Annotated in this window: 54 protein-coding genes, 2 pseudogenes and 1 riboswitch (1 of these 57 running past the window's edge); of the genes and pseudogenes, 28 read left to right on the forward strand and 28 right to left on the reverse strand. The window is 64.2% G+C overall.

Annotated elements, in window-relative coordinates:
- Nucleotides 1-52: 52 nt before the first annotated feature.
- The 3 genes from QAZ22_RS09085 to QAZ22_RS09095 all read right to left on the reverse strand — a co-directional run bounded on the left by QAZ22_RS09085 (nucleotide 53) and on the right by QAZ22_RS09095 (nucleotide 2180).
- The gene (locus tag QAZ22_RS09085; RefSeq protein WP_278206387.1) at nucleotides 53-1003 is read right to left on the reverse strand and encodes an acetyl-CoA carboxylase carboxyltransferase subunit alpha; all 951 of its coding nucleotides are present in this window, start codon (nucleotides 1001-1003) and stop codon (nucleotides 53-55) included.
- Nucleotides 1004-1102: 99 nt separating this feature from the next.
- On the reverse strand, nucleotides 1103-2017 hold the full coding sequence (locus QAZ22_RS09090) for a site-specific tyrosine recombinase XerD (protein ID WP_278206388.1): 915 nt from the start codon (nucleotides 2015-2017) through the stop codon (nucleotides 1103-1105).
- A gap of 10 nt (nucleotides 2018-2027) precedes the next feature.
- On the reverse strand, nucleotides 2028-2180 hold the full coding sequence (locus QAZ22_RS09095) for a histidine kinase (protein ID WP_278207805.1): 153 nt from the start codon (nucleotides 2178-2180) through the stop codon (nucleotides 2028-2030).
- A 194-nt stretch (nucleotides 2181-2374) separates the two neighbouring features.
- Here QAZ22_RS09095 and QAZ22_RS09100 point away from each other — a divergent pair, with 194 nt between their 5' ends.
- Genes QAZ22_RS09100 through QAZ22_RS09110 form a run of 3 tightly spaced genes read left to right on the forward strand, consistent with a single transcriptional unit; the run spans nucleotide 2375 to nucleotide 5015 of the window.
- Nucleotides 2375-2986: a shikimate kinase gene (locus QAZ22_RS09100; protein ID WP_278206389.1), complete on the forward strand. Its 612-nt coding sequence runs from the start codon at nucleotides 2375-2377 to the stop codon at nucleotides 2984-2986.
- The gene (gene aroB / locus QAZ22_RS09105) at nucleotides 2983-4128 is read left to right on the forward strand and encodes a 3-dehydroquinate synthase (protein WP_278206391.1); all 1146 of its coding nucleotides are present in this window, start codon (nucleotides 2983-2985) and stop codon (nucleotides 4126-4128) included. Before QAZ22_RS09100 ends, aroB begins: the two co-directional genes overlap by 4 nt.
- Nucleotides 4125-5015, forward strand: coding sequence for a transporter associated domain-containing protein (locus QAZ22_RS09110; protein ID WP_278206392.1), 891 nt, complete (start codon nucleotides 4125-4127; stop codon nucleotides 5013-5015). The genes aroB and QAZ22_RS09110 overlap by 4 nt, the downstream gene beginning before the upstream one ends.
- Before the next feature lie 112 nt (nucleotides 5016-5127).
- Here the strand turns inward: QAZ22_RS09110 and QAZ22_RS09115 are convergent, their stop codons facing one another.
- From QAZ22_RS09115 to QAZ22_RS09130, 4 genes are all read right to left on the reverse strand, one after another.
- On the reverse strand, nucleotides 5128-6672 hold the full coding sequence (locus QAZ22_RS09115; RefSeq protein ID WP_278206393.1) for a SpoVR family protein: 1545 nt from the start codon (nucleotides 6670-6672) through the stop codon (nucleotides 5128-5130).
- Between the two features lie 15 nt (nucleotides 6673-6687).
- The gene (locus QAZ22_RS09120; RefSeq protein ID WP_278206394.1) at nucleotides 6688-7998 is read right to left on the reverse strand and encodes a YeaH/YhbH family protein; all 1311 of its coding nucleotides are present in this window, start codon (nucleotides 7996-7998) and stop codon (nucleotides 6688-6690) included.
- An 18-nt stretch (nucleotides 7999-8016) separates the two neighbouring features.
- Nucleotides 8017-9966, reverse strand: a complete 1950-nt coding sequence (locus tag QAZ22_RS09125) for a PrkA family serine protein kinase (protein ID WP_278206396.1) — start codon at nucleotides 9964-9966, stop codon at nucleotides 8017-8019.
- 327 nt (nucleotides 9967-10293) lie between these two features.
- A complete protein-coding gene (locus QAZ22_RS09130; protein ID WP_278206397.1) occupies nucleotides 10294-10659 on the reverse strand; it encodes a hypothetical protein in 366 nt (121 codons plus the stop codon).
- A gap of 295 nt (nucleotides 10660-10954) precedes the next feature.
- Here QAZ22_RS09130 and QAZ22_RS09135 point away from each other — a divergent pair, with 295 nt between their 5' ends.
- The 4 genes from QAZ22_RS09135 to QAZ22_RS09150 all read left to right on the forward strand — a co-directional run bounded on the left by QAZ22_RS09135 (nucleotide 10955) and on the right by QAZ22_RS09150 (nucleotide 14333).
- Nucleotides 10955-11767: an alpha/beta hydrolase gene (locus tag QAZ22_RS09135; RefSeq protein ID WP_278206398.1), complete on the forward strand. Its 813-nt coding sequence runs from the start codon at nucleotides 10955-10957 to the stop codon at nucleotides 11765-11767.
- 31 nt (nucleotides 11768-11798) lie between these two features.
- A complete protein-coding gene (locus QAZ22_RS09140; protein ID WP_278206399.1) occupies nucleotides 11799-12098 on the forward strand; it encodes a hypothetical protein in 300 nt (99 codons plus the stop codon).
- Between the two features lie 124 nt (nucleotides 12099-12222).
- Entirely contained in the window at nucleotides 12223-13272 is a 1050-nt protein-coding gene (locus tag QAZ22_RS09145; RefSeq protein ID WP_278206401.1) for an SGNH/GDSL hydrolase family protein, read from the forward strand.
- Nucleotides 13269-14333 (forward strand): acyltransferase, encoded by a 1065-nt coding sequence (locus QAZ22_RS09150; protein ID WP_278206402.1) that lies wholly within the window; start codon nucleotides 13269-13271, stop codon nucleotides 14331-14333. Before QAZ22_RS09145 ends, QAZ22_RS09150 begins: the two co-directional genes overlap by 4 nt.
- Before the next feature lie 12 nt (nucleotides 14334-14345).
- On the opposite strand, the gene QAZ22_RS09155 is transcribed toward QAZ22_RS09150, so the two are convergent.
- The gene (locus tag QAZ22_RS09155) at nucleotides 14346-14648 is read right to left on the reverse strand and encodes a BolA family protein (RefSeq protein ID WP_278073627.1); all 303 of its coding nucleotides are present in this window, start codon (nucleotides 14646-14648) and stop codon (nucleotides 14346-14348) included.
- A gap of 136 nt (nucleotides 14649-14784) precedes the next feature.
- Here QAZ22_RS09155 and QAZ22_RS09160 point away from each other — a divergent pair, with 136 nt between their 5' ends.
- The 4 genes from QAZ22_RS09160 (at nucleotide 14785) to QAZ22_RS09175 (ending at nucleotide 19488) form a co-directional block, all read left to right on the forward strand.
- Nucleotides 14785-15408, forward strand: a complete 624-nt coding sequence (locus QAZ22_RS09160; protein ID WP_278206403.1) for a J domain-containing protein — start codon at nucleotides 14785-14787, stop codon at nucleotides 15406-15408.
- Nucleotides 15409-15531: 123 nt separating this feature from the next.
- Nucleotides 15532-16518, forward strand: coding sequence for a cobaltochelatase subunit CobS (gene cobS / locus QAZ22_RS09165; RefSeq protein WP_278206404.1), 987 nt, complete (start codon nucleotides 15532-15534; stop codon nucleotides 16516-16518).
- Nucleotides 16519-16570: 52 nt separating this feature from the next.
- Complete coding sequence (gene cobT, locus QAZ22_RS09170) at nucleotides 16571-18469, forward strand: cobaltochelatase subunit CobT (protein WP_278206405.1); 1899 nt, start codon at nucleotides 16571-16573, stop codon at nucleotides 18467-18469.
- Nucleotides 18466-19488: an esterase-like activity of phytase family protein gene (locus QAZ22_RS09175; RefSeq protein ID WP_278206407.1), complete on the forward strand. Its 1023-nt coding sequence runs from the start codon at nucleotides 18466-18468 to the stop codon at nucleotides 19486-19488. The genes cobT and QAZ22_RS09175 overlap by 4 nt, the downstream gene beginning before the upstream one ends.
- 39 nt (nucleotides 19489-19527) lie before the next feature.
- On the opposite strand, the gene QAZ22_RS09180 is transcribed toward QAZ22_RS09175, so the two are convergent.
- The 4 genes from QAZ22_RS09180 to rpmB all read right to left on the reverse strand — a co-directional run bounded on the left by QAZ22_RS09180 (nucleotide 19528) and on the right by rpmB (nucleotide 23393).
- Nucleotides 19528-21351 carry a GtrA family protein gene (locus QAZ22_RS09180; protein WP_278206408.1) on the reverse strand — a complete coding sequence of 608 codons (1824 nt, stop codon included), beginning with the start codon at nucleotides 21349-21351 and terminating at the stop codon, nucleotides 19528-19530.
- Nucleotides 21352-21500: 149 nt separating this feature from the next.
- Nucleotides 21501-22175: a hypothetical protein gene (locus QAZ22_RS09185; protein WP_278206409.1), complete on the reverse strand. Its 675-nt coding sequence runs from the start codon at nucleotides 22173-22175 to the stop codon at nucleotides 21501-21503.
- A gap of 104 nt (nucleotides 22176-22279) precedes the next feature.
- A complete protein-coding gene (locus QAZ22_RS09190; protein WP_278206410.1) occupies nucleotides 22280-22960 on the reverse strand; it encodes a queuosine precursor transporter in 681 nt (226 codons plus the stop codon).
- A gap of 136 nt (nucleotides 22961-23096) precedes the next feature.
- Nucleotides 23097-23393: a 50S ribosomal protein L28 gene (gene rpmB, locus QAZ22_RS09195; RefSeq protein ID WP_192251560.1), complete on the reverse strand. Its 297-nt coding sequence runs from the start codon at nucleotides 23391-23393 to the stop codon at nucleotides 23097-23099.
- 255 nt (nucleotides 23394-23648) lie between these two features.
- Here rpmB and QAZ22_RS09200 point away from each other — a divergent pair, with 255 nt between their 5' ends.
- The 3 genes from QAZ22_RS09200 to QAZ22_RS09210 all read left to right on the forward strand — a co-directional run bounded on the left by QAZ22_RS09200 (nucleotide 23649) and on the right by QAZ22_RS09210 (nucleotide 26143).
- A complete protein-coding gene (locus QAZ22_RS09200; RefSeq protein WP_278206411.1) occupies nucleotides 23649-24440 on the forward strand; it encodes a DUF3108 domain-containing protein in 792 nt (263 codons plus the stop codon).
- 147 nt (nucleotides 24441-24587) lie between these two features.
- The gene (locus QAZ22_RS09205) at nucleotides 24588-25475 is read left to right on the forward strand and encodes an EamA family transporter (RefSeq protein ID WP_278206412.1); all 888 of its coding nucleotides are present in this window, start codon (nucleotides 24588-24590) and stop codon (nucleotides 25473-25475) included.
- Nucleotides 25472-26143: a lysoplasmalogenase gene (locus QAZ22_RS09210; RefSeq protein ID WP_278206413.1), complete on the forward strand. Its 672-nt coding sequence runs from the start codon at nucleotides 25472-25474 to the stop codon at nucleotides 26141-26143. Before QAZ22_RS09205 ends, QAZ22_RS09210 begins: the two co-directional genes overlap by 4 nt.
- On the opposite strand, the gene QAZ22_RS09215 is transcribed toward QAZ22_RS09210, so the two are convergent.
- Nucleotides 26118-26570 (reverse strand): cupin domain-containing protein, encoded by a 453-nt coding sequence (locus tag QAZ22_RS09215; RefSeq protein ID WP_278206414.1) that lies wholly within the window; start codon nucleotides 26568-26570, stop codon nucleotides 26118-26120. The genes QAZ22_RS09210 and QAZ22_RS09215 overlap by 26 nt on opposite strands.
- A gap of 125 nt (nucleotides 26571-26695) precedes the next feature.
- Nucleotides 26696-27463: a hydroxyacylglutathione hydrolase gene (gloB, locus tag QAZ22_RS09220; protein ID WP_278206416.1), complete on the reverse strand. Its 768-nt coding sequence runs from the start codon at nucleotides 27461-27463 to the stop codon at nucleotides 26696-26698.
- A 99-nt stretch (nucleotides 27464-27562) separates the two neighbouring features.
- On the opposite strand from gloB, the gene QAZ22_RS09225 reads away from it, so the two are divergent.
- From QAZ22_RS09225 to QAZ22_RS09235, 3 genes are all read left to right on the forward strand, one after another.
- Entirely contained in the window at nucleotides 27563-28345 is a 783-nt protein-coding gene (locus QAZ22_RS09225; RefSeq protein ID WP_278206417.1) for a methyltransferase domain-containing protein, read from the forward strand.
- A gap of 107 nt (nucleotides 28346-28452) precedes the next feature.
- On the forward strand, nucleotides 28453-30264 hold the full coding sequence (locus QAZ22_RS09230) for an ABC transporter ATP-binding protein/permease (RefSeq protein ID WP_278206418.1): 1812 nt from the start codon (nucleotides 28453-28455) through the stop codon (nucleotides 30262-30264).
- A gap of 156 nt (nucleotides 30265-30420) precedes the next feature.
- A complete protein-coding gene (locus tag QAZ22_RS09235) occupies nucleotides 30421-31221 on the forward strand; it encodes a DUF1194 domain-containing protein (RefSeq protein WP_278206420.1) in 801 nt (266 codons plus the stop codon).
- A 49-nt stretch (nucleotides 31222-31270) separates the two neighbouring features.
- Here the strand turns inward: QAZ22_RS09235 and QAZ22_RS09240 are convergent, their stop codons facing one another.
- The gene (locus tag QAZ22_RS09240; protein WP_278206421.1) at nucleotides 31271-32200 is read right to left on the reverse strand and encodes a glycosyltransferase family A protein; all 930 of its coding nucleotides are present in this window, start codon (nucleotides 32198-32200) and stop codon (nucleotides 31271-31273) included.
- Between the two features lie 358 nt (nucleotides 32201-32558).
- Here QAZ22_RS09240 and QAZ22_RS09245 point away from each other — a divergent pair.
- Nucleotides 32559-32878, forward strand: a pseudogene (locus QAZ22_RS09245) (DUF1330 domain-containing protein).
- Between the two features lie 67 nt (nucleotides 32879-32945).
- Here the strand turns inward: QAZ22_RS09245 and QAZ22_RS09250 are convergent.
- The 3 genes from QAZ22_RS09250 to QAZ22_RS09260 form a co-directional block, all read right to left on the reverse strand.
- Entirely contained in the window at nucleotides 32946-33938 is a 993-nt protein-coding gene (locus QAZ22_RS09250) for a glycosyltransferase (protein ID WP_278206422.1), read from the reverse strand.
- A 146-nt stretch (nucleotides 33939-34084) separates the two neighbouring features.
- Complete coding sequence (gene metW / locus QAZ22_RS09255) at nucleotides 34085-34699, reverse strand: methionine biosynthesis protein MetW (protein ID WP_278073645.1); 615 nt, start codon at nucleotides 34697-34699, stop codon at nucleotides 34085-34087.
- A 79-nt stretch (nucleotides 34700-34778) separates the two neighbouring features.
- Nucleotides 34779-35948 (reverse strand): homoserine O-acetyltransferase, encoded by a 1170-nt coding sequence (locus QAZ22_RS09260; protein WP_278206423.1) that lies wholly within the window; start codon nucleotides 35946-35948, stop codon nucleotides 34779-34781.
- Nucleotides 35949-36015: 67 nt separating this feature from the next.
- A riboswitch (SAM riboswitch) is annotated at nucleotides 36016-36093 on the reverse strand.
- Between the two features lie 188 nt (nucleotides 36094-36281).
- Here QAZ22_RS09260 and hisC point away from each other — a divergent pair.
- Together hisC and QAZ22_RS09270 are read left to right on the forward strand one after the other, a co-directional pair.
- Complete coding sequence (hisC, locus tag QAZ22_RS09265; RefSeq protein WP_278206424.1) at nucleotides 36282-37343, forward strand: histidinol-phosphate transaminase; 1062 nt, start codon at nucleotides 36282-36284, stop codon at nucleotides 37341-37343.
- Nucleotides 37344-37349: 6 nt separating this feature from the next.
- Nucleotides 37350-38285: a prephenate/arogenate dehydrogenase family protein gene (locus QAZ22_RS09270; protein WP_278206425.1), complete on the forward strand. Its 936-nt coding sequence runs from the start codon at nucleotides 37350-37352 to the stop codon at nucleotides 38283-38285.
- Between the two features lie 359 nt (nucleotides 38286-38644).
- Here the strand turns inward: QAZ22_RS09270 and QAZ22_RS09275 are convergent, their stop codons facing one another.
- On the reverse strand, nucleotides 38645-39580 hold the full coding sequence (locus QAZ22_RS09275; RefSeq protein ID WP_278206426.1) for a sugar kinase: 936 nt from the start codon (nucleotides 39578-39580) through the stop codon (nucleotides 38645-38647).
- A 9-nt stretch (nucleotides 39581-39589) separates the two neighbouring features.
- Complete coding sequence (locus QAZ22_RS09280; RefSeq protein ID WP_278206428.1) at nucleotides 39590-40588, reverse strand: DUF2125 domain-containing protein; 999 nt, start codon at nucleotides 40586-40588, stop codon at nucleotides 39590-39592.
- 123 nt (nucleotides 40589-40711) lie between these two features.
- On the opposite strand from QAZ22_RS09280, the gene QAZ22_RS09285 reads away from it, so the two are divergent.
- The 3 genes from QAZ22_RS09285 (at nucleotide 40712) to QAZ22_RS09295 (ending at nucleotide 43016) form a co-directional block, all read left to right on the forward strand.
- Complete coding sequence (locus QAZ22_RS09285; RefSeq protein WP_278206430.1) at nucleotides 40712-41248, forward strand: gamma-glutamylcyclotransferase; 537 nt, start codon at nucleotides 40712-40714, stop codon at nucleotides 41246-41248.
- Nucleotides 41249-41365: 117 nt separating this feature from the next.
- Nucleotides 41366-42313, forward strand: a complete 948-nt coding sequence (locus QAZ22_RS09290; protein WP_278206432.1) for an aldo/keto reductase — start codon at nucleotides 41366-41368, stop codon at nucleotides 42311-42313.
- Between the two features lie 88 nt (nucleotides 42314-42401).
- Nucleotides 42402-43016 carry a LysE family translocator gene (locus QAZ22_RS09295; RefSeq protein WP_278206433.1) on the forward strand — a complete coding sequence of 205 codons (615 nt, stop codon included), beginning with the start codon at nucleotides 42402-42404 and terminating at the stop codon, nucleotides 43014-43016.
- Between the two features lie 6 nt (nucleotides 43017-43022).
- Here QAZ22_RS09295 and QAZ22_RS09300 read toward each other — a convergent pair whose 3' ends face one another.
- Nucleotides 43023-43823: a 1-acyl-sn-glycerol-3-phosphate acyltransferase gene (locus tag QAZ22_RS09300; protein ID WP_278206434.1), complete on the reverse strand. Its 801-nt coding sequence runs from the start codon at nucleotides 43821-43823 to the stop codon at nucleotides 43023-43025.
- A 90-nt stretch (nucleotides 43824-43913) separates the two neighbouring features.
- Nucleotides 43914-44054 (reverse strand): annotated as a pseudogene (locus QAZ22_RS09305) (LysR family transcriptional regulator); the annotation flags it as partial.
- A gap of 160 nt (nucleotides 44055-44214) precedes the next feature.
- On the opposite strand from QAZ22_RS09305, the gene QAZ22_RS09310 reads away from it, so the two are divergent.
- Nucleotides 44215-44832 (forward strand): pyridoxamine 5'-phosphate oxidase family protein, encoded by a 618-nt coding sequence (locus tag QAZ22_RS09310; RefSeq protein WP_278206435.1) that lies wholly within the window; start codon nucleotides 44215-44217, stop codon nucleotides 44830-44832.
- Here QAZ22_RS09310 and QAZ22_RS09315 read toward each other — a convergent pair.
- From QAZ22_RS09315 to ftsE, 3 genes are all read right to left on the reverse strand, one after another.
- Nucleotides 44822-45535, reverse strand: coding sequence for a YdcF family protein (locus QAZ22_RS09315; protein WP_278206436.1), 714 nt, complete (start codon nucleotides 45533-45535; stop codon nucleotides 44822-44824). The two genes, QAZ22_RS09310 and QAZ22_RS09315, sit on opposite strands and share 11 nt — an antisense overlap.
- A gap of 207 nt (nucleotides 45536-45742) precedes the next feature.
- Nucleotides 45743-46735, reverse strand: a complete 993-nt coding sequence (locus QAZ22_RS09320) for an ABC transporter permease (RefSeq protein WP_278207806.1) — start codon at nucleotides 46733-46735, stop codon at nucleotides 45743-45745.
- Nucleotides 46728-47387, reverse strand: coding sequence for a cell division ATP-binding protein FtsE (gene ftsE / locus QAZ22_RS09325; RefSeq protein ID WP_040998894.1), 660 nt, complete (start codon nucleotides 47385-47387; stop codon nucleotides 46728-46730). Before ftsE ends, QAZ22_RS09320 begins: the two co-directional genes overlap by 8 nt.
- Before the next feature lie 181 nt (nucleotides 47388-47568).
- Between ftsE and QAZ22_RS09330 the strand changes: the two genes are divergently transcribed.
- The 3 genes from QAZ22_RS09330 to QAZ22_RS09340 all read left to right on the forward strand — a co-directional run bounded on the left by QAZ22_RS09330 (nucleotide 47569) and on the right by QAZ22_RS09340 (nucleotide 49373).
- On the forward strand, nucleotides 47569-48207 hold the full coding sequence (locus tag QAZ22_RS09330; protein WP_278206437.1) for a hypothetical protein: 639 nt from the start codon (nucleotides 47569-47571) through the stop codon (nucleotides 48205-48207).
- A 176-nt stretch (nucleotides 48208-48383) separates the two neighbouring features.
- Nucleotides 48384-48926 carry a hypoxanthine phosphoribosyltransferase gene (gene hpt, locus QAZ22_RS09335; protein ID WP_278206438.1) on the forward strand — a complete coding sequence of 181 codons (543 nt, stop codon included), beginning with the start codon at nucleotides 48384-48386 and terminating at the stop codon, nucleotides 48924-48926.
- Nucleotides 48927-49001: 75 nt separating this feature from the next.
- On the forward strand, nucleotides 49002-49373 hold the full coding sequence (locus QAZ22_RS09340) for a response regulator (protein ID WP_278206439.1): 372 nt from the start codon (nucleotides 49002-49004) through the stop codon (nucleotides 49371-49373).
- Between the two features lie 4 nt (nucleotides 49374-49377).
- On the opposite strand, the gene QAZ22_RS09345 is transcribed toward QAZ22_RS09340, so the two are convergent.
- Nucleotides 49378-50328, reverse strand: a complete 951-nt coding sequence (locus tag QAZ22_RS09345; RefSeq protein ID WP_278206440.1) for a DMT family transporter — start codon at nucleotides 50326-50328, stop codon at nucleotides 49378-49380.
- 188 nt (nucleotides 50329-50516) lie between these two features.
- On the opposite strand from QAZ22_RS09345, the gene QAZ22_RS09350 reads away from it, so the two are divergent.
- Complete coding sequence (locus QAZ22_RS09350; RefSeq protein ID WP_278206441.1) at nucleotides 50517-51401, forward strand: LysR substrate-binding domain-containing protein; 885 nt, start codon at nucleotides 50517-50519, stop codon at nucleotides 51399-51401.
- A gap of 91 nt (nucleotides 51402-51492) precedes the next feature.
- Here QAZ22_RS09350 and QAZ22_RS09355 read toward each other — a convergent pair whose 3' ends face one another.
- Together QAZ22_RS09355 and QAZ22_RS09360 are read right to left on the reverse strand one after the other, a co-directional pair.
- Nucleotides 51493-54102 (reverse strand): TIGR02302 family protein, encoded by a 2610-nt coding sequence (locus QAZ22_RS09355; RefSeq protein ID WP_278206442.1) that lies wholly within the window; start codon nucleotides 54100-54102, stop codon nucleotides 51493-51495.
- Between the two features lie 113 nt (nucleotides 54103-54215).
- Nucleotides 54216-54421: the 3' end of a threonine/serine dehydratase gene (locus QAZ22_RS09360; RefSeq protein WP_278206443.1), read on the reverse strand. 766 nt of this gene lie beyond the right edge of the window; 206 of the gene's 972 nt are visible here — the last part of the coding sequence; its start codon lies beyond the right edge, outside the window; its stop codon occupies nucleotides 54216-54218.

The following is a 54421-nucleotide window of genomic DNA, read 5'->3' on the forward strand; positions in this document are numbered from 1 at the left end:
CTTGATGCATGTCGTTCTCCCAAAACCGCTGCGCACTTTTGGGCGACATGCACTAAAGGCTGCGGCCCATCGCCAGATATTTCTCGCGGCGCTGTTCGCGGAAATCGATGTTGGCGCCGGCAAAGTCCTTCATCGTCTTGGCGATGAGGTCGCCGGTGGCGGTGATCACCTTTTCCGGTGCTCGCTGGGCGCCGCCCATCGGCTCGGGAACGATGGCGTCGATGATCTTCATCTCGAGAAGGTCCTGGGCGGTGATCTTCATGCTCGTCGCCGCGTCCTTGGAGCGGGTGGTGTCGCGCCACAGGATCGAGGCGGCGCCCTCCGGCGAAATCACCGAATAGATGGCATGCTCCAGCATATAGACGCGATTGGCGGTGGCGATGGCGATGGCGCCGCCCGAACCGCCCTCGCCGATGACGACCGAGATCGACGGCACCTTGAGCGCCAGGCAGGCGGAGGTGGAGCGCGCGATGGCCTCGGCCTGGCCTCGCTCCTCGGCGCCGACACCGGGATAGGCGCCGGCCGTGTCCACCAGTGTCAGAAGCGGGATCTTGAAACGGTCGGCAAGCTCCATCAGGCGCACCGCCTTGCGGTAGCCTTCCGGCCGCACCGAGCCGAAATTGTGCTTGATGCGGCTTGCCGTATCCGAGCCCTTCTCCTGGCCGATCACCGCCACCGGCTCGCCGCGGAAGCGGGCGAAGCCGCCGACGATCGCCTGGTCGTCGCCGAAATTGCGGTCGCCGGCCAAAGGCGTGAAATCGCTGAACAGGCCCTTGATGTAGTCGACGCAGTGCGGCCTGTCGGGATGGCGCGCCACCTGCACCTTCTGCCAGGGAGTGAGCGCCTTGTAGAGGTCGCGCAACGCATCGCGCGACCGCTTCTCCAGCCGGCTGATCTCGTCGGCGACATCGACCGCCTCGCCGTTCTCCGCGAGCTTCTTCAGCTCAAGGATCTTGAGTTCCAGATCCTGCACCGGCTTTTCGAAATCGAGGTAATTGTACATGCTTGGGCGGACCGATCCGTCGGAAGGCAATGGCTGGCGGAACCCTGGAAATGCTGGCTCCGGGCGGTGGAACGTCGCCCTCACATAGCGATATGAGGCCTAGTCGGCAAGCGGATGATGATCGTTGACCAGTCGCACCAGCCGCTCCTCCAGCACATGGGTATAGATCTGCGTGGTGGAGATATCGGCGTGGCCAAGCAGTTGCTGCACGGCTCTCAGATCGGCCCCGTTCTGCAGCAGATGACTGGCGAAGGCATGGCGAAGCACATGCGGCGAGATCTTGGCCGACGCGATGCCGGCCCGAGCCGCTAGACCCTTGAGGTCGCGGGCAAAGACCTGCCGGGAGAGATGGCCGCTTTCGGAAGAAGCCGGAAACAGATAGGAGCTCTCGGCAAAGGCCGGGCGCTCGGCCCTGACTTCAAGCCACGCCCGCATCGCGGCGCGTGCCTTGGCCGACAGCGGCACCATGCGCTCCTTGTCACCCTTGCCGCGTACCATGAAGAAACGGTCGTCGCGCTGCGCCACCGTCACCGGCAGGCCGACCAACTCGGAAACACGCAAGCCCGTGGCGTAGAGCACCTCGACGAGGGCATGCAGGCGCAGCGCCGCCAGCCGGTCCTCGTCCGGCGCGGTGCCGCCCGCCTCCTCCGCCGCGCGGTCGAGCAGGCGGCCGGTCTCGGCCTCGGTCATGGTCTTCGGCAGCGGCCGGCCCTTCCTCGGGCTGTCCAGCGTCCCGGTCGGGTCGTCGCCGCGCAAGCCTTCCGCATAGAGGAATTTGAAGAACTGGCGGATCGCAGACAGTTTGCGCGCCTGCGAGGTCGGAGCGAGGCCGCGCGCGGCGATGTCATCGAGATAAGCGCGGATGTCGGCCGCGCCCGCTCGCGCCAGCCCGCCGCCGATGGCTTCGGAGGCGTCCTCGAGGTCGCGGCGGTAGGAGGAAAGCGTGTTCTCGGCCGCCCCCCGCTCGGCACTCATCATCTCCAGAAAGGCTTCGATGCGGGCGGCGCTGTTCATCTGGCCGGGATCAGTTCTTCTTCGGATTGAGCTTCTCGGCGGGAATACGCACGCTCATTTCCGCCTGCTTCGGCTCCACGAACATCGCCAGGGCGAACATCACGCCATAGGCAATGCCTGCAAGAACCGCCAGCGTCACGACAAAGCGAAACAATGTCGGCATTAAGTCTTCGCCCGTCTTCTTGTTCTGCGATTCCAACCCCTGTGCCCTTATGGGACGCCAATCCGGCCAATTCAAGGACGAAGGATTTGGTCGAAGAAGGTTCCCGGTGAAAAGCCTACGATGCGGTCCGCTCGCGGCGCCGTGCTTGACGCAAACTGGCTTTTGATGTCGATACGGCGCAAAGAGGGTTCCGCATGAACGCGCTGCCAGCAAATCCGCCGGACGAAGGCCGTGTCGCTCTGCTCGAGCGGCTCGGCAGCCGTTCCATCGTCTTTGTCGGCCTGATGGGCGCCGGCAAGACGGCGATCGGCCGCAAGGTGGCAACGATGCTTTCGCTGCCCTTCATCGACAGCGACCAGGAGATCGAAAGCGTGTCGCGCATGACGGTGCCGGAGCTGTTCGAGCGCTATGGCGAGCCGGAGTTCCGGGCGCTGGAGCAGCGGGTGATCCTGCGTCTGCTCGAAAACGGACCGCAGGTGCTGTCGACCGGCGGCGGTGCCTTCATGAACACGCAGACGCGGGAGGCGATCGCCGCTCACGGCGTCTCGGTCTGGCTGAAGGCCGATCTCGATCTGTTGATGGAGCGGGTATCGAAGAAGCAGAACCGACCGCTGTTGAAGAATCCCGATCCGCGCGGCGTGCTGGAGAAGCTGATGGACGAGCGCTACCCGGTCTACGCCGCGGCCGACATCACGGTTCCGACCCGCGACGACCGCAAGGAAGTCATCGCCGGCGAGGTGGTATGCGCGGTTTGTGCCTATCTCGGTGTCGCCGCGATCGCGACCAGCGACGAGGTGGAACAGTGAGCCAGACCGAACCGGTAAAGGTCGAGGTCGGACTTGGCGACCGCGCCTATGACATTTTGATCGGGCCTGGCCTGCTCTCCGGCGCCGGAGCGGAAATTGCCGACCGCCTTCCCGGCACGCGCGCGGCCATCATCACCGACGAGAATGTCGCCGCCGCGCATCTCGAAACGCTGAAGTCCGGTCTGGAAAAAGGCGGCATCCAGGCGGCCGTCATCACGCTCCCGGCCGGCGAAAAGACCAAGAGTTTCGCCCATCTCGAAGAAGTGGTCGACGGCGTGCTTGCCGCCAAGCTCGAACGACGCGACGTGGTGATAGCACTCGGCGGCGGCGTCATCGGCGACCTTGCCGGCTTCGCCGCCGGCATCGTGCGCCGCGGGATGAACTTCGTGCAGGTGCCGACCTCGCTGCTGGCGCAGGTCGATTCTTCCGTCGGCGGCAAGACCGGCATCAACAGCGCCCGCGGCAAGAACCTGGTCGGCGTCTTCAACCAGCCCAAGCTGGTGCTGGCCGATACCGGCGTGCTCGACACGCTGCCGATCCGTGAGTTCCGCGCCGGCTATGCCGAGCTTGCCAAATACGGGCTGATCGACCGGCCCGGCTTCTTCGCCTGGCTGGAGGAGAACTGGCAAAAAGTGTTCGCTGGCGGCCAGGAGCGGACGCAAGCCATCGCCGAGGCCTGCCGCGCCAAGGCCGACGTCGTTGCGCGCGACGAATTCGAGACCGGCGACCGCGCCCTGCTCAACCTCGGACACACATTCGGCCATGCGCTCGAAGCGGCCACGAATTACGACGGCGCCCGCCTCGTCCATGGCGAGGGCGTCGCCATCGGCATGGCGCTGGCGCACCGTTTCTCGGCGCGCCTCAACCTGGCGAGCCCGGACGATGCCGAGCGCGTGGAAGCGCATCTTCGCGCCGTCGGCCTGCCCTGGCGGATGGCCGACATATCGGGCGATCTGCCGGACGCCGAAGCGCTGCTCGGCTTCATCACCCAGGACAAGAAAGTCTCGCGAGGCGCGCTCACCTTCATCCTGACGCGTGGCGTCGGCCAGGCCTTCATCGCCAAGGACGTGCCGCCCTCGGAAGTGCTGGCGTTCCTGAAGGCGAGCCATCCCGAACGGCTCAAGATGAGCCATTCCAGATGATCGACGCCGGCTGGATCGCCGCAGCCGTCCTTGCCGCCGTCATCCTGCTGGCGTTTCTTTTGCGCACGCGCCTCTTCGCCGCGCTCGGCTACAGTCTGCAACCGATCGAGCCGATGGCGCCCGAGGACGATCAATCGGACGAGAACGGCGACGACACCCGCCGCAACGGGCAGACGCGCGAGGACCGCAACCGGCTGGGCGAGCTTTTCGAACTCGAGGAGCTCGAAGTGTCGGACGTGATGGTCCATCGCACCAACATGCGCTCGGTCAACGCCGACGATCCGCCGGAAATGGTGGTGCGCGAGATCCTGCAGAGCCCGCACACACGCATGCCGCTGTGGAAAGGTTCGCTGGACAACATTGTCGGCGTGCTGCACGCCAAGGATCTGCTGAGGGCGCTCAACGAGGTCGGCAACGACTTTTCCAAGATCGACGTGACAAAAATCGCGTCGAAGCCATGGTTCGTGCCCGACACCACCACCTTGCAGGAGCAACTCAACGCCTTCCTGCGCCGCAAGGCGCATTTCGCCATCGTCGTCGACGAATATGGCGAGATGGAAGGACTGGTGACGCTTGAGGACATCATCGAGGAGATCGTCGGCGAGATCGCCGACGAGCACGATGTCGACATGCAGGGCGTCAAGCAGGAGGCCGACGGCTCGGTCGTCGTGGATGGCACGGTGCCGATCCGCGATCTCAACCGGGCGCTCGACTGGGACCTGCCGGACGAGGAGGCCACGACGATCGCCGGCCTCGTCATCCACGAGACACAGACCATCCCCGAGGAGAAGCAGGCCTTTACCTTCCACGGCAAGCGATTCGTCGTAATGAAGCGTGACAAGAACCGTATCGCAAGGTTGAGGATCCGGCCTGCCGGCGACGGCTAAAGCGCGTCGCGCTGAAACGGATTCATGCGACGCGCTTTAAGTCTTTGTTTTGAAGCATGTCGTTCTCCCAAAACCGCTGCGCTTTTCCTGGAATTGTCGTAGGGGTCGAGGATCAGAAATCCTTTGTCGAACGCTCGCTGAGCATCGCACCCGTTTCAGTGTCGATCGCCGCCAGGCTGACGTCGTAGCCCCATAGGGTTCGGATATGGCGCAGGGTCGCGTCGCGGCTTTCGTCTTCGAGCAGGATGCCGTTCTTGACATTGTGCTGCAGCCGCAGATGCCGGTCGCCCAAGAGGTCCACGTCAACCACCTGGATGTCGGGCCGGCTCGCGCCCACGTCGTAGCTTTGCGCCAGCGCGGACCGTATCTTGCTGTAGCCGCGTTCATTATGGATCGAGGCGACTTCGTAGTGCGGCTCGTCGGCGCCGTCGGCCAGCACGAAGAGCCGCCATTTGCGGATCAGGGCCGGGCTCAGATATTGGCGGATGAAGGATTCGTCACGGTGATTGGCCCAGGCATCGAGCAGTGTGTCGCGCCAGTCGCCACGGCCGGCGATGTCCGGAAACCAGTCGCGGTCCTCCGCCGTCGGTTCGGTCGACATGCGCTGGATGTCCTGCATCATGTCGAGCCCGAGGGCATAGGGATTGATGCCGGAGAAGCGCGGGTCGTCGAAGGCCGGCTGGAAGACCACGTTCGAATGGTTGCGCAGGATCTCGAGCATGGCGCCTTCGCTGATGCGGCCACGGTCGAAAAGCGTGTTCATGATCGTGTAGTGTACGAAGGTGGCGCAGCCTTCGTTCATCACCTGCGTTTGGCGCTGCGGATAAAAATACTGCGCAATGACGCGGACGATCCTGACGATCTCGCGCTGCCAGGGCTCGAGGACGAGACTGTTCTTCTCGAGGAAATAGAGCAGGTTTTCCTCCGGCAAGTTGAGCGATTTCTTCCGCTCCGCCACGCCGTCGTCGCGTGTTCCGGTCTTGTCGGCTTCATGCGAGGGCGGCAGCGTGCGCCACAAGTCGTTATAGGACCGCTCCTCGTATTCGAGGCGCTCGCGGAGCCCCTCGCGCTGCTGCTCCGACGACAGCTTCGGGGGTCGATGGTAGCGGAAGACGCCCTGCTCCATCAGCGCATGGGCGGAATCGAGGATCGCCTCTACCGCTGCCAGGCCGTGCCGTTCCTCGCATCGGGCTATGTAGCTCTTTGCAAAATCGAGATAGCTCAGGATTCCCCCGGCGTCGGTCCATTGCCGGAAGAGATGATTGTTCTTGAAGAAGTGGTTGTGCCCAAGCGCGGCATGGGCGGTCACCAGGGCCTGCAGGGCCATGGTGTTCTCTTCCATCAGGTAGACGATGCAGGGATTGGAATTGATGACAAGTTCGTAGGCCAAACCGCGAGCGCCCTTGCGGTAGAGAAGTTCGTCATAGAGGAAGCGTTTGCCGAACGACCAGTGCCGATACATCAGCGGCATGCCGACCGAGGAATAGGCGTCGAGCATCTGCTCGGAGGAAATGACCTCCATCTGCACCGGATAGATGTCGAGGTGAAGCTCTTCCTTGCCGATCGCCTCGATCTCGTCGTAGACGCGCGACAATTTGGCAAAATCCCAGTCCGACCCGGAAAACAGCAGCTCGGATTTGCGCGCCTGACTGACCATCGGCTGCCCCCGCCTTCACGCGCTCTTGCGCAGATCGGGCTGCCTGGCGAACATCTCGCGAAAGACCGGATAGATATCGGCCGGAGCAGCGATGCGCCGCATCTGGAAATTCGGCCATTTGCCGTCGACAGCGTTGTAGGCGCGCCAGAGCGATGTCCCGTTCTCGGTCGAGCCGAAAATGTGGCTTTCCCGTTCGTCGATGATCTCCACATAGGCGAAATACTGGCAAAGGCGCATGAGCTTGCGATCGAGCAGTTCTATGCAGCGCTCGGAATCGGTGGCGAAGTTGTCGCCGTCGGAAGCCTGGGCAGCGTAGATATTCCATTCCGCGACCGGATAGCGCTCCTCGATGATGCGGTGCATTTCCTCGAGCGCCGTGGAAACCACGGTGCCACCGCTTTGCGTGTGGTAGAAGAACGTATGCTCGTCCACCTCCTTGGCCTCGTGGGTGTGGCGAATGAAGACGATCTCGGTACGCTCATAACGACGCGTCAGGAACAGATGCAGCAGCACGAAGAAGCGTTTGGCCAAATCCTTCTCGCGCTCTCCCATCGATCCAGAGACGTCCATCAGGCAGAACATGACCGCGCTGGCATTTGGCACCGGCTGGGGATCGAAGCGATTGAAGCGGATATCGACCGGGTCGACATAGGCAATTCGCTTGCGCCGGCGTTGAAGCCGATCAAATTCCGTGCGCAGGGCCGCGAGGCGTTCTCGTATCGCCGGGCTTGGCGGCTTCGATTCCAACTCGGCAATCTGCCTGGCAATCGCGTCCAGCTCCGCCTGCTTGGGACGCCCGAGCGCGATGCGGCGCCCATGGCTGTTTCGCATCGTGCGTCCGACATTGATGTTGGTCGGCGCCCCACTTGCCGTGAAGCCTGCCCGTCTTGGCTTGAAACTCAGTATCTGCTTGAGATTGAGCTTGACCAGATCGGGCAGTTCGAGGTCCTCGAAGAAGAGGTCGAGCACTTCCTCGCGCGACAGGACGAAGCGAAAGTCGTCCTCGGATTCCGTGGTCCCCGGACCCGAAGGGCCAGCGCCCCCGCCGCCAGGCTTGGGGATCAGATCGCCGGGGCTGAACGACCTGTTGCCGGGCAGGACGTGCTGGCGCTGTCCGCTGTCCTTGGCGTTGTTGAAGGTTGGTTCGCCGGTGCCTTTGCGAGGCATCGGCACGGCATGCTCGCGGTCGATCTCGGCGATGCCGCCCGTGCGAACCTTATCGCGGATGCTGCGCTTGAGCTCGTCCCGGGCGCGCCTGAGGAAGCGCTGACGATTGCCCAGGCTTTTGTCCTTCGGGTTGAGGCGGCGGTCGATGAAGATCGGCATGGAACCGTTCGGGCTTGCTCAACCCGCCTTGTTCACGCGCATGTACCAGTCGACCAGCCGGCGCACCTGCCGCTGTGTATAGCCGCGCTCCACCATCCGCTGCACGAACTCGTTATGCCGCTTCTCCGTGACGCTGTCCTGCTTGGAACCGAAGCTGATCACGGGCAGCAGATCTTCGACCTGGCCGAACATGCGCTTCTCGATAACCTCGCGAAGCTTTTCATAGCTCGTCCAGGACGGGTTGCGGCCGTGATTGCGCGCGCGTGCGCGCAAGGTGAATTTGACCACTTCGTTGCGGAAGTCCTTGGGATTGGCGATGCCCGCCGGTTTCTCGACCTGCGACAACTCCTTTTCCAGGACCTCGCGATTGAGGATCTGGCCTGTATCGGGGTCCTTGAAGTCCTGATCCTCGATCCAGGCATCGGCGTAGGCGATATAGCGGTCGAAAAGGTTCTGGCCGTATTCGCTGTACGATTCCAGATAGGCCTTCTGGATCTCATGACCGATGAACTCGGCATAGCGTGTCGCCAGTTCCGACTTGATGAATTCGAGATAGGCGGCTTCCGTTTCCTTCGGGAATTGCTCGCGCTTGATCGCCTCCTCGAGGATGTACATCAGGTGCACGGGATCGGCGGCGACCTCCTTGGTGTCGTAGTTGAAAGTCTGGGACAGGATCTTGAAGGCGAAGCGCGTGCTGACCCCGGTCATGCCTTCGTCGACACCGGCGGCATCGCGATATTCCTGGACCGACTTCGCCTTCGGGTCGATCTCCTTGAGGTTCTCGCCATCATAGGCGCGCATCTTGGTGTAGAGCGGCGAATTCTCGTGCTCGGCAAGGCGGGTCGAGACGGTGAAGCGGCTGAGAATGTCCAGCACCTCGGGCGCGCAGGGACTGTTCGCCAACTCGCTCTCGCGCAGCAGCTTCTCGTAGATGTGCCTTTCCTCGGTGATGCGAAGGCAATACGGCACCTTGACCACGAGGATACGGTCGAGGAAGGCCTCGTTGTTCTTGTTGTTCTTGAATTGCTGCCATTCCGATTCGTTGGAGTGCGCTACGACGATGCCCTGATAGGGGAAGGAGCCGAAATTCTCGGTGCCGTTGTAGCTGCCTTCCTGGGTTGCCGTCAGCAACGGGTGCAGGACCTTGATCGGCGCCTTGAACATTTCGACGAATTCGAGCAGGCCCTGCGTGGTCCGGTTCAAGCCGCCGCTGTAGGAATAGGCATCCGGATCGGACTGGCTGAAGTGTTCCAATTGCCTGATGTCGACCTTGCCGACCAGGGCGGAAACATCCTGATTGTTCTCGTCGCCAGGCTCGGTCTTGGCGATGGCGATCTGACGCAGACGCGACGGCGACAGCTTGACCACGCTGAATTTGGAAATGTCGCCGGATAGCTCGTCGAGGCGCTTGGCCGCCCAAGGCGAGATGAGGCCGTGCAAGCGACGGCGGGCTATCCCGTATTTATCTTCCAGCAAATCACCCATCCGGTCGGGATGGAAAAGGCCGAGCGGCGATTCGAAAATCGGGCTGATCTGGTTGCCGACCTTCAGCGTATAGATAGGACGCTGCTCCATCAGCTTCTTCAGCCGTTCGGCGAGCGAGGACTTGCCGCCGCCGACGGGGCCGAGGAGGTAGAGGATCTGCTTGCGCTCCTCGAGACCCTGCGAGGCATAGCGGAAATATCCGGCGATGCGCTCGATCGTATCCTCCATTCCGTAGAAGTCGGAGAAGGAGGGGTAAATCTTGACGGTGCGGTTCGAGAAGATGCGGCCGAGTCGCTCGTCCTTGCTGGTGTCGACCAGGTTCGGCTCGCCGATAGCCTCGACCATACGCTCAGGTGCCGAGGCATACATGGATTTGTCCTCTCGGCATCCAAGCAGATACTGTTGGAGGCTGATCTCTTCCTGGGCCGCGTTGGCGTAAATCTCCGAAAACAGATCGAAGACGTCTGATTGGTTCTCGCGCATGATGTTTTGCCTCGGAGCCGATAGGCTGCCAATCGGCTCATCGTTCCTTCAACTGTCGGAAAGCGCCGTTTGTTCCCGACAAACGCAATAAGCCAGCTGCGATCACTGAGGTTTGAGGAACCGCGCCGCGTGGCCGGAAAGAAGCGCCGCGTTGCGCGTCCCGATGCAGACTAAAAATCGCCCACCCGAATCAACAGCCAGGATCAGTGTGCGCTCGGTCGACCCATTTGCCAACCCATAACGGACGCGTCGACGCTGCGGTGCATTGTCGCCCGACAGATAGCTACCTATCCAAGAGCTTCAAGGGGGGGTGACCGGTTTTCGCAGCTACATGTCGTGGTCGGGAACATAGAGGCAGAACGAATGCTGCGACTTCGCGTCGCCGCCTGGCTTGCATTCGTGAAAGAACTCGTCGCGCGAGCGCTTGATCCGGCTGTCGGAGTAGGGGATGACCTCTCCGGTGGAGAGCTGGTATCCATACTTCGTTTCCTTAACATCGGACGTGGGTGCCTGATAGCAGTCCATTCCCGAGCAACATGAGCTGTCGTACTGCCAGCCCTTGGGCGACTGATGCGCGATCGCTGGAGCCGGAAGGAAGGCCGCGAGCGCAATTGCCGCAAGCAGCCGCAGAAGCCGCAAGCCGCCTCGGCGACCGTTGCTGTGCGCGGCTGGAACTCGATACGTCTTCATCATTGGTGGTCACCGTTCGGAAGCGCCGGCCGAGGGCATCGGCTCTCCGGTCTGACTAGCAATCCGCCCGGCAATCAAAACTGCCAGACCGGGGAAATGTTCCATGGTCCTGCTCGGGCGGCCGGGTTGCGCGCCGGCGCATTTGATGGTGCGAAAGGGGTGCCGGCCCACCGCCGACGCGCCGGCCGTGCGGCCGATGAACAATCCTTAACTGGACGCCCGCCGAGCTTGCATGCACTCTGTTTTTGTCTGGTGGGGGCCGAGGCGGTCGGGGCAGAGGGGCAGTCAGGAGATGATGATGATCGATCGGCGCCACTTTGTCCTTGCGTCCGTTGCCGCGCTCATGCCGACGGCTGCGTCGGCAGCCCGGCGCTTGCGCCAGCCGGCGCCACGGACGCTCGACTATGGACCGGCCAAGCTCGACGTCTACGCGCGGGAGGGCGCCAAGGGCGATCCGGTCGTCTTCTTCATCCATGGCGGCGCCTGGCGGATCGGCAACCGCTCCAATGTCAATGCCAAGCCGGGCTTCCTGCTCGCCGACGGCTTCCTGTTCGTCTCGATCGACTACCGCATGCTGCCCACGGCCGATGTCGCGACCCAGGCAAGCGACGTCGAGAAGGCTTACGGCTATGTGCGGGCCAACATAGCCAAATATGGCGGCGATCCCGACCGCATCGTGGTGATGGGCCACTCGGCCGGTTGCCATCTCGCGGCACTGACGGGGTTTCGCGGCGGCTTGCCCGGCGTTGCCGGGCTGGTGCTCGATGACACCGAAGCCTATGACATCGAGGCCCTGGCCAAGGCGCAGGGCGGCAAGCTGCGGCCGATATACGCGCAGGCGTTTTCGGATCCGAGCCAATGGCGGGCGTTGTCGCCCGCAACCTATATCGGCAAGGGCAAGCATCCGCCCGTGTTCATCGCCTATTCGAACGCGTCGATCCGCGCGGCCATGGCCCATGATCTCGCGGACCGGCTGCGGGCAGGGGGCACCAAGGTCACGCTGTTCGACGGCAGCGCCTATTCGCATATGGCGATCAACCGCCGCGTCGGTGAGGACGGCGATGCGCTGACTGCAGCGGTTATGGCCTTCCTGAAGGCAACGGTCGCCTGATCGTCGGCGAAACTGGATCACGTCAAGGTCGGTGGAAGCGGCCCGCGCCGACACATGCGAACGCTTCGAGGCGCTGCCCGACGGCGCGCTGTCGCGCCTGGGGCCGTTCCCCACCGAAGCGGTGATTTGGGGCGGTTCATCGTTTCGCGGAAACGCTGAACCGCTCTATCCCTTTGTTTTTGACGCATTCCGGATGGTGGCTACGGCGAAGTCGCCGAGCCTAGGCGTTCGCCATTTTCCTGGAACTGCTCAGAGCGGGCTCGGGCAGCATCGGTCAAGCTCCGCCGAGGAGTTCGACGGCATGGTTCGGGTGCCGGTCGATCCATCCTGATGATTGGTCAGCCACGCCGCGACCAATTGTGGGCGAGGCGGTGCAACCTTTGGAGGGAAGGGGCGTTCGCGTTCTAGTTGAGCGTCACCCCTGAAAGGTGCTGCCCGAGATGATTGATAAACGCATGCAGGCAACCCTGATGGCCGCATTGTTGCTCGTCATCGGGATCGCTGCCTGGCCAACATATGCTGCCGAGCCAGCCTTCAAGAATGCCCGGCTGATCGGACGGTTTCTCGACGCCGGCGATCAGGCGGCTTTCGAGTGGCCCGGCAGCGCGATCGAGTTCGCGTTCGCGGGCAGTTGGCTGGACGTCGTGCTCGACGATCGCGGCAAGAACAGCCTCGTGCTGGATGTCGACGGCAAACTGTCCCGGATCGATCTGAAGAAAGGCTCCAACACCTACCGTCTCGTCGCGACGCAGGGCGCGGATCGCCACTCCGTCCGGCTCGTGCGCCGTACCGAGGCGTTTTTCGGGACCACCACTCTCAAGGATGTGCGCACCGATGGCACGCTTCTGCGGCCTGTGCCGAAGAAGCGCAGCCTGTTGGTGATCGGCGACTCGATTTCCGTCGGTTACGGCATCGAGGGCAAGGACGCGAAATGCAAGTTCAGCGCCGATACGGAAAATCAGTACCTGACCTATGCCGCGATCGCGGCGCGACGCTACGATGCGGACGTAATCACCTTGGCCGCTTCGGGAAAGGGGCTCGTTCGCAACTTTCAGGGAGCCAAGGGGCGCACAATGGCGGACTTGTACGACCGGATTCTGCCCTCGCGGCGGGATCGCGAAGCGCTGCCCAAAACCGACGTCATCATCGTTCATCTCGGGACGAACGATTTCAGCGGCGGCGCCCGGCCCGCCAATTTTGCCGCCAGCTATGCCGAATTGCTGGCGAAACTGCGCGCCAATGCACCTCATGCGATGATCTACGCCGGGTTCGGGCCATTGCTAACGGGGGAGGATCTCGCCGCGGCGGACAAGGCGGTGGACGACGTGGTCAAGCAGCGGCGTGACGCCGGCGACAGCAAGACGGCGATGATCCGCTTCACCGAACCGCCTGGGGCATCGTTGCGCGGCTGCGACTGGCATCCCAACGAGGCCGGCCAGCAACGCATGGCCAATCAGCTTGAGAACAGGATCGAGGCGGACCTCGGCTGGACGCAAGCCCGATGAAGGCAGCATCCGCTGCTGGCTTGCAAGACGCCGCCGGGCCGGCGCGCGGGCGGACCATCCATTCTAAACTGCTCGGCCTGCAGGTGCTGCGGTTTGCGGCTGCCTTTTTCGTGGTCCTGTTCCATCTTGGCGTCGGCTTGCAGATCGAATTTGGCAACCGGACCAACATCTTTCACAACGGGGCGATTGGGGTCGACATCTTCTTCGTCATCAGCGGCTTCATCATCGCCTACACGACCGATCCCCAAAAAGGCGTGCTGTATTTCGTCAGACGTCGGCTTATGCGCATCGTCCCACTCTACTGGACACTGACGGCGGGCATTGCGGTCCTGGCCATGCTGAAGCCCGGTCTGCTGAATTCGACCGCGATCGACGGCGAGACCTTGATCAAGTCCCTGTTCTTCGTCCCGTTCGCAAAAGCGAATGGAGCCGTGCAGCCGATCCTGTTTCTGGGTTGGACGCTGAATTATGAGATGTTCTTCTACGGCATCTATGCCGCGTGCCTGGCGTTCGGCCTGGGCAGCCCGCTCGTGCCGGCCGCAATCATCGTGCTTCTCGTCGCCGCCACGAGTCTCGTGAAGCTGGATTACGTCCCGTGGCGGTTCTACACCAGTCCTTTGATGCTCGAATTCGTGCTCGGCATCGGCCTTTATCTTCTTTATAGGCGCAGCCCCGCGATCTTTCGCGGGCGCTCGCTGCCGATATTCCTCGTGTTCGTGGCGGCTATGGCGTTGCGCGCGCCGCTGCTCGAGATCCATTGGCTGGTGGCCAACGGCATTCCGGCGGTGCTGCTGGTCGCCGCCGTCCTGCCATGGGCGCCGGCCCCGACACCAATCGTCCTGTTCATGGTTCTGCTGGGGAACGTGTCCTATTCGCTCTATCTCTCGCACCCTTACGTGCTTCAACTCGCCGTCAAACTGATGCCGGACCATGCGGGAACCGCCACGCAGGTCCTGCTGGGCGGTGCCGCCTGCGTGCTTTCAGTTGCCCTCTCGATCGTGCTTTACTTTACGATCGAACGGCCGGCGCAGCTTGCCGCGCCTGTCCCGAAGCGTCGATGACAAGGTTCGCTGCTACCAGGGGGTCTTCTCGCCGGGCGCGGCCGGCTCGATCGCCAGCGCGTGCACGCCGGCCTTCAGTTCGTCGGCAAGCAGCTGGTTGACGGCGCGGTGGCGGTCGATGCGGCTCATGCCGGCAAATTCCGGGGAGACGATGCGGACACGGAAATGCGTCTCGCCGGTGCCGTCGAACACGGCCTCGTGGCCCGACTCGACGTGATGATGGCCGGCGTGAAGGTGGCTTTCGTTGATGACGGAGAGCCTCTCCGGCGAAAATGCCGCCTTCAGCTTGTTTTCCATCGTCGACTGTATGGACATCGGGGCTTCCCTTCACCACATCTGCGGCACTGCCGCAAAATCTGCATTTTCGACCGCTTTTAAGCCGCGATTCAGCGGTTAGGGCGATCATCGGCGAAATGTCAATTCTTGTTTCGCACTAGCGAACAGCCCATAAATGGGTGAGATGAAACCGTATCCCAAATATTTCGAGAAAATCCGTATCCGGCCGGAAAAGGACGCGGAGCTGAAGTCGCGCGCCCCGATCTGCCAGTGGGACGGTTGCAGCGAGGCCGGCACGCATCGCGCGCCGGTCGGACGCCTGAAGGAGGGCGAGTATTTCCGCTTCTGCTTCGATCACGTGCGTGAATACAACAAGAGCTTCAATTACTTCTCGGGCGTGTCGGACAGCGAGATCGCCCGCTTCCAGAAGGAGGCGCTGACCGGCCATCGGCCGACCTGGCGCATGGGCGCCAATGGCGGCGGAATGCGTTCGGCGCCCGATTTCGCGCAGCTCCGTTCGGGACGCGCCGGCTACTACAATCGCATGCGCGACCCCTTCAACCTGTTCGGCGGAGGCTCGCGGGAGGTGCGCGAGCGCAAGGCAAAGCCGCTTGAGGCCAAGGCGCTGGAAACGCTTGGCCTTGATACAAAGGCGACTGGCAAGGATATCAAGGCGCGCTATAAGGAACTCGTAAAGCGCCACCATCCGGATGCGAATGGCGGCGACAGAGGTTCGGAAGACCGGTTCCGCGATGTGCTGCAGGCCTATCGCGTGCTCAAGCAAGCAGGATTGTGCTGAGCGGCCCTACGGTCCGTGTCGTTTTCCAACTTTCATAAGGTTGGAAAAGGCTCTAAGACCGCCCCCGGACAAAATCGATTGCCGGCGAAACGCGGCGTTTCGCCCGTGGAGACGTTGATAGTGATGAACAAGGTCGATCGCGACATCGCCAACCTGCCGGACACGACGGTGTCGGTGAAGGAGAAGTTCGGCTTCGATTCCAAGATGGTGGTTCCCGCCTATTCGGTCTCGACCGAGCATGTGCCCGACATCGACCCGGACTATCTGTTCGACAAGGCGACGACCTTGGCGATCCTCGCCGGCTTCGCCTACAACCGCCGTGTCATGGTGTCCGGCTATCACGGCACCGGCAAGTCGACCCATATCGAGCAGGTCGCCGCGCGGCTCAACTGGCCCTGCGTGCGCGTCAACCTCGACAGCCATGTCAGCCGTATCGACCTCGTCGGCAAGGACGCCATCGTCGTCAAGGAAGGCCTGCAGATCACCGAGTTCCGCGACGGCATCCTGCCCTGGGCCTATCAGCACAATGTAGCGCTCTGCTTCGACGAATACGACGCCGGCCGCCCGGACGTGATGTTCGTCATCCAGCGCGTGCTGGAATCGTCGGGCCGGCTGACGCTGCTCGACCAGAGCCGGGTCATCCGCCCGCATCCGGCCTTCCGGCTGTTCGCCACCGCCAACACGGTCGGCCTCGGCGACACCACCGGCCTCTATCACGGCACGCAGCAGATCAACCAGGCGCAGATGGACCGCTGGTCGATCGTCACCACGCTCAACTACTTGCCGCATGACAATGAGGTGAGCATCGTGCTGGCCAAGGCCAAGCACTATCGCGACAACAAGGGCAAGGAGATCGTCAACAAGATGGTGCGCGTCGCCGACATGACGCGCTCGGCCTTCATCAATGGCGACCTGTCGACGGTGATGAGCCCGCGCACCGTCATCACCTGGGCCGAGAATGCCGAGATCTTCGGCGACATCGGCATGGCGTTCCGGCTGACCTTCCTCAACAAGTGCGACGAGCTCGAACGTTCGGTGGTCGCCGAATTCTATCAGCGCGCCTTCGGCGAGGATCTGCCGGAGAGCGCCGCCAACGTGGTGCTGGGGTAGGCGCGTGCCGGAAGGCTTGGCCTTTCGGACCAAAACGCGCAGGGAATGATCGATGGCGGGTCCGGGCGACAACACGCGCAACAAGCCGAAGAACGGGTCTGAAGCGGACAGCTTCAAGCGCGCCGTCACCGTCTGCATGCGCGCCGTCGCCGGCGACAAGGACCTCGAGGTAAGCTTCGCCAAGGACCGGCCGGCGCTGGCCGGGAATCGCGCCCGCCTGCCCGAACTGCCGAAAAAGGCTTCCCGCAACGACATCGCGATCACCCGCGGCATCGGCGATTCCATGGCGCTGAAGCGCGCCTGCCATGACGCGCGCGTCCACGCGAAGCTGGCGCCGGAAGGCAAGCTCGCGCGGGCGATCTTCGATGCCGTCGAACAGGCGCGTGTCGAGGCGATCGGCAGCCGCGCCATGCAGGGCGTTGCCGACAATATCGGCTCCATGCTCGAGGACAAATACGCAAGGGCAAACCTCGTCGACGTCAAGGACAAGGCCGACGCGCCGCTCGAGGAGGCGGTGGCACTGATGGTGCGCGAGAAGCTCACCGGCCGCCCAGTGCCGAAGAGCGGCGAGCGGCTGGTCGATCTGTGGCGCCCCTGGGTCGAGGAAAAGGCCAGCGGCGATCTCGACGGCCTGTCGGCCAAGCTCGACGACCAGCAGGCTTTCGCGCGCGTCGTGCGCGACATGCTCGTCTCCATGGAAATGGCCGAGGAGCTCGGCGACGACCAGGAGACGGAGGACTCCGAGGACAACGAAGAGGACGAGCAGCAGGGCGAAGAGCAGAGCGAGGAAGGCGGCGAGGACGATTCCGGCTCGGAGCAGTCGCAGTCGGAGGACGCCGAAGCTTCGGCCGATGAGGAGGAGTCCGCCGAGACGGAAGCGACGGACGCCACATCCGACGACCTCTCCGACGAGGACGATTCCGACGCCGAGACGCCTGGCGAGGCACGCCGCAACGACAATCCGTTCCTCAACCTGCCGAAGGAGATCGACTACAAGGTCTTCACCACCGCCTTCGACGAGACGGTCGGCGCCGAGGACCTGTGCGAGGAAGAGGAGCTCGACCGGCTGCGAGCCTTTCTCGACAAGCAGCTCGCCAATCTCTCCGGCGTCGTCGGGCGCCTGGCCAACCGGCTGCAGCGCCGCCTGATGGCGCAGCAGAACCGCTCCTGGGATTTCGACCTGGAGGAGGGCTATCTCGATCCGGCGCGGCTGGTCCGTGTCGTCATCGATCCGATGCAGCCGCTCTCCTTCAAACAGGAGCGCGACACCAAGTTCCGCGACACGGTGGTGTCGCTGGTGCTCGACAATTCGGGCTCGATGCGCGGTCGACCGATCACGGTGGCCGCGACCTGCGCCGACATTCTGGCGCGCACGCTGGAGCGCTGCGGCGTTTCGGTGGAAATCCTCGGCTTCACCACCCGCGCCTGGAAGGGCGGGCAGGCACGCGAGAAATGGCTGAAGGACGGCAAGCCGCCGAATCCCGGCCGGCTCAACGATCTGCGCCACATCATCTACAAGTCCGCCGACCATCCGTGGCGGCGCGCGCGCCGCAATCTCGGCCTGATGATGCGCGAGGGCCTGCTCAAGGAGAACATCGACGGCGAGGCGCTGCTGTGGGCGCACAACCGGCTGATCGGCCGGCCGGAGCAGCGCAAGATCCTGATGATGATCTCGGACGGCGCGCCGGTCGACGATTCCACCTTGTCGGTCAATCCCGGCAACTATCTGGAGCGCCACCTGCGCGCGGTGATCGACCTCATCGAGACGCGCTCGCCGGTCGAATTGCTCGCCATCGGCATCGGCCACGACGTGACCCGCTACTACCGGCGCGCCGTCACCATCGTCGATGCCGAGGAACTGGCGGGCGCCATGACCGAGCAACTGGCCTCGCTGTTCGACGAGGAGAGTGCGCGCGACATGCGCCGCGGCGGCTTGCGGCGCGCCGGATGATCTTTTCGCGAGGCGGGATCCGGCGGACGGTTTTCGCCTGCACGCTGATCTGCGCGGTGGTTTCGCCGGCGATTGCGGCCCAGCGAGCTCCGGTCGAGGCGATAGGGATTTCGGCGCGACCGATCACCGAGTTCCGCGTCGGCCGCGACCAGAAACAGTTCGGGCCGCTCGAGTTCGTCGGCGGGCTGGAGATGACCTCGCCGTCGCGCGATTTCGGCGCGCTGTCGGCGCTTCGCTTTCTCAAGCCCGGCAGCGATTTCATCGGCGTCGCCGACACCGGCTTCTGGTTCTTCGGCACCATCACCCATGATGCCGACAAGCGCCCGTCGGGCGTGTCGAATTTCCGCATGCAGCAGATGGTCGACGCCTCTGGCCAGCCGATCGACGAGAAATGGGAGGTCGACGCCGAAGGCCTCGCCGTCAAGGACGGCATCGCCACGGTCGGTTTCGAGCGCGAGCAGCGCGTCGTCCAGTTCAAGATCGAGCCGGACAATATGAAGGCGCCGTTCAAGACGCTCGACTATCTGGTTCCGGCCAGGGAGCTGCGCCAGAACCGCGGCTTCGAGACGGTCACGCATGCCAATCCTTACGGCCAGCATCAGGGTGGCCTGGTCGTGGTGTCGGAAAAGAGCCTCGACAAGGCCGGCAACATCTATGCGGCAATCATCGAGGGACCGAAGAAGGGCGTCTTCACCGTCAAGCGCAAGGGCGATTTCGACATCACCGACGGCGCCTTCCTGCCGGATGGCGACCTGCTTCTACTCGAACGCAGTTTCTCGATGGCGCGCGGGGTGAAGATGCGGCTGAGGCGCATTTACGGCGAAAGCGTCGAGCGGGACGCGGTCGCCGACGGCCCGGTGCTGTTGGAAGCCGACATGGGCTACCAGATCGACAATATGGAAGGGCTCGACGTCTGGACCCGCGCCGACGGCGCGCTGATGGTGTCGCTGGTGTCGGACGACAACCACTCGATCCTGCAGCGGAACCTTTATCTGGAATTCATCCTGCATCAGGACTGAACAGCGCTCAGTTTCCGTTTCAGGCAGTACCTGAAATCATCAGCGGACCTTGTAGATCTCGACCGGCTTGTTCGCCGTCGTGCTGTCCAATTCCAGCCAGTCGGGGACGTCTCGCTTCAGCAGCCGCGCGGCGAGGCCCGTGGGAGCCTCGACGGCGAGCGACAGCTCTTCCGAATTGCCGCGGCATATGGCGACCAGCCCGACATGTTCACGTTGGACGACGGCGAGGGCCGCGTCCGGCGTTCCCATGAAGGCGTCAAGCATGGCGAGGTTGCCGGCGACATTGCGATGATAGGGGCCGGCCAATGCCCGGTGGCCGGTAAACATCACTATGGCGGAGCCGAGATTGGAAGACGCAAGTACCGTCGTCGCCGGCATGGCGGCAAGATCGCTGAAGTCTTCGGCCTTACCGCAGGTCAGCGCATGATCCGCGTCGGAATTGATGCCCGTGGGCGCCCTCTGGACCACGGACTGCGCCGCGACAGCGACGCCGGCCCAGGTCGCGTTGAGCGACACCAGCCATGCCGCCGCGATGCGGGTGGAGACGCGCCATGACTGGGCGGCGGCGTTTGCCTGCAGGCGAATCCCGGCGATCCAGGTCGAGAGCGGCAGCACCGCGAAGGCGACCGAGAAGGTCGAGCCGCGCACCTGCCAGAGGCTGACGACGAAAGCGACGATCAGCGATGCGGCGGCAAGGACTTCCTCACGGCGCAGGCGGCGGCCGCGCAGCTGAAGGCCGATCAAGAGGATCGCGATGAACGGCGTCACATAGCGCGCCGCCATCAGCTTCGGCTGATTGACGGCGACGCTGAGGAAGGGCTGCGCTTCGACGACGTCGTTCAGCCAATAGGTGCGGACGCGCTCGTCCATGCCGGCATAGGGCGATGCCAGGCATTGCGGGAAGAAGACGATCGCAACGGCCGCGACCGCCAACGCCAAAGCCGACATCCAGACAAACCGCTTCCTGGCCGTCGACGGTCCGGACAGGCCGGCAATCGCCGCCAGGCCGAAGCCGGACAGCGCCGCTATGACAAATTGGAAGGCCGAGAAGGCATCGCACTGGGCTACGCCCCAGGCCGATGGCGGTATGGTGGCGACAACGACGACCGAGGCCATTGCGGCAAATCCGATGCCGAAGCCGCGCGCGGTCTGGCGCTCCCGTTCGTCAAGGATGAAGAGCACGGCGGCACAGGCGCCAAGCGTGGCCACATAAAGCGCGGTCTCCATGCCGACGGCAAGGGTGAGGCCAGCGCACAGGCCGGACAGGAGGGCCGCGGGCCGCCAGAAGGGAGCCTCCATCAAAAGGTAAAGGCTGGCCGCCGTCAAAAGGAGCTGGACATTGTGGTGGTCGAGGGTGCCGGGGTTGAAAATGCCGAGAAAGAACAGCGCCGCGGTCGCCAGCACCACCGACGGCATCGCTACGTCCGCGCCGGCGAAACGCCGCGAGGCACGCAGGATGACGAATATGGTCAGTCCATAAAGCGAGAGCGGCCAGATGATCTGCGCGGCTCTTTCAGCGGCTGCCGTGCTGGTGCCCAGCGCCTGGAAGGCAAGGATGATCAGCGCGATCGGCGTGTCGACCAGCCGCGACCAGTGCATGACGAAGCCGCCCGCGAGGCCCATCCGGTACTGGTGAAGATCGAACCAGCTCTGCCCCGCCAAAAGGTCGCGAACCTCGACCAGCCTCAGCATGCTGTCGTTGTCGGCGCCAAGGTCCGCGATCGTCGGGAAGCCGGAGACCGCATTGATCGCCAACACGACCAGCATCGCGCAGAGCGCGAGCAGGAGATCATGTTTCCAACCGGTGCCCTGGATGGCCATGCCGTCGCGATGTCCTGGATCGTTTTCGTGATCCTGCATCATCGGCCGTAACAAAGCGTAAAGGCGTTGGCGATGGCCGGCGCTAACGCGCGTCGCGTTGGAACGGATTCAAGCGATGCGCTCTGTCTCTGTTTTGATGCGTGTCGTTCTCCCAAACCGCTGTGCACTTTTGGGCGACCCGCATTGGGGGATCAGCGTTCGTTGGCCGCGATCCAGATCACGTGGCGGGCACCGCGCTTGCCGTTGGCGCGCGTGTTGATCTCCTCGACCACGAAGCTGGCCTGCTTCAGCCGCCGCGTGAAGCCGCTGTCCGGTCCCTGCGACCAGACCGCCAGCACGCCGCCGGGTCTCAACGCGGCGCGCGCGGCTGCGAGGCCGGCCGCGCTATAGAGCGAGTCATTGCCCTTGTAGACGATACCTTCGGGACCATTGTCGACGTCGAGCAGGATGGCGTCCCAAGCGGCTGCGTCCGTCTTTATCAGTTGACCGACGTCAGCCTCGCGAATGGTGACGCGGGGATCGTCGAGGCAGCCGTCGAAAATCCCGGCCATCGGGCCGCGTGCCCAGGCGACGACTTCGGGGACAAGTTCTGCGACGGTGACGGCCGCGTCTCCATCAAGCGCCGCGAGAGCGGCGCGCAAGGTGAAGCCCATGCCGAGCCCACCGATGAGGAGTCTTGGCTGCTTGCGGCCAGCGATCCGTTCGCAGGAAAGTCTGGCGAGCGCCTCCTCGGAGCCGCTCAGGCGGCTGTTCATCAGCTCGTTGGTGCCCAGCATGATCGAGAATTCATTGCCGCGCCGTTTCAGGCGAAGTTCCTGAGCGCCATCGGGCGTGCGGGCTGAAGCAAGCTGAACCCAGGGGATCATGGTTTCGAGCCTATTCCATCCCGATGCCATCGGGATGGGGCTCGATCTGCCAGTCTGAGCATGATCTTTTCCAAAAACCGGATTCCACTTTTGGGATCATGCTTCTAGACCGCGACTGCCGGCTGGCTCCAGCGGGCGGCGAGCAGCCGGTAGGGGATCAGCGCCACCACCGCGATGATCAGCTTGACCGACAGGTCGCCCAGCGCCCAGGAGACCCAGCGCATCGTCTCGACCGGCAGTACGCCCATCAGCGGCGCCGTCTCCAGCGCGAAGCCGTCGTTCGGCCCGATAAAGGCGAAGGCGGCGGAGAAGGCGACGCCGAAGAAAACGACGGTATCGAAGATAGAACCGGCCAGGGTGCCGACGATCGGCGCACGCCACCAGCTCTGCCGGCGCAGCCGGTTGAACACCGTCACGTCGAGCAGTTGCGCGGTGAGGAAAGCGGCGCCGGAAGCGGCCGCGATGCGCACCAGACGGTCCGCGGCGGTCTCGAATTCGATCAGGCCGTGACGGAACAGGAAGGGCGGAACGAGGATCGAGCAGGTCACCGCCGTCATGAAGCCGACGAACACCACCTTGCGCGCCACGGCGGGACCGTAGCGGCGGTTGGCAAGGTCGGTGACTAGGAAGGAGAAGGGATAGGTGAAGGCGCCCCAGGTGAGCAGGTCGGCCAGCGACAGGCCGCCGATCTGACCTTGCATAGGGAACTGGACGAGGATGTTCGACGCCACGACGACAAGCGCCATGGCGGCCACGAAGGGCAGGTATCGCGTAAGGAAGTTCATTTTTTTATCCTGGGTAATGGAACCAGCTGAGCGTCCGAGCGGACGCTCGCTCTGTTTGAGGACCGGATTGATCCCAAGGCCGCGTCGCGGCCTTCGGTCCGATGCTCGAGGCGGTCGCCCCCGCCTCAAAGGCGCTTCAGGCGGCCGACTGCTCGGCCAACTTCTTGGCGATCTGCTTCTTCAACAGGCGGGCGCGCTGCGACAGTTCCTTGGCGTCGGCCTTGGCCAGGAACGCGTCGAGACCGCCGCGGTGCTCGACCGAACGCAGCGCGTTGGCCGAAATGCGCAGGCGCACGTTCTGGTTCAGCACTTCGGAAATCAGCGTCACATTGACCAGGTTCGGCAGGAAGCGACGCTTGGTCTTGTTGTTGGCATGGCTCACATTGTTGCCGGTCTGGACTGCCTTGGCAGTGAGCTCGCAGGTACGGGACATCTTGTCTAACCTTCAGTTCTAAACCTGCCAAACCATTCTGCCCGCGCCAGGCGGCGCGCGGTCTCGGTCAGGCGGCCTTTGGAAAAGTTGGCGTTCCATAGTTGCATTTCGCCACTACGTCAAGCTCCGGCACGTGCGCTGCGACATGGCGCGCTCCATATAAAGGTCGGATTTCGCCCTATAAGCCCTTCGCGAAGGGATTGCCAGGCTGGAACCATTGCATTTCCGGCCAGTATCAAGGACTCGCCGCCCGCCATGCTTCGACCATCCTACGCCCTTGCCGCGCTGCTTGCCGTCGCCGTGCCGTCGACAGGCTTCGCCGCGGCCGCGTCGCAAGCCTTCAAAGGCGAATATACCGTCTCCTTCCTTGGCCTTTCGGTCGCCAGGGCGACGTTTTCGAGCCGTTACGACGGCGACACCTATGCCATCAACGGCACGGTTTCGGCCGCCGGCATCGCCAAGCTGTTCGACGACACGAAAGGCACGATTTCGTCCAAAGGCACGATTTCGGGCCAGCAGATGCGGCCGCAGGCCTTCAGGGCCGATTACACTTCCGGCAAGAAGGCCTCGGCGGTCGACATACGCTTCGCCAATGGCGGGGTCGCTTCGACGAAGGTCGTCCCGGAGCCAGGCAAGCGCGATCCGAAGAGCTGGGTGCCGGTCGGCGACGGCGATCTGAAATCGGTGCTCGATCCGATGGCGGCGACCGTCATCCACGCCGACAGCCTGGACAAGGTCTGCGGGCGGACCGTCAAGTTCTACGACGGCGAGATGCGCGCCAACCTGTCGCTGACCTACGCCTCGAAAGGCTCGATCTCGGTGCCCGGCTACAAGGGCGACACCGTCACCTGCAAGATGGGCTTCGAGCCGGTGGCGGGCTACCGCAAGGGACGCAAGGCGCTGGAGTTCCTCAAGAACAAGAGCCGCATGATGGTGACATTTGCACCGCTCGGCCAATCCGGCGTATATGCGCCGATCCGCGCCACGGTCGGGACCCAGATCGGTCCGCTGACCATCAGCGCGAGACGGTTCGAAGCCGTCGAGTAAGTTTGTTTTACGCAATTCCTGACGGGGAAGTCGCAGCACGCTTTCCTGGAATTGCTCTTTGTTTTGCGCAATTCCGAACGGAAAACCGTTACACACTTTTCCTGGAATTGCTTTAGAGGCGCCCCTGCGCGCCGCCGGGGGGAATGCATGGGGCGCGCAACACTGATCGGCTTCTCGGCGGTTGCCATGTGGGCGCTGCTCGCATTGCTCACCAACGCCTCCGGGCAGGTGCCGCCATTCCTTTTGTCGGCCATCACCTTCGCCATCGGCACCTGCGTCGGGCTTGCCGCCAGGCTGGTCATGCCTGCTCCCGACAAGAGCCGGAAGATTCCGCCGCAGGTATGGTTGATCGGGATTGCCGGCCTGTTCGGCTATCATTTCTTCTACTTCACGGCGCTGCGCAACGCGCCGGCGGTCGAGGCAAGCCTGATCGCCTATCTGTGGCCGCTCTTGATCGTGCTCGGCTCGGCGCTGATGCCGGGCGAGCGGCTGGCCTGGAACCATGTCGTCGGCGCGCTGCTCGGCCTTGCCGGCACTTTCCTCATCGTCACCAAGGGCGGCGGGCTCGCCTTCGACGCGCGCTACGCCTTCGGCTATGCGATGGCGGGCGTCTGCGCGCTTTTGTGGTCGTCCTACTCGCTCCTGTCGCGGCGCTTCCCATCGGTGCCGACCTCGATCGTCACATGGTTCTGCGCCGCGACGTCGGTGCTCTCGTTCGCCTGCCACCTGCTGCTCGAAAAGACCGTGCTGCCGGACGGTCCGGGGCAGTGGCTGGCGATCGCCGGGCTCGGCCTGATGCCGGTCGGCGCCGCCTTCTACGCCTGGGATATTGGCGTCAAGCGCGGCAACATCCAGGTGCTGGGGGCGGCGAGCTATGCCGCGCCGCTTTTGTCGACGCTGGTGCTGATCGCCGCGGGCGTGGCCGAGCCGTCATTGCGCATCCTCGCGGCCTGCGTGCTCATAACCGGCGGGGCGGCGCTCGCCGCGAAGTCGCTCTTGCTGCGCAAGCCGGCGACCGGCGGAGCAAGCGCATGATGCCGTTTCCGGGCGGCATCGACGCCAATCCGAATGCGACGCTTCTGTTCTCGGTCGCCGCCGCCGCGATCTATGCCCTGGCGCTCGAACTGTCGCCCCGCATCGCCCGTTCCGCCGCCAAGACTCTGGCCGTAGGCTTGCTGGCGGCGCTCGCCGTCATGCAGGGCGGTCCGCTGCTGCTCGTCGCGGCGCTGGCGCTCAGCTCGGTCGGCGACGCGTTCCTGTCGCGCGACGGCGAGAAGGCCTTCCTTGGCGGGCTGGCGAGCTTCCTCGTCGCGCATGTCGCCTACGTCGCCCTGTTCCTGGAGGTGGGTGGCGGGATCGGGCTGCTCGCCGCCGAACCGTGGCGCGGCGCGGTCGCGCTGGCGATGGCTGTGTTCGTTGTCGTGATGCTCGCCACGCTGTGGCGTCGCGTCGGCCCACCCTTGCGCATCCCGATCGCCGTCTATGTCGCGGCGATCCTTGCCATGGGCATTGCGGCGCTCACCACGAGCTATCCCTGGGTCGTTGCCGGCGCGGTGCTGTTCATGGCCTCGGACGGGCTGCTGGCGGCGGAGCGCTTCCTGCTTGCCGCGATCTCGCCGCATCGCGTCTGGATGCGTTACGCGGTCTGGGTGCTCTATTATGCAGCCCAGCTGGCGATCACGCTTGGTTTTCTCTTGAGTTAAGCGGTTTCGGCTGCCAGCCGGGCTCGGCCAGCTCGAAAACGGCGAAGTCGAAGCCAGGCGCCACCGTGCAGCCGACCAGCGTCCATTCGCCGAGGCTGCGCGCCGACTGCCACCAGCCGGCCGGCACGACGATCTGCGGCCGCTCGCCTGCGGCAAGGGCTGTGCCCAGCACCTGTTCGATGACGGCGCCGGCGCCTTCCTCATGCATGGCGAGCGCCAGCGGCGCGCCGGCATAGAAATGCCAGACCTCCGCCGCGTCCTTCACCCGGTGCCAGGCCGAAAGCCGGCCCTGCTCCAAAAGGAAATAGATCGCGGTCGAATGGCCGCGCGGGCCTCCCGAACCGTCGCGAAAAGTCTCGGCATACCAGCCGCCTTCGGGATGCGGCTGGAGACCCAGCGTTGCGATGATTTCAGCGGCGCCGGTCATGCAGGGAAATCTCTATTCTGATGCATGCCGTTGCCCAAAACCGCTATGCACTTTTGGGCGACATGCATTGAGCTTGATGCATGTCGTTGTCCCAAAACCGCTGCACACTTTTTGGGCGACATGCATCAGAAATGGTCCTTGCGCTTGCGGACCTCGGCGAACACCTCTGCGTCGCTCGCTCTCTCCATACCGAGATGCTTGCGGATCGCCGGGTCGTGCCAGCGCAGGAACGGGTTCGTCGACAGTTCCTCGCCGATCGTCGTCGGCAAGGTCGGCTTGTTGTCGGCGCGCAGCGCCTCGATCCTAGCGGCGCGCTCCTTCAAGGCCGAATTCGTGGGGTCGACGGTCAGCGCGAAGCGGGCGTTGGCTAAAGTATATTCGTGGCCGCAATAGATCACTGTCTCGGCTGGGAGAGCAGCGAGCTTCTTCAGCGATTCGTACATCACGGGCGGCTTGCACTCGAAGATCCTGCCACAGCCCAACGCGAACAGCGTGTCGGCGGTGAAGGCCACTTTCGAGGCCGGCAGATGGTAGGAGACGTGGCCGGCGGTGTGGCCGGGCGTTTCGATGACGTCGATCCTTTCCTCGCCAAGGCGGATGACGGAGCCTTGCTTGACGGTCTCGTCGATGCCTGGGATCTTTGCCTTTTCCGCCTCTGGCCCGACGATGGTGAGCTTGAAGCGCTCCTTCAGCGCCAGATTGGCTTCGACGTGGTCGCCATGATGATGCGTGGTCAGGATCATGGTCGGCGTCCAGCCGGTGCGCTTGACCGCGGCCAAGATCGGTGCTTCCTCCGGAGCGTCGATGATCGCCGTCTGGCCGCTTTCGGGGTTATGGACCAGCACGCCGAAATTGTCGGTGCGGCACATGAACTGTTCGATTTCGACCGGCATCTCGTCGCTCTCCGTTATCGCCGCAGACATAGGGCGGTCAGCCGCCGATGTCATCTGCCTTTGTTGAACTCGGCATTTATCGCGGCTACCGTCCGGCGCATGCATTCGGATATCGTCGACCTCCGCTCCTTCTATTCGACCACGCTCGGCCGCCTGGCCGAACGCGCGATCACCATGGCGCTGTCGTCGATATGGGCAACCGTCCCGAACGAGCGTCTGGTCGGCCTCGGCTATACGCTGCCCTGGCTGGAGCGGTTCGGCACCGATGCCGAGCGGGTCTTTGCCTTCATGCCGGCGACGCAGGGGGCGGTGGTGTGGCCGGCGACCGGACCAACGGCGACGGCGCTCGTCTTCGACGAGGAGCTGCCGCTGGTCGATTCCTGCATCGACCGCATGCTGCTCGTGCATTCGCTCGAACATGTCGAAAATCCGCGCGAGACGCTGAACGAGATCTGGCGCGTGCTGTCGCCGGCAGGCAGGGTCGTCATCGTCGTGCCCAACCGGCGCGGCGTCTGGGCGCGCTTCGAGCACACGCCCTTCGGCAACGGCCGGCCGTTCTCGCGCGGGCAGCTCACCGAACTGCTGCGCGAGGCCAATTTCACGCCCGCCGCATGGTCGGACGCGCTGTTCTTCCCGCCGTCGCCGCGACGCTTCATGATGCAGTTCCACAACGTGCTGGAGCGGGCCGGCCGGCGCCTCTGGCCAATATTTTCCGGCGTCATCGTCGTCGAGGCGCAGAAGCGGCTCTACCAGGGCGTGCCCGTCGCGCAGCGTGCGTCACGCAGGGTCTTCGTGCCGGTGTTCTCGCCGCAAGGTGCGACAACGCTCGGGCGCCAGGCCGCCAGCTCGGTGCCGCCGGGCAGGCGGATGACGCGTTCGTGATCGGGGGCAAGCCTTGCGCCGCATGGCGATCGTCACCCTATCTCAGGGGCGGATTCGGGGTGTGGCACCACCGCCGATGATCGCTCCCGGCAGCAGGGATTTCGCATATGGATGACACGCCCAGTATCGAGCAGGCCGCGTTCTCGGTCGAGTCGAGCAGCCTCTCGGACCAGGTGGCGACGATCAGGCTGGCGCTGAAGACGTCGCCGGTGCGCAGGCAGCTTCTGTGGGTCTCGATCGGCATTGTCGTCGTCATCGTCGCGACCTCGATCGGGCAGGTGCTGCTCAACCGCTGGAACCAGCCTTTCTACGACGCTCTGGCGCGGCGCGACCTGCCGGCTTTCCTGCACCAACTGGTGGTTTTTGCCGTGATCGCCGGCAGCCTGCTAGTGCTCAATATCGGCCAAACCTGGCTCAACCAGACGATCCGGCTGAAGCTGCGCGAGGCGCTGACGCTCGACCTCATCGGTGAATGGATGCGGCCGGCGCGCGCCTTCCGGCTCACCCATGCCGGCGCCATCGGCGTCAACCCCGACCAGCGCATGCAGCAGGACGCCGGGCATCTTTCCGACCTGTCGACCGATCTCGGTGTCGGCCTGCTGCAATCCTTCATCCTGCTTGTGTCCTTCATCGGTGTGCTGTGGGAGCTCTCTTCCGGCTTCGTCTTCCATGTCGGCGGCTATTCGCTGACGATACCCGGCTACATGGTCTGGGCGGCGATCCTCTACGCCGGCATCGCCTCCTGGCTGAGCTGGCTCGTGGGCCGACCGCTGATCCACTTCAACAGCGATCGCTATACGCGCGAGGCGGAGCTGCGCTCCTCCATGGTCCGCGTCAACGAGAATGTCGACGCCATCGCGCTCGCCCATGGCGAGGCGGACGCCAGGCGGCAGCTGGAGTTCGACCTCGGCAACGTGCTCGGCGCCATGCGGCGCATCTACAGCGCCCAGATCAACCTGTCCTGGGTCACCGATGCCTATGGCTGGATCACCGTGGTGGCGCCGATCCTTGTCGCGGCGCCGGTCTATTTCGCCGGCGACATAAGCTTCGGCGGATTGATGATGGCGGTCGGTGCCTTCAACCAGGTGAATTCCTCGCTGCGCTGGTTCATCAACAACATCGGCGCCATCGCCGATTGGCGGGCGACGCTGATGCGCGTCGCCGACTTCCGGATCGCGCTTGGCGAAACCGACATCCTGCATGCCAAGGAAAGGCGTATCGAGTTGAGCGAGAACGCGAATGGCACGCTGACATTCGAAAAGCTCGAAGTCGCATCGCCCGACGGGTGCACGAGGCTTGCCGAGACGGATGCCGAGATAAAGGCCGGCGAGCGCGTCATGATCACCGGCGATCCGCGTGCCGGCAAGACGCTGTTCTTCCGCGCCATCGCCGGCCTTTGGCCGTGGGGAGGCGGGCGCATCGGCATGCCGGCCGGGGAGAAGCCGTTCTTCGTGCCGCGCATGCCTTATTTCCCGCTCGGGACGCTGCGCGACGTGCTCAACCATACCGAAGGCGGTAAAATCGAGGACACCGAGATTTCCGCGGTGCTCGGCGAAGTCGGGCTGGAGCGCCTGTCGTCCCAGCTCGACCGCTCGGCGCGCTGGGAGCATGAGCTGGCCGACGACGAACAGCGGCTGCTCGCCGTTGCCCGGCTGGCGCTGCGAAAGCCGAAATGGGTGATCATCGACGAAGCGCTGGATACCTTCGACGGCGCCACGCTACGGCGCGTGCTGGCGATGCTGCAGGCCAGGCTGCCGGATGCAGCCATCCTCAATATCGGGCGCGGCCTGCACAACATCCAGTTCTTCCCGCGCGCGCTCACCATCGTCAAGGACAGCGGCCGATCGGCGCTCAAGCCGGCCCGCCTCCGCGCCGGGGCGATCGAACCGCCACCGCGTGCGGTGCGCGCCAAGAAATAGCTTTATTTCGCCGCGATCGCCGGGAAGAATCCCGGTCTAAAGCGCGTCGCGCTGAAACGGATTCAGGCGACGCGCTTTAAGTCTTTGTCTTGATGCATGTCGTTCTCCCAAAACCGCTGCGCACTTTTGGGCGACATGCATCGGTCGGAGCCTGCCATGCTCAAGCTGCTCAGCCTGCTTGCATGCCTTGCCTGCGCCGAGGCAGCGCCAATGCCTGCAATCGGCGACGGCACCCCTGTCGATGTCGAACTCGTGCTGGCCGTCGACATCTCGCAATCGATGGACGAAGGGGAGTTCGCCCTGCAGCGTGCCGGCTATGTCGAGGCGCTGCGCCATCGCGACTTCATCAGCGCTGTGCGCTCGGGCCGGAAAGGCCGCATCGCGCTCGCCTATTTCGAATGGGCGGGGGTCGTGCGCGACGACGGCGTGATTGCCTGGCAGGTCATCGACGGCGCGGACAGCGCCAACTCCTTTGCCGACAAGATCGCCGGCCGGCCGTTCCGGAGCTTTCGCGGCACGTCGATCTCGGGCGCTCTCGGCTTCGGTGCGGGGCTTCTGGAGAAAAACGGCTTTTCGGCGCCGCGCCGGGTCATCGACATATCGGGGGACGGGCCGAACAACGCCGGACTGCCTGTCGCCATGACCCGCGACGCCGCTTTGGCCAAGGGCATAATCATCAACGGCCTGCCGATACTGATCAGTCCGTCGCCGAGCGTCAGCCGCCTCGACCGCTACTATGCCGACTGCGTCACCGGCGGTCCCGGCTCGTTCGTGCTGCCGATCTATGCGGCGTCCGAATTCTCGACCGCGATCCGCCGCAAGCTGATCCAGGAGGTGAGCGGCATCGATGATGCCAGAAGGATTCGCGTCGATGTGCAGGCGCCAACCGATTGCCTGCTCGGCGAGCGGCTGCGGCAACGGTTTTCCGATCCGTATTTTCCCGAGCTGGATCGGTGAGGTGCCTGTCTTGCGGTGTTTCGGCTGGAACGCCGCTCCGTGCGCTTAATCAGACCGCCCGGGCGCCGTATTTGGCGCGGAACTCGTCATAACAGTCACGACGCCAGCGGCGGCCGACGACGTAACCGCGCAGCAATTCGGGCAGCGAGTAGCCGAGCGCCTTGGACGACCGGTTGGCGAGATAGCCGGAAAAAGCCTGCGGCAGCCTGCCCTTCAGTATATCGGCGATAATCTGCCGGGCGATCATATAGGGCGGAACGTCGGGATAGCGGTCGGCTATGTAAGGGTGTTTGCCGATCAGGTTGGCATAGGCCTCGACATAGCCGTCGCGACGACCGGAGATCGAATTCTCCGAATTGTACTTCTTCCAGTCGATATCCTCCGACAGCAAGGCACCGCTGCGGCGGGCAAAACGCAGCAGCAATTCGCGGTCCTGCATGCGCGTGATGTCGCTGTCATAGCCGCCGATCGCAAGCAGCGACTCGTGCCGGGCGGTGATCGCCGAGCCGGCAATGAAGATCGTCTGCGAGACCAGGGCGCGCTGCAGCGTGCTCTTGTCGAGCAAGGCCTCGCGGTTGATGCACTTGGTGCTGCGCTGGCCTTTCACCGAGACGTAGGAACTGATCAGCACTTCGAGCGACGGGTTCTTGTCGAACCGCGCGAGCGTCCGCTCCAACCGGTCCGGCAGATAGACATCGTCCGAATCAAGGAAGGTCACGATCGGCGCCCGCGCGCGCTCGATGCCCGCGTTGCGAGCGGCATTGGCGCCTCGCCATTTCGCTCCGACATAGATCAGCCTGGGATCGCGAATCTCGGCCAGGGCCAGGGCCGTTCCATCGGTCGAACCGTCGTCGACCACGATGTGCTCGAAGCGGGTAAATGTCTGGGCAAGAACGCTTTCTACCGCACGCACAACCTGATGGCGCCGATTGTGCGTCGGCGTGATCACGCTAATCAACGGAGCGACTTCGCTCGACATCCGGCTGCCGCTGCCACCGGTCGCGCCCGGCGTTTGTTCTAAGGGTCTGATGGCTACCTTCCATTCCCCCCGGAATCGCAGCCAAGCTACTAAAAAGCGGTCTCCGTGTCACCCAAGCGCAGCGGGAGTGGAGACGGATTCCGGTCGGTTTCCGCGCCATTGCGGTTTGAAGGCAACACCAGCGTCTGTCGGCGGTCTTGCCAGGCAGTTCGTTGGCCGGTCAACCCACGCCTCGCGGCGCAAGCCATTGGCGACGTTCCTTGATGACCTCGAAGGTAATCGACCGGAATACCTATCCTCCGCAGACTGTTTCCCCGTGAAGCCGTCGGACGGCTTCGATCAAATGAAGGAGCAGATCATGACCGCTTACGCCGTTGCCCATATGCGCCACGTCACGCCCGGTCCGTGGATGGTCGAGTACCTTGAAGGATCGATGCCACGCTGGCGCCTTTCGGCGGGCGCTTCGTCGTCCATGGCGGTGACGTCGAGGTGGTCGAGAACAGCTGGCCGGGCCACCTGATCGTCATCGAATTCCCGGACAGGCAGCATGTGCGCGACTGGTACCGGTCGCCGGCATATCAACAGATCCTCGCGTTGCGCACCGGCAATTCCGAATCCGACGTTATCTTCGTCTACGGCGTCGAGCATCCGCACAAGGCTACCGATGTGCTGGGCTGAATGAGGCGGCGAGAATGCGAACGATTAGCGGCGAGTCCGAGCGATCGTGGCTACAATTGCAGATAGGCTAACTGTGGTCGACATAGTCGGGCAAGGTTTCGATCTCATCGCGAACGAGGCCCGTCGCCAGGCCGAAATGACCGAAAAACGCCAGAGTGTAGAAAGCCAGCCCGACAATCAGCGACAACGGGATTTGCCAGAGCGACATGCCTGTCTGCGGCGCATGGCGTATCACCCGTCGTACCACGCGCCACGAATTGGTCACCCATCGGCTGAACGACTTGGCGATGCGTCGAGAGCGACTGGGGGACTTGATCTCGACGAACTTCCTGTCGGCATCCCTGCCGGTCACCAGTGCGCGCCACAAGAAGAAACGCCAACCCCGCGGGGGATAGTGATAGACGCGTGCGCCGGCATGGACGATTTCGTGACCCTCGCGGCGAAGCTGATGCATAAGCAGCGTGCAGGAAACCTTGAATCCATTGTTCTGCGGGAAGGGATGGCTGGCGATCCAGTCGCGCCGGAAGGCGACGTTGTTGGCGTTGATCGCCCGTTTCGCGGCGAATTTCTCGTCTCCCCGAGCCATAGGGAAGAACCAGATCAGCGCAAAGGTTCGCGAGAAGAAATCGTCGTAGAAAAGGTAGGTATAGCCGTTGACGCAAACGGTCCCGGGTTTCTGAAACGGGCCGAGCAGGATCGACAGCCAGCCCGGTTCCGGAACCGTGTCTGAGTCCATGAAGATCACAATGTCCGTGTCGGTTGCCAGGACTCCGTTGTTCTTGAGTTCGTAATAGCGGCCGCCGGGACAGGCGGCGAAGCGAAGCTCGGCCACCTCTTTCAGCCGTGGTGCTTCCCTATTGATGTGGTCCTGCAGCGACGGGGCGTCCGCGTCGTGCCCGGCGTGCGAGATGACGACTTTCGGGCTTGCGAGACCGGCCGCCGAAACCGAGGCGATTTCATCCGCCAGGATGGTCAGCCCAACGCCGATCTCGTCCCAGTCGATCGACTTGGCATTTTCCATTTCCACGACGACTGAATAAGTCGGGAGATCGCCGACCATCGCTGTTCACCCACCATGTTGCCTGATTGAGGTCAGTATAGCCGTCTCAATTCGCTGTCAAATGACAGAAACAACAATGCAAATATTTGGTGCTCCACCGACATTCGCGGCTGTGCTGCGAGCGAGGAGAACAGATTCGAGCGCTACTACCGCCGCAGCAAGAACACCGCTTGCTGGCCGAAGAAGTTCCAGAACCACCACGGCATCGACAGGCCGATCTTCTGGCCGTTGGCGTCGAGCGCGGTCGCCTTCTCGACCGTCGCGCCGAGCTCTTCGCACAGATTGACGAAGTCGCGGATGGTGCAGAAGTGGATGTTCGGCGTGTCGTACCAGGAATAGGGCAGGTCCTTGGTGACCGGCATCCTGCCCTTGATCAGCAGCGAGAAGCGCACCCGCCAATGGCCGAAATTGGGGAAGGAGACGATGGCGCGGTTGCCGATCCGAAGCAGCTCGTCGAGCACCAGCTTCGGGTTGCGGGTCGCCTGCAGGGTCTGCGACAGCACGACGAAGTCGAAACCCTTGTCGGGATAGAATTCGAGGTCCTTGTCGGCATCGCCTTGGACGACGGAGAGGCCGCGCGCCACGCATTCGTTGACGCCGCGCTGCGACAATTCCAGGCCGCGGCCGTCGACCTGCTTGGTCTCCTGCAGCAGTTCCAAAAGCACGCCATCGCCCGAGCCGACATCGAGCACGCGCGAATGCGACGGGATGAGATCGGTGACGACCTCGAGGTCGACACGCTGGGCGCGGTTGACGCTCATCAGGCAACCTCCGGCCTTATGGCATTTGCAGCCGATGGCGTCGCAGGAATGCGGCTAGAACAAACAAATCGCGACCCGCTCATAGGCTGAGCCCCCTGGCGCGGGCGGCGGAGGCAATGAAGCCGTTGATGGCCGCGAACAGTTCCGGCTCGTCGAGCAGGAAGGCGTCATGGCCGCGATCGGTCTCGATCTCGACGAAGGAGACGGAGGCGCCGGCGGCATTGAGCGCATGCACGATCGAGCGGCTTTCCTCCGTCGGGAACAGCCAGTCGCTTGTGAAGGACACCAGGCAGAAACGCGTCCTGGTTCCGGCGAAGGCATCGGCCAGCCGTCCGCCATGGTCGGCGGCGAGGTCGAAATAGTCCATCGCGCGGGTCAGATAGAGGTAGGAGTTGGCGTCGAAGCGATCGACGAAAGTCATGCCTTGATGGCGCAGGTAGCTTTCGATCTGGAAATCGGCATCGAAGCCGAAGGTGAGCGCCTCGCGGTCCTGCAGGTTGCGGCCGAACTTGCGGTGAAGGGCCGCCTCCGACAGATAGGTGATATGGGCGGCCATGCGGGCCACCGCGAGCCCCTTTTCCGGACGCCGGCCGAAATCGAGATATTTGCCGCCATGCCAGTCCGGATCGGCCATGACGGCCTGCCGTCCGACCTCGTGGAAGGCGATGTTCTGCGAGGAATGGCGGGCGCCGGTGGCGATCGGCAGCGCGCAGAAGACGCGTTCCGAATGGCTGGCGGCCCATTCCAGCACCTGCATGCCCCCCATCGAGCCGCCGATCACGCAAAACAGCTTCTCGATGCCGAAATGGTCGACCAGCATCAGTTGCGCGCGCACCATGTCGCGGATGGTGATGATCGGCAGGTCGAGGCCATAGGGCCGGCCTGTCGCCGGATTGGTCGAGGCCGGGCCGGTGGAGCCGAGACAGCCGCCGACGACGTTGGCGCAGATGACGAAGAAGCGGCTGGTGTCGATGATCTTGCGGGGGCCGATCAGCACCTCCCACCAGCCCGGCTTGCCGGTCACCGGATTGGTGTTGGCGACATGCTGGTCGCCGGTCAGCGCATGGCAGACGAGGATGGCGTTGGAGCGGGCGTCGTTGAGGGTGCCGTAGGTCTGGTAGGCGACCTGGAATGGCGACAGGATCGTGCCGGCATCGAGCTTCAGCGGCTTGTCGGGACCGAACTGCAGCACCGGGCTCGACGGATGGTCGGCCTCGTTGTTGGTCCTTGCAACGCGCTGAGCGGACATTTGCATTCCCCATCCAGTCCGGCCGGCGGCGGACAACAAAAAACCGGCCTGCCTTCGCAAAGCCGGTTACAGGTTGCAAACGGCCCTTTAGCGAATTGTTTAACGTGGCTGCAAGCCGACCGGCCAAATCACCACGGGAAGTCCGGCTGCTCTTCTAGGACCAGCGCCGCGCTTCGTCAACGGGCAGCTACCTGGGATCGGCATGGTGGCGCAAGCACCGGCACTCGACATTCGGGGCCACGGCCTATATTTCCGCTGCGGCCTCGAAGGCCTTCTCGACGGATTTGTGACATGAAGCAGGATCAGGCACGTCCAACACCTCGCGCGGGCATCATGGACATCGAGGCGTACGTGCCGGGCAAGAGCACCGCGCCGGCCGGCGTGACGAAGGTCTATAAGCTGTCGTCCAACGAGAATCCGCTCGGGCCCTCGCCGAAAGCGATCGAGGCCGCTCGGGACGTGGCTGCCAGGCTCGACGTCTATCCGGACGGCAGCGCCCGCCGGCTGCGCGAGGCGATCGCAGAAGTGCACGGCCTCAACCCGGCAAACATCGTTTGCTCCAACGGCTCCGACGAGATCCTGGGGCTCTTGGCACAGACCTATCTTGCGCCAGGAGACGAGGCCGTGTTCACCGAACATGCCTTCATGGTCTACAAGATCTACATCCAGGCGGCCGGCGCGAAGCCGGTGGCGGTCAAGGAAACCGACGAGCGCGCCGACATCGACGCGATCCTCGCCGCCGTCACGCCGGCGACGCGGATCGTCTTCCTTGCCAATCCCAACAATCCGACCGGCACCTACGTGCCTTTCCAGGAAGTGCGCCGGCTGCATGCCGGACTGCCGAAGAACGTGCTTCTGGTGCTCGACGCCGCCTATGCCGAATATGTACGCCGTAACGACTACGAGGCCGGCATCGAGCTGGCGGGCAGTTCCGAGAACGTCGTCATGACGCGCACCTTCTCCAAGCTCGGCCTCGGCGGGGCGCGCGTCGGCTGGATGTACGGGCCGGCGCATATCGTCGATGCCATCAACCGGGTGCGCGGTCCCTTCAACGTCAACGCAACCGCGATCGAGGCGGGCATCGCGGCCATCCGCGACCGCGCCCATGTCGAGCGCAGCGTGGCGCACAACGAGAAATGGCTGGCCTGGGTCAGCGAGCAGGTGACCCTGCTCGGGCTGCGCGTCACGCCCAGCGTCGGCAATTTCGTGCTGATCCATTTTCCCGATGACAAGCGGCATTCGGCGGCGGCGGCGGACGACTATCTGAGCGCACGCGGCTACATCCTGCGTCGCGTCACCGGCTACGGCTTCCCCAATGCGCTGCGTATGAGCATCGGCACCGAAGAGGCCAATCGCGGCGTCGTCGAAGCGCTGACGAATTTCCTGAAAAGCTAGAGCACCATGACATCACCGATGTTCGAGAAAATAGCGCTGGTCGGCATCGGCCTGATCGGCTCGTCGCTCGCCCGCGTCATCCGCCGCGAAGGCCTGGCGCGCCATATCGCCATCGCGACGCGCAGCACATCGACGCTGAAGCGCGCCGAGGAGCTCGGCCTCGGCGATTCCTACACGACCGAGGCCAAGGAAGCGGCGCGCGACGCGGATCTCGTCATCGTCTCGGTTCCGGTTGGGTCGTCCGGCGAGGTCGCCGCCGAGATCGCGCCGGCGCTGAAGAAGGGGGCGATCCTGACCGACGTCGGCTCGACCAAGGCTTCGGTGATCGCGCAGATTGAGCCGCATGTGCCGGAGGGCGTGCACTTCATCCCGGGCCATCCGCTGGCGGGCACGGAAAAGTCGGGTCCGGACGCCGGTTTCGCCGATCTCTTCGACAACCGCTGGTGCATCTTCACGCCGCTGCCGGGAACCGATCCCAAGGCTCTGGAGAAGCTCTCCGAATTCTGGCGGCGCTGCGGCTCGAACATCGACACGATGGACCCGCAGCATCACGACATGACCCTGGCCATCGTCTCGCACCTGCCGCACATCATCGCCTACAACATCGTCGGCACCGCCGACGATTTGGAATCGGTGACCAAGACGGAAGTCATCAAATACTCCGCTTCCGGCTTTCGCGACTTCACCCGACTGGCTGCCTCCGACCCGACCATGTGGCGCGACGTGTGCCTGCACAACAAGGACGCGATCCTGGAGATGCTGGCGCGCTTCTCGGAGGATCTTGCCTCGCTGCAGCGGGCGATCCGCTGGGGCGACGGCGAGAAGCTTTTCGACCTCTTCACCCGCACCCGTGCCATCCGCCGCTCGATCATCGAGGCCGGCCAGGACATCGACGTGCCGGATTTCGGCCGCCAGGCGGTCGAGCATCCGGTCAAATCGTAGGCGGGTTCCTTAATTTCCCGGCACCGGATTTTGATGCGTCGGCTACGTCTGCATTGGCAGCCTTGGAGATTGGCTGAAGCCTTTCCAATCTCGTCATTCTATGGCGGAGCAAGGAGCGAAGCGACACAGCGCAGACCATAGAATCCATTCCGTAACTTGGAAGCGCCGCCACGGTGCAGAATTCTACTCCGTTGCACTCCCTGGCGAAGGTAACGGCATGGATTCCAGGGTCTTCGCGACGGAGCTTCGCTACTGCTCCGCCCTGGAATGACGATCGCGATGGGCGTTTAGGCCAACCTCCAACGCATACCGCCTGCCAACGCAAACGGAGCCGATCGGTCAAATCCTGTGCAGTGCCACTAGTCTTCTTCCGACGGCGGCCAGTGGGCTGCCATCATCGCCATTGTCTCGGCCCTGTTCGGCGCGCCGAGCCGGCCGCCGAAGCGCAGGCATTTGAGCGCGGCGGCGGCACTGGCAAAGCGCAGCGCCTGCTCGGGCGGCATGGCTTCGGCAAGACCGACGGCAAAGGCGCCGTGGAAGACGTCGCCGGCGGCCAGCGTGTCCACCGCCTTGACCTTCGGCGCCTCGATATGGCGGACGCGGCCGGCTTCCCGGTCGTGCCACCAGGTTCCGGCGGCGCCTCCCGTCACCGCGACAAAGGCGTCGGTGCGCGAAGCGAGGTCGGCGCAGGCGCTTTCCGGGTCGAGGGCATGACCGCAGACGATACGCGCCGCCGGCTCCGAGGCCACGATATACGAGGCTAAAGGCAAGAGCCGCTCCAGCACCTCGACCGGTGCGGTGTCGGCGTCGAGGATCGCCGGGCGACCGGCGTCCCGGGCGGCCGTCAAGGCGAGCGCCGCGGCGCCCGGCCAGCGAACATCCGCCAGCACGGCGTCAAAGGCGGAAAGATCGGCAAGCGGCAGCGTCTCGGGATCGGCCTGCGCTTCTCTGTCATAGAACGGCACGATGACGCGCTCGCCATGAGCATCCACCAGGATCGCGGCCAGCGCAGAGCGCGCGCCGGCGACGCGGCGGATCAGGCTGCAATCGACGCCTTCCGCCTCGATCTCGGCGATGAGCCGATCGCCGACCGCATCGTCACCCGCACTCGCCCAAAGCGATACGCTGGCGCCCAGGCGATGCGCGGCGCAGGCGGCGCTCGTCGCCATGCCAGAGGCGATCTGGATGCCGTCGCTGGCGATGAACTTGCCCTGATGCGTGGGCAGCGTGTCGACACGCAGGACCGTGTCGAGGGTGAACGCGCCGACGCTGAGCAACCTGACGGGTCCCACCATCGCAGCCCCTCAATCGACCGGCTTGATCTTGCCCAGCGGGATGAAGCCGAGCGAAGCCTTGCCCTTGACGATCCTGAGCGGCATGGACGGCTCGTTGCCGAGCATGGCCAGGCCGGCAAAACCCTGCTCGATCTCGCTTTTGTGCTCGGGAATGGCGCCGCCGAGGATGGCCGCCACCGCTTTCGGGTCCTTGAGCTTGATCGTCAGATTGGCATCGACCAGGCCGTCCGCGTCGACCGAGATCGGTCCGGACACGGTCACGCGCGCCGTTCCCGATGACAGGTCGAGCTTGGCGATGTCGATCGATTGGCCGCGCAGGCTTTTCGGCGGCGCCGCGATCAGCGCGACACCGTTCTTCACCGTCGCCTCGCCGCCGCCGTCCAGCGCCGGCAGCACGCGGCCGCCGATCGCGTTGGCGTTGATCTCGAGATCGCCGACGCTGCCGGTATAGACGACGTCCTGCTCCTTGGGTTCCAACTGCCCAGCCGCGTTTGCCGCGTAGAACAATTCGGCCGGATCGGAATCGTCGGCCGGGTCGGTCTGGCCCGACAGGCCTTCGGCTTGCAGCGAAATGCGCCGCGGCAAGGGCCAGGATAGTTTGACCGTCGCGTTCAGCTTGTCCCAGTCGATCCAAAGCGGCGGCATGCCCGGCACCGAGGTTCGGAGCGGACCTCGGACGTCGGCCACCGGCGACAAAGGCTGCGTGATCCCTGCGACTGCGTTGAAGCTGCCGGTGGAGGCGGCAATGCTCTTGGCGTCATCCTGATAGGCCAGGCTGTCGCAGGAAACGGCGAAGCTCAGCGGATAGCCGCTGACGGTAAGATTGGCGCAGCCGGCGGCGATGCCTTTGGTACCGAGGTTGGCCACGGCCTGGTCGGCCTCCGTCTTGAGGCGGCCGGCAAGATAGAACCAGCCGGCGCTGTAGACGGCGAACAGCGCGACAATGAACGTGGCAAGCCAGAACAGCCTGCGGCCAGGTTTGCCCGATCGCTCGTCACTTGACGTCATGCTGCGGCTCTCGTTAACCCCTCATACGGCGAGCGGGCTGTTAATCTCACGCACAACAAGCGGGGACGGAAGAAACACCTTACGGTGCGACGTCGTCACTCGAGCGCGATCAGGCTTGGCGATATGGGCGATTTTTGGGTTTTTGGCTACGGGTCGCTGATCTGGCGGCCGGGATTCGCACATGTCGAGACGCGGAGGGCCCGTCTTTACGGCTATCGCCGGTCGCTTTGCGTCTATTCCTTCGTGCATCGCGGCACACGTGAGCGGCCGGGACTGGTGCTCGGCCTCGACCGCGGCGGCTCCTGCATCGGCCTTGCCTTCCGCGTGCCCGGCGATTTGCGGGACGAAGTGCTTTCCTATCTGCGCGAGCGCGAGCTGGTGACCAACGTCTATCTCGAACGCATGCTCGACGTCCGGCTCGACGGAAACAGGGCGGGAGGGGACCGAACGGTCGAGGCGGTCGCCTACATCGTCGACCGCGCGCATGAGCAATATGCCGGCGGGCTCGACGCCGGCCATGCCGCGGCAGTCGTTCGCGGCGCCGTCGGCCAGTCGGGCAGGAACGAGGATTATGTGCTCAGCACGCTCGAGCACCTGAAGGCGCTCGGCATCCGGGACCATTGGCTGGAACAGGTGGGGCGGCAGGTCGCGCCTTCGTGACGGCCTGGCCCGATCAAAAAGCAAAACCATGCCTTTGACCTCGGCAAGGCACGACCTAGCTTACCGGCAATCCATTCCCGGGCGTCGCGGCCCATCCCAGCATCACGGAGATCAATCTTGCAGAAACGCCGTCTCGGTCGCACCGACCTTTCCATCGCGCCGCTGGTTCTGGGGGGCAACGTCTTCGGCTGGACCGCCGACGAGAAGACCTCCTTCGACCTGCTCGACCGGTTTGCCGAAGCCGGCTTCAATGCCGTCGACACCGCCGATGCCTATTCACGCTGGGCTCCGGGCAACAAGGGCGGCGAATCAGAAACCATCATCGGCAACTGGATGAAAAGCCGCGGCAACCGCGACAGGATCGTCGTCATCACCAAGGTCGGCTCCGATATGGGCCAGGGAAAGAAAGACCTCTCCGCGGCCTATATCGAAAAAGCGGTCGATCAATCGCTGAAGCGGCTGCAGACCGACGTCATCGACCTCTATCTGTCACATTGGCCGGACCCGGCCACGCCTTACGAGGAGACGCTCGGCGCCTATCAACGCCTGCTCGAGAAAGGCAAGATCCGCTATCCGGGCTGCTCCAATCTCGATGCCGGACAATTGCGCGCTGCTCTCGATGTCGCCAGCCTGCGAAGCCTGCCACGGTACGAGGTTCTGCAGCCGGAATACAATTTGTACGACCGCGCTTCGCTGGACGGCCCGCTGCTCGATCTCTGCAAGGCGGAGGGCCTTGGCGTCATCACCTATTTCAGCCTCGCCAAGGGTTTTCTCAGCGGCAAATACCGCGGCAAGGACGATCTTGGCCAAAGCGCGCGCGGTGAAGATGTCGCCGAGTATCTCAATGAGCGCGGCATGCGCATCCTCTCCGCGCTCGATGCCGCGGCTGCGCGCCATTCGGCCAAGCAGGCGGAAGTGGCGCTCGCCTGGATCATGGCACGGCCGGGCATCACCGCGCCGATCGCAAGTGCCACGACGCCAGCCCAGATCGACAGCCTGATCCGCGCGGCATCGCTGAAACTTTCCGCCGACGATATGGCAGCCCTCGACCGGGCCAGCGCCTAGGCGTGTAAGGCGGCGCACGATCGTCCAAGACCTTGTTGGAGCCCTGCGATAATTCCTAGCCGCATCGCGGCAGGAATTGAGGTTCGGCATGGCCGGAGGAATTGGCGCGCAGTCCTGGCAGCAATTGCTGGCGCTGGTCATGGCGGCGGCCGTCGTCATGGGCAGTCCCGGTCCGGCGACGATCAGCGTCACCGCCATCGGAGCCGCCTTCGGGCTGCGGCCATCGCTGCGCTACACATTTGGCGTCGTGCTTGGAACGACCGTCGTGCTTCTGGTGGTGGCCGCCGGCCTGGTCGGTGTGCTCGCCTCGAGGCCGGGGCTGGCGCCGCTGCTGACGGTCGCTTCGGCCGCCTACATCCTCTACCTCGCCTTCAGGATCGCGACGGCGCCGCCTCTTGCGGAAAACGAGAACAAGGCGGCGCGCCCCACTTTTGTCGGCGGCTTGATGCTCGCCGTCGCCAATCCAAAGGCCTATGTGGCGATCGGCGCCGTGTTTGCCGGCGCCTCGGCACAGGCCGATGCGCTCGACGCGCCAACCAGGCTGCTGGTGCTGGCAACGATGATCGTTGCCATCCACGCGATCTGGCTTCTCGCCGGCGCTGTTTTCGCGCGATTGCTGCGCAATCCGCTGGCGTCGCGGATCATCAACCTGGTTTTCGCGGCGACGCTGGTGCTGACCACCGCGCTCGCGGCACTGCCGTGAGCGGGATCAAGCCTTTGTCGTCGGCGCAGCGCCGAGCTCCGCCAGCCGCTTCACCGCCGTCGGCGGCAGAGGCGGCGGGTTCGGCGCGCGCGCGGCCTCGACGAGCAACTCGTCGCAGGCGGCCTCCGTCTCGCCGATCAGCCGCTGCATGAATTCCTCCTTGCCGAGACCCGGAGGAATGGGCGGCAGGAAGCGGGCCTTGATGGTGCCGGGATAGCGCATGAATTTGCGGCGCGGCCAGTAGAGGCCGGCGACATGGGCGACCGGCACCACGGGAACGCCGAGCTGGGTATAAAGCTCGACGATGCCGTATTTGTAGGACGGTTCGGCGCCCGGCGGGCGGCGCGTGCCTTCCGGATAGATGATGAGCTGACGAGGATTGCGCGCCATCTCCTGCCTGGTCGCGACGACGACCGCTTTCAACGCTTTCGAGCGGCTGCCGCGGTCGACCGGGATCATGCGCATCTTCATGATGTACCAGCCGAAGAAGGGGATCCAGGTCAGCTCCCGCTTCAGAATATACAAGGCGTCGTCGAGATAAGGAAAAAAGGCGATCGCATCCCAGAAGGACTGATGCTTGGGCGCCAGGATGAACGACCCTTCCGGCAGGTTATCGACGCCCGTGATCTCGCTCCTGGTGCCGGCGATCTTGTCGTAGAGCCACATCGAGGTGCGCGACCAGAATTTCGGCACGAACCAGGCGCGGTGGCGCGGCGACAGGAAATAGAAGGGCGTCCAGAAGATCATCTGGACGACCAGGCTGAGATAGAAGGCAAGGTTGAACGCCAGCGAGCGGATATAGAGCATGCGGGAAAGGGCCCGGTGTGGAGGTGTGCGTTGGTTACACCAAGCGCGGCCAAAAAGAAAACGGCGCCGTGGTCGAACCGCGCCGCTCCTTCAGGCGCGCGCGGCGAAATCGAGGAAGGCGCGCAGTTTCACCGACAGCAGGCCCTGGCCGGCATGAACGAGGCCGACCGGCCAGAGCGGCGGCTCGAACGGCTCGAGCAGCGGCACGCCGGCACGCTGCGTCGCAGCGGAAAGTCTGCCGGCTTCCACCGTGGCGACGAACAGGGACCTGGCAATCGAGGCGGTCCATCCATTCTTCCAGAAAATGGAAGCCTAGATTGCAGATATGCCTTCTTCCTCCGGATTTCGGAAGGGGTTAAATACGGTGCTATTTCGTCCGGGGAGCGCCGCCATGAACGCCTTCACCAGCGATGTCGCCTTCACGCCCACGGTCAAGGCCATCCAGTCCCGCAAAGGTTCGCGCGAATCCTATGCTCGCGTCGAGGAGCGCGGCGGCTGGCGGGCGGCGATCACGCCCGATCTCGCCGCCTTCGTCGAGGCGCAGACCAGCATGTTCCTGGCGACGGCCAATGGCGGCGGCCAACCCTATGTCCAGCATCGCGGCGGCCCTGCCGGCTTCCTCAAGGTGCTCGACGAGCATACGATCGGCTTTGCCGACTTCTCGGGGAACCGGCAGTTCATCACCCAGGGCAATCTTGCGGACAATGCCCAGGCCTTCCTGTTCCTGATCGACTACATGCTTCGGCAGCGCATCAAGATCTGGGGCCGGGCGCGGGTCGTCGAGGACGATCCAGACCTGACGGCAAGGCTGATGCCGGCAAATTACAGGGCGCGACCGGAGCAGGCGATCCTGTTCACCGTCACGGCCTGGGATGCCAATTGTCCGCAGCACATTCCGCAGCGTTTTGAAGCAGCGGATGTGGCCGCGGCGCTTGCCGAGCGCGACCGGCGCATAGCAGACCTCGAGCAAGAAGTTGCGCGCCTGCGTGGAGTTGCGATTAAGGGATGACCTGGCCTGGCTGCTTCTCGTCCTTGGCGACCGAGGCTTCGGCTAGGGTGACGCCCTCGGCGGTCGGGCGAAGCGGAACGATGCCGCGCGCCAGCGCCAGCACATATTTGCTGTATTCGGTGAGCAGCACGCGCAGCGCTTCCGGCTTGGTCAGCCAGCTGCCGTTGCCGAGCTTGGTGTTGACCACCGGATATGGTTCGAGCCGCGCGCCATGCAGCAGCCGGCCCATTTCCAGCAGGCTGCGCGGCATGTGGTAGTTGTTGGTGACGAGGATGATGCTGCCATAGGCGTGGCTTTCCACCCATTTGGCGCTTTCCTCGGCATTGCCGATGGTGTCGAGCGCGGCACGGTCGATGTCGACGCAGCAGGAAAACAGCTGCTTGTCGCCGCCCATCGCCATTTGCAGCTGGCGGCGGCTGGCCGAGGGATGGACGCCGCTTATCAAGAGCCGCTCGCCCTTGCCCGACGCCAGCAGGTCCATGGCTGCGTCGAGCCGCGACTGGCCGCCGGTGAGCACGATGATGGCATCGGCCTTGGCCGGATTGACCGGCGTCGTCATGCTGCTGACCTTGTCGGCAAACCAGCCGAAGCCACCAGCGAAGAGCGCCAGCAGGGCAAGCACGAAGAAACCGCAGATACGAAGCGCAAATCTGAGGCGACCAGACCTCGCAGACCCAGCGCCGCGCGAAAGCGCTGCTGGCATCCGTCCAGCCGTTCCGATCGAGTCCCGCGCGTCCATCATCCTCAGGTTAATCCTGAAAACATCCTATGGTTAACTCCGAAATGCGGCCTTTCATAGATAAGGCGGCGCACTTTGCGTTACGGCAGCTGCTCGGTCCGTGATCGTTTTCCTTCCTGAATATAACGGTTTAGACCGGTTCCGTTTTCGTCCCACGGCGTCTCGTCATGATCAGCCCGAGTCCGGCTGGCGGATGTCGATATCGCTGAGATAGGCGACGACGGTGGCGTGCGAGGTCGCCGCCGTGAGCGCGCCGATCACCAGCACCATCAGGCCGACGCCGAGATAGCCGGTGGAGCCGATGGCGAAATTGCCGAACAGCGCGGTCGCCTGGTCGGCCTCCGGCGTCGCCATGTTACGCGAGGACCACCAGGAAAAGACAATGAACACGAGAATGGCGGCGGCACCTCCGGCGGCGGCGCCCTTCATGCCGGTGACGAGGAAATGCCAGCGGAATTCGCGCGCGATGAAGCGGGCCTCGGCACCGACGAAATGCAACACCTCGATGATGTGACCGTTGCCGGCCATGGCGCCGCGCGTGGCGAACACGACCGTCAGCACCGTCGCCGACAATATCAGCGCCAGCACGGCAAAGCCGATCGTCACCGTCGTGTGCGCCATGGCGACCAGCCGGTCGACCCACGTGCGATGGTCGTCGAGCGCCGCGCTCGGCAGCTTGGGCGTGATCGCGGCGCGCATGGCGGCGAAGTCGGGCGGGCTGGCCTCGTCGATGGTGACGACGATGAGCCGCGGCACCGGCAGTTCGTCGATATTGAGGCCGGTGCCCAGCCACGGCTCCAGGAGCCGCGCCGTCGCATCGCGGTCGACGATCCTCGTGCCCTTCACGCCGGGGAATTCGCTGGCGATCTGCGAGGCCTGCGCAAGCGCCGCCTCCATGTCGAGGCCCTCGACCGGCTTGATCTGGATCGTCGCCTCGCGCGAGATCTGGTTCTCCCACACCGAGGCAGTGTCGCGCACCAGCGTCACGGCGCCGAAGGTCAGGCAGGACAGGAAGGTCATGATGGCGATGACCAGCACCAGCGCCCGGCCGGCGATGTTCTGCGCCGGCACGATCGGCGCCATCTTGCGCTGGACGCGCCGAACGGTTGCCGTCGTCTCGGCGGCAGCCTCGTCATGCAGGTGGTGGGCCGGAAGGTCAGTCATAGACATCCAGCCTTCCGCCGGCGAGAATCATGCGCCGCGCATCGACCTGCTCCATCAGGCCGAGGTCGTGGGTGGCGATCACCACGGCGGTGCCAAGCCGGTTGAGCTCGATGAAGAGCCGCAGCAGCCGGCGCGCCAGCGGCGGATCGACATTGCCGGTCGGCTCGTCGGCAAGCAGGATCTCCGGTTGCTCGATCAGCGCGCGCGCGATCGCGGCGCGCTGCTTCTCGCCGCCGGACAGTACCGGCGGCAGCACATGCATGCGGTCGCCGAGCCCGACCCATTTCAAAAGCTCGGTGACGTCGGTGCGATAGCTTGCCTCCTCGCGCCCGCGCACGCGCAAGGGCAGCGCGACGTTCTCGTAAGTGGTCATGTGATCGAGCAGGCGGAAATCCTGGAACACCACGCCGATGCGGCGCCTGAGCAGCGGCAATTCGCTGCGCGAGATGCGCGAACGGTCCTTGCCGAAAATGGTGATCAGGCCGCGCGTCGGCTTCAGCGACATGAAGAGCAGGCGCAGCAAGGTGGTCTTGCCGGCGCCCGAAGGACCGCTCAGGAACTGAAAGGAGCGCTCCGGAATGTGCAGGGAAATGTCGCGGAGGATCTCCGGACCCATGCCATAGCGGAGGCCGACATTTTCGAAACGGATCACTTTCGGCGACCTGAAACCTTAGGCGGCGTCTCGCCGGCCTGTTCTCTGCCAAGACCATCGGCCGGCATGGTTAATCGTCGGTTAATTTCTGCGCGTTTTAGACGTTTCACGGCGGTTCCGGTCGGGAAGCGTTAACCATTTGCGTTTACCCAAAAGCAACGAAGCTTGCACTGGGGCCGTAATGGCTGAAGACAGAACCGCGCGCCCTGTTTCCGGCGAAATCATGACCGGCACGGCGGCAAATGCCGCGCCGGAGCGCGTCATGCTCGACGCGCCGGCCGACATCGTCGACGCCGACTATGTGGTGCTGCCGCGTTTCGCCGCCCGTTCCGAGCCGACCGTGGCGCCGCAAGCGCCCTCGACGCCATCCATCGAAGGCATGGGCATGCTGCGCAAACCGGAGGCCGCGCCCACGCGGCCGGCGTCGCGCGGCGGTCCGATCTTCTGGATCGCCGGAGTGGGCGCCGCACTCGTCGCTTTCTGGATCTCGGGCGGGCATGCGCTGGTGCGCCAGAGCCCGTTGTGGACGACCGCGCAGCCGGCAAGCGCGCTCAGCATTTCCGGCGTGACGTCGCGAATCGATGACTCGGGATTGAAGCCCGTCCTGTTCGTCGACGGCGAGGCAGCCAACGACGGCGCAAGAGCGGAAGCGCTGCCGCCGCTCGAAATCCGCGTCACCGACAAAGCCAGCAACGTCATCCGCTACAGGCTGGGGACATCCAACCGCTCGCTGGCGCCGGGCGAAAGATTCGGCTTTTCCAGCCGCCTCGATGTGCCTAGAAACGGCGTGAGGGCCGTGTCGGTCACCTTCGCCGGCTAGACGGGTCGATATTCAGGTGAGGCCGGCCTGCAAATAGCGGCTTCCTGCGCTTCCGGTGCTCACGTACTGAAACGTACGCTCCGCTCCGGTTCTCGGAAGCCACAATTTTCGGCTCGGCCTGACCTGAATCTCAACCCGTCTATCGACACCGCTGCCGATTTTTTGAAGGAAAAACGATGCCAGTTGTTCGCGGCAAGGAAATCGAGGTCCTGTTTTCGGCTTCGGCGATCGCCCGGCGGAATCTCGAGCTCGCCAAGGAGATCGCCGGGCGCGACTATCATGACCTGCTTGTGATCTCGATCCTAAAGGGCTCGTTCGTCTTTGCCGCCGATCTCATCCGTGCCATGCACGATGTCGGCCTGTCGCCCGAGGTCGAGTTCATCTTCATCTCCAGCTACGGCGCCGGTACCACCAGCGGCGAGGTCAAGGTGCTGCGCGACATCGACAACGAGGTCGCCGGACGCGACGTTCTGCTGATCGACGACATCCTCGAATCCGGCAAGACGCTTTCCTTCACACGCGATCTCATGCTGTCGCGCGGCGCCAGGAGCTGCGCCATCGCGGTGCTGCTCGACAAGCGCATGCGCCGCCAGACCACGCTCAACGCCGACTATGTCGGCTTCGACTGCCCCGACTATTTCGTCGTCGGCTACGGCATGGACGTGGCGCATGCGTTCCGGGAACTGCCGTTTGTCGGGGTTGTGAAGGGCGACACGTAAGGTCGCGCTCTAAAGACCGCACGGACGTTTCGAATTTTCAGAAAACGTCAACGTTTCGGCGGCATCTATCTCGTCATGGCAAAGCTTCTGATCGTCGAGGACGATGAGTCCGTCCGCACCCTCGCCGCCCGCGCGCTGGAGCGCGACGGGCATACTATCGCCATCGCCGCCGACGGCGCGCAGGGGCTGGCGCTGATCCAGCAGAACCGCGGCGGCTTCGATCTCGTGGTGTCCGACATCCGCATGCCAGAGATGGACGGCATCGAGATGGCGACGGCGGCAGCGAAACAGTACCCGGCGATGAAGATCATGCTGATGACCGGCTACGCCGACCAGCGAGAGCGCGCCGAGGAACTGAACGGCATCATCCTCGACGTCGTGCAGAAGCCGTTCACGCTGGCCGAGATCCGCGCCCGCGTCGGTCGGGCATTGAGCTGCTTCGCCTGACTGTTTAGACGGCATCGCCGGTCGCGGCGAGCGCAGGCGCTGCGCTGCGCCGGCGTTCGCCGTCGAGCGCGACCAAGCCGGCGCCGATGATCAGCGCCGCGCCAAGCACCGTCGTTGCCCGCGGGACCTCGGCGAAGAACAGGAAGCCCCACAGCGGCGACCAGAGAATGCCGGTGTATTCGAAGGTGGCGACGCGGTTGGCGGGCGCCATTCGATAGGCTTGCGACAGCAAGATCATGCCGGCGGAAGCGACGAAGCCGCAGGCCGGCATCTTCAGGAAGTCCGGCAGCGCCGGCCACACCCATGGCCGCACCAGGAAATCGAGGCTCGGATGGCCCGCATGGGTGATGCCGGCCAGATGAAACATGATGGCGACGGCCACGGCGCCGGTGAGATAGGCGCCGTTCTGGTAGAAGGCCATGACGGTGGAGGATTCGGTATCGCCGATCCGGCGCGCCATCAGCTGCGAGAAGCCGTAAAGGAACGCCGAGCCGAGCGACAGCAGCGCCGCCCAGTCGAACAATTCGGCGCCCGGACGCAGCATCACGACCACCCCGACCAGGCCGATCAGCACCGTCGTCAGCGTTCGCCAGGAGACGTGCTCGCCGAGATAGGGCCCGGCAAGCGCCATGATGAAGAGCGGCGCCATGAAATAAAGCGCTATCGCGTCGGCCAGCGACAAGGCGGCGATCGCCAGATAGTAGACGGTGTAGGACGAGAACTGGATGAAGGCGCGCAGCGTCAGCATGCCCGCTCGCTTCGACAGCAAGGCCCTGAGGCCGACATCGGCCTGGACGATGACGATCAGGATCGGCAGCGCGACGACGGCGCGAATCGCCATCACTTCCGTCACCGGATAGCCGCCCGAAACCGCCTTCACCAGCGGGTCCTGCAGCGAAAAAACGAGAACGCCCAGGCAGAGGCTCAGAATGCCAAGCACCATCCGGTTCCGCATGTTCGTTCCAGCGAAAAAGAGCCCGCTACCGTTTCGGGCAGCGGGCACGAGTGAGGACTCTTCGAATTGGTCCGCGGCCGATTTCGCGGCCGCACATCCAATGGGAGAGACGACTATCCTGTGGCGTTTGACATGTTGCAAACGAATTGGAATGATATCAGCAATCAAAATTCCTTATGGCGGCACCCATGAAGCTTACCCTCGACAGCGACCTCCTGCGCACCTTCGTGGTGGTGGCCGAGACGGGCAATTTCACCAAGGCCGCCGAAAAGGCCGGGCGCACCCAGTCGGCCGTTTCCATGCAGATGAAGAGACTGGAGGACATGGTCGGCGACAGCCTGTTCGAGCGCGGCTCGCGCGGGGTGGCGCTGACGCGGCGCGGCGGCGAGCTCATCGGCAACGCCCGCCGGATCGTCTCGCTGCTCGACGAGACGGCGGCGTCGCTGGTGGCGCCGCCGCTCGGCGGCCTTGTGCGCATCGGGATCCCAGCCGAGTACGGACGCTCGATCCTGTCGCGGGCGCTCGGCGAATTCGCCAAGCGCCATCCGCGCGTGGAGGTCACGGTGCGCTACGCCCATTCGGCCTCGCAGGTGAGGTCGCTGGCGGCGGGCGAGCTCGACCTCGCCGTGGTGTTCGAGTGGGAAGGCTTTTCCGGCGGCGAGGTGCTGATGCACGATCCGACGGTATGGGTGACATCGACGCTGCATCATATGCATGAGGAGCGCCCGGTGCCGATCGCGCTCTACAGCCGCGACGGCTGGTGCCGCGACTTCGCGATCAAGTCGCTGCAGCAACGCGGGCTCGACTACCGCGTCGCCTATACCAGCGACACCAATGGCGGCCTGACGCTGGCGGTCACTTCCGGTTTGGCGATCGCGCCGATCTCGCGCAGCAACATCCCAGCTGACTGCCGCGAGCTGACCGCCGCCGACGGCTTCGGCGACATCGATTCCTCCAATGTGGTGCTGCACCGCAATCCGCTTGCGACCGGCGAAGCGATCGACGGCATGGAGAACGCGATCCGTGAGGCCTTCATGCTGACCAGGCAGGCGCAGGCGACGGCCAACCTTTGATCCGCGACTTTGGCAAGATGCTTTGGTCGGTCCGACCTATTGGCGAATCGCCAGCGCGGCCGGCGGAGCTTCGACAAAATGGCCGTGTGAACTATTTCAGCTCGAGCAGCCGTTCGAGATAGCTGCGCTCGATATCGGGGCTGAGCGCATTGCCGAGGCGCTTGCGGATCGCCTCGAGGATCTGGCGGGCGCGCTGCACGTCGATCTCGTCCGGAACCTTGACCGAGTTGCCGTCGTCTGGGCCTTTCGTGGCGCGCGGCCGGCCGAGGGGGTCGCGGTCGGCGTCCTGCTGGCGTCCGCCCTGCTCGCTGCCGCCCTGGTCGCCCTGCATGGCCTGCATCTGCTTCATCATGTCCTTGGCGCCACGGCGCAGCGCCTCCAGCGCGCGGCCCTGGTGACCGACCGCCTGGTCGCCTTCGCCTTCGCCCAGCGCCTGCTCGGCGTCGCCCATGGATTTGCCGGCCTCGCCGAAGCCCTCATTGGGCTGCATGCCCATGCCTTCGAGGCCTTTCTTCAGCTTGTCGAGCTCGCTCTGCAGTTGGCCCTGGCCCTCCTGCAGCTGCTTCAGCGCGTCGGAGAATTCCTGCGGCGTCATCGGCTTCTGCCGGCCGAGCGGGTCGCGATCGTTGCCGGTGCCTGGCTGCTGCCCTTCCTGCGACTGGCCCTGCTGGCCATCCTCGCCCATCTGCTGGTCGCCATTCTGACCGCGCTGGCCACGCTGCATCTGGTCGAGGCGGAAGGTGTCGTTCATCATCTCCTGCTGACGGCGCATGATCTCGCCCAGTTTGTCCATCTGCTGGCGCATCTCGCTGTCCTGCTCGCCGCCTTGCTGCTGGCGGCCGGCCTGCAGGTTGTTCATCATGTCCTGCAGTTCCGACAGAAGCTGCTGGGCTCGGTCGCGGTCACCGGATTTGGCGAGGTTCTCGATCTCGTCCATCATCCGGTTGATGTCGCTCTGGCGCAGTTCCCGGCCGTTCTGCTGCATCTGCGGCGCGTTGGGGTTCTGCTGCGCGCGCTGGGCGAATTCCTGCAGGAACTGGTTCATCGCCTCGCGCAGTTCCTTCATCGCCTTGTTGAGCTCTTCGTCGCTGGCGCCGTTCTTGATGGCGTCCTGCAGCGCCTGCTGCGCCTGGCGCAGCCGCCGCTCGGCGGCCGACAGATTGCCTTCCTCGATGCCGAGCGCGATCTCCCACAGATAACCCACCTCGTTGCGCAGCTGATCATCGGTCTCGGCGAGCTTCAGCCGGCTCCTCGCGCTCATGATCGCGAGATAGTGCGACATGTTGTCGAACGTATCCTCGGGGCGCAACGTGATCGCGTCCATCAGGTCGAGCACGCGCGGCTTGGCGTTGGTGTCGAGCGCCAGCAGCCGGCGCTGCTCGATCACGGCGCGGGCCAGCGGATTGGAGAAGGGCCGCTCCGGCATCAGCAGCGTCTTGGTTTCGCTGGTGGCGGTATGGCCGGCATCGTCCGTGGCGGTGAGCGCCAGCTTGATGGTGCTGCCGGCCCAGACATGCTCGGTCAGATCCTTGGTCGTCTTGGCCGCGTTCGCCTTGCCGCCGCGGCGCGGCAGCGTCAGCGGCATGTCGGGCGGGCCGTAGAGCGGATGCGCATTGGCCGGCGGCGGATCCGACAGTTCGAAGACGGCCTTGGCGGAGGCCGCGCCATAGTCGTCGTCGATCTGGTAGTTGAGCTCGATGGCGCCGTTGACGGCGCGCTTCGGTTCGCCGACGAAACGGATCGTCGGCGGCTTGTCCGGAATGATGGCGAAGGCCCAGTGGCCGAGATCGTCCTCGCCGGACTTCAGCGTCAGCGTGCCATTGGTGCTCAGCTTGCCGGAGAACTGCCGCACCTTGAGTTGGGCAGCGGCTGGGGGCACCGGTTGGGCGGCGGCGGATGTGCCATCCTTCGGCGCGGCCGGCTCGATGGCGCGGTCATTGCCGTTCGTGTCGGCATAGTTCAGTGTTTCCTCACCGGTTCCGCCGGTGACGCGCAGCGAGACGTCGCTGCCCTGCGGGACGCTGAAAGTCTGCGCGGCCTGATTGACATCGGCGGTCAGGAACAGCGGCGGCTTGCCCGTATAGGCGGGCGGCGTCACCCAGGCATCGATGCGCGGCGGCACGGTATCGCGCACGGCACGCGCGACGAAGCCGTCGCCGATCCTGCCGCCAAAAGGCCCGAAGGAGAAGGCGAAGGCGGTGACGAACAGCAGCCCGACCAGTGCCCGCAGGCCCCAGCGGTCATAATCCGGCACGCTCGTGCGCGGCCTGTCGGCGCCGAGGCTCGAGAGCCGCTCGGCCATGCGCTTCTGGTGTTCGCGCCACAGCGCCTGCGAGAAAAGGCTCTCCGCGCCGCTCGGCCGGTCGGTCTGCACCTGCACGGGGCTGTGCAGCAGCTCGTTCGCGGCTTCGATGCGCCGGTCGACCTCGGCGGCGGAAGGAATGCGGAAGAAGCGCAGCGGATAGAGCGCCGCCAGTGCCGATATGGAGAACAGGATCAGGAGGCCGATCCGCGCCAGATCCGGCAAGCGCTGGAACAGACCCAGCCACGAGACGCTGAGAAACAGGCCGGCGACCACCGCCAGCGGCAGCAGCAACGGCCAGCCACGCTCGAAGATCATCGAGGTCCGCGTCGCCAGCCGGCTCAGGGCAAGTCGCCCGGCCAGGCCGCGTACGCCACTGGAAATGGGTCGTTCCGTCATCGGCCCTTCCTGCCCGGGCGGGATAGCCCGGACCTCATGAGCAGAGGATAACACCAAACACGGCGAAGGCGAGGCAGGTTCCGAAAACGTGAAGGGCTTCGCCCCGTTTATGGTCAGAAATTCGCGGGATTTGTGTTGGAACCGCAGACCAGAACGGCCACACGCTCGCCGGGGGCCGGCGCATAGCGGCCGGAAAGCATCGCGGCAAAGGCGGCGGCTCCGCCGGGCTCGGCGATGATTCGGGCGCGATCCCACAGCGCTTTCTGGGCCGCCACGATGTCGTCGTCGCTGACCAGGATCGAACGCTCGACGAAGGCTT

It is taken from the genome of Mesorhizobium sp. WSM4906, assembly GCF_029674625.1.
Lineage (GTDB): Bacteria > Pseudomonadota > Alphaproteobacteria > Rhizobiales > Rhizobiaceae > Mesorhizobium.

What these genes read in the sequence shown, in the direction of transcription:
- QAZ22_RS09085 (WP_278206387.1), bottom strand. Translation starts at nt 1,003, where the DNA reads ATGTACAATTACCTCGATTTCGAAAAGCCGGTGCAGGATCTGGAACTC.
- QAZ22_RS09090 (WP_278206388.1), bottom strand. Translation starts at nt 2,017, where the DNA reads ATGAACAGCGCCGCCCGCATCGAAGCCTTTCTGGAGATGATGAGTGCC.
- QAZ22_RS09095 (WP_278207805.1), bottom strand. Translation starts at nt 2,180, where the DNA reads ATGCCGACATTGTTTCGCTTTGTCGTGACGCTGGCGGTTCTTGCAGGC.
- QAZ22_RS09100 (WP_278206389.1), top strand. Translation starts at nt 2,375, where the DNA reads ATGAACGCGCTGCCAGCAAATCCGCCGGACGAAGGCCGTGTCGCTCTG.
- QAZ22_RS09110 (WP_278206392.1), top strand. Translation starts at nt 4,125, where the DNA reads ATGATCGACGCCGGCTGGATCGCCGCAGCCGTCCTTGCCGCCGTCATC.
- QAZ22_RS09115 (WP_278206393.1), bottom strand. Translation starts at nt 6,672, where the DNA reads ATGGTCAGTCAGGCGCGCAAATCCGAGCTGCTGTTTTCCGGGTCGGAC.
- QAZ22_RS09120 (WP_278206394.1), bottom strand. Translation starts at nt 7,998, where the DNA reads ATGCCGATCTTCATCGACCGCCGCCTCAACCCGAAGGACAAAAGCCTG.
- QAZ22_RS09125 (WP_278206396.1), bottom strand. Translation starts at nt 9,966, where the DNA reads ATGCGCGAGAACCAATCAGACGTCTTCGATCTGTTTTCGGAGATTTAC.
- QAZ22_RS09130 (WP_278206397.1), bottom strand. Translation starts at nt 10,659, where the DNA reads ATGATGAAGACGTATCGAGTTCCAGCCGCGCACAGCAACGGTCGCCGA.
- QAZ22_RS09135 (WP_278206398.1), top strand. Translation starts at nt 10,955, where the DNA reads ATGATCGATCGGCGCCACTTTGTCCTTGCGTCCGTTGCCGCGCTCATG.
- QAZ22_RS09145 (WP_278206401.1), top strand. Translation starts at nt 12,223, where the DNA reads ATGCAGGCAACCCTGATGGCCGCATTGTTGCTCGTCATCGGGATCGCT.
- QAZ22_RS09150 (WP_278206402.1), top strand. Translation starts at nt 13,269, where the DNA reads ATGAAGGCAGCATCCGCTGCTGGCTTGCAAGACGCCGCCGGGCCGGCG.
- QAZ22_RS09155 (WP_278073627.1), bottom strand. Translation starts at nt 14,648, where the DNA reads ATGTCCATACAGTCGACGATGGAAAACAAGCTGAAGGCGGCATTTTCG.
- QAZ22_RS09160 (WP_278206403.1), top strand. Translation starts at nt 14,785, where the DNA reads ATGGGTGAGATGAAACCGTATCCCAAATATTTCGAGAAAATCCGTATC.
- cobS (WP_278206404.1), top strand. Translation starts at nt 15,532, where the DNA reads ATGAACAAGGTCGATCGCGACATCGCCAACCTGCCGGACACGACGGTG.
- cobT (WP_278206405.1), top strand. Translation starts at nt 16,571, where the DNA reads ATGGCGGGTCCGGGCGACAACACGCGCAACAAGCCGAAGAACGGGTCT.
- QAZ22_RS09175 (WP_278206407.1), top strand. Translation starts at nt 18,466, where the DNA reads ATGATCTTTTCGCGAGGCGGGATCCGGCGGACGGTTTTCGCCTGCACG.
- QAZ22_RS09180 (WP_278206408.1), bottom strand. Translation starts at nt 21,351, where the DNA reads ATGATGCAGGATCACGAAAACGATCCAGGACATCGCGACGGCATGGCC.
- QAZ22_RS09185 (WP_278206409.1), bottom strand. Translation starts at nt 22,175, where the DNA reads ATGATCCCCTGGGTTCAGCTTGCTTCAGCCCGCACGCCCGATGGCGCT.
- QAZ22_RS09190 (WP_278206410.1), bottom strand. Translation starts at nt 22,960, where the DNA reads ATGAACTTCCTTACGCGATACCTGCCCTTCGTGGCCGCCATGGCGCTT.
- rpmB (WP_192251560.1), bottom strand. Translation starts at nt 23,393, where the DNA reads ATGTCCCGTACCTGCGAGCTCACTGCCAAGGCAGTCCAGACCGGCAAC.
- QAZ22_RS09200 (WP_278206411.1), top strand. Translation starts at nt 23,649, where the DNA reads ATGCTTCGACCATCCTACGCCCTTGCCGCGCTGCTTGCCGTCGCCGTG.
- QAZ22_RS09205 (WP_278206412.1), top strand. Translation starts at nt 24,588, where the DNA reads ATGGGGCGCGCAACACTGATCGGCTTCTCGGCGGTTGCCATGTGGGCG.
- QAZ22_RS09210 (WP_278206413.1), top strand. Translation starts at nt 25,472, where the DNA reads ATGATGCCGTTTCCGGGCGGCATCGACGCCAATCCGAATGCGACGCTT.
- QAZ22_RS09215 (WP_278206414.1), bottom strand. Translation starts at nt 26,570, where the DNA reads ATGACCGGCGCCGCTGAAATCATCGCAACGCTGGGTCTCCAGCCGCAT.
- gloB (WP_278206416.1), bottom strand. Translation starts at nt 27,463, where the DNA reads ATGCCGGTCGAAATCGAACAGTTCATGTGCCGCACCGACAATTTCGGC.
- QAZ22_RS09225 (WP_278206417.1), top strand. Translation starts at nt 27,563, where the DNA reads ATGCATTCGGATATCGTCGACCTCCGCTCCTTCTATTCGACCACGCTC.
- QAZ22_RS09230 (WP_278206418.1), top strand. Translation starts at nt 28,453, where the DNA reads ATGGATGACACGCCCAGTATCGAGCAGGCCGCGTTCTCGGTCGAGTCG.
- QAZ22_RS09235 (WP_278206420.1), top strand. Translation starts at nt 30,421, where the DNA reads ATGCTCAAGCTGCTCAGCCTGCTTGCATGCCTTGCCTGCGCCGAGGCA.
- QAZ22_RS09240 (WP_278206421.1), bottom strand. Translation starts at nt 32,200, where the DNA reads ATGTCGAGCGAAGTCGCTCCGTTGATTAGCGTGATCACGCCGACGCAC.
- QAZ22_RS09250 (WP_278206422.1), bottom strand. Translation starts at nt 33,938, where the DNA reads ATGGTCGGCGATCTCCCGACTTATTCAGTCGTCGTGGAAATGGAAAAT.
- metW (WP_278073645.1), bottom strand. Translation starts at nt 34,699, where the DNA reads ATGAGCGTCAACCGCGCCCAGCGTGTCGACCTCGAGGTCGTCACCGAT.
- QAZ22_RS09260 (WP_278206423.1), bottom strand. Translation starts at nt 35,948, where the DNA reads ATGTCCGCTCAGCGCGTTGCAAGGACCAACAACGAGGCCGACCATCCG.
- hisC (WP_278206424.1), top strand. Translation starts at nt 36,282, where the DNA reads ATGGACATCGAGGCGTACGTGCCGGGCAAGAGCACCGCGCCGGCCGGC.
- QAZ22_RS09270 (WP_278206425.1), top strand. Translation starts at nt 37,350, where the DNA reads ATGACATCACCGATGTTCGAGAAAATAGCGCTGGTCGGCATCGGCCTG.
- QAZ22_RS09275 (WP_278206426.1), bottom strand. Translation starts at nt 39,580, where the DNA reads ATGGTGGGACCCGTCAGGTTGCTCAGCGTCGGCGCGTTCACCCTCGAC.
- QAZ22_RS09280 (WP_278206428.1), bottom strand. Translation starts at nt 40,588, where the DNA reads ATGACGTCAAGTGACGAGCGATCGGGCAAACCTGGCCGCAGGCTGTTC.
- QAZ22_RS09285 (WP_278206430.1), top strand. Translation starts at nt 40,712, where the DNA reads ATGGGCGATTTTTGGGTTTTTGGCTACGGGTCGCTGATCTGGCGGCCG.
- QAZ22_RS09295 (WP_278206433.1), top strand. Translation starts at nt 42,402, where the DNA reads ATGGCCGGAGGAATTGGCGCGCAGTCCTGGCAGCAATTGCTGGCGCTG.
- QAZ22_RS09300 (WP_278206434.1), bottom strand. Translation starts at nt 43,823, where the DNA reads ATGCTCTATATCCGCTCGCTGGCGTTCAACCTTGCCTTCTATCTCAGC.
- QAZ22_RS09310 (WP_278206435.1), top strand. Translation starts at nt 44,215, where the DNA reads ATGAACGCCTTCACCAGCGATGTCGCCTTCACGCCCACGGTCAAGGCC.
- QAZ22_RS09315 (WP_278206436.1), bottom strand. Translation starts at nt 45,535, where the DNA reads ATGCCAGCAGCGCTTTCGCGCGGCGCTGGGTCTGCGAGGTCTGGTCGC.
- QAZ22_RS09320 (WP_278207806.1), bottom strand. Translation starts at nt 46,735, where the DNA reads ATGACTGACCTTCCGGCCCACCACCTGCATGACGAGGCTGCCGCCGAG.
- QAZ22_RS09330 (WP_278206437.1), top strand. Translation starts at nt 47,569, where the DNA reads ATGGCTGAAGACAGAACCGCGCGCCCTGTTTCCGGCGAAATCATGACC.
- hpt (WP_278206438.1), top strand. Translation starts at nt 48,384, where the DNA reads ATGCCAGTTGTTCGCGGCAAGGAAATCGAGGTCCTGTTTTCGGCTTCG.
- QAZ22_RS09340 (WP_278206439.1), top strand. Translation starts at nt 49,002, where the DNA reads ATGGCAAAGCTTCTGATCGTCGAGGACGATGAGTCCGTCCGCACCCTC.
- QAZ22_RS09345 (WP_278206440.1), bottom strand. Translation starts at nt 50,328, where the DNA reads ATGCGGAACCGGATGGTGCTTGGCATTCTGAGCCTCTGCCTGGGCGTT.
- QAZ22_RS09350 (WP_278206441.1), top strand. Translation starts at nt 50,517, where the DNA reads ATGAAGCTTACCCTCGACAGCGACCTCCTGCGCACCTTCGTGGTGGTG.
- QAZ22_RS09355 (WP_278206442.1), bottom strand. Translation starts at nt 54,102, where the DNA reads ATGACGGAACGACCCATTTCCAGTGGCGTACGCGGCCTGGCCGGGCGA.